The sequence below is a fragment of the Saccharopolyspora sp. NPDC045941 genome (assembly GCF_056431445.1).
In genome coordinates this window covers 169090-226760 of the sequence record NZ_JBWKKU010000002.1, presented here as the reverse complement: position 1 = coordinate 226760, position 57671 = coordinate 169090, and the positions used below count along the sequence as shown (strand labels likewise).

Annotated in this window: 50 protein-coding genes and 1 pseudogene (2 of these 51 only partly in view); 14 read left to right on the top strand and 37 right to left on the bottom strand. The window is 70.9% G+C overall.

Annotation, left to right across the window (positions count from 1 at the left end; all coding sequences use genetic code 11):
- From AC07FN_RS02850 to AC07FN_RS02810, 9 genes are all read right to left on the bottom strand, one after another.
- Positions 1–2020: the 5' portion of an ATP-dependent DNA helicase UvrD2 gene (locus AC07FN_RS02850; protein ID WP_478394044.1), read on the bottom strand. Its footprint begins 68 nt before the window's first position; 2020 of the gene's 2088 nt are visible here — the first part of the coding sequence; it begins with the start codon at positions 2018–2020; the stop codon falls past the left edge of the window.
- Between the two features lie 177 nt (positions 2021–2197).
- Positions 2198–3124: an NAD(+) diphosphatase gene (gene nudC / locus AC07FN_RS02845; protein WP_478394043.1), complete on the bottom strand. Its 927-nt coding sequence runs from the start codon at positions 3122–3124 to the stop codon at positions 2198–2200.
- 25 nt (positions 3125–3149) lie between these two features.
- Positions 3150–4517 (bottom strand): M16 family metallopeptidase, encoded by a 1368-nt coding sequence (locus AC07FN_RS02840; RefSeq protein WP_478394042.1) that lies wholly within the window; start codon positions 4515–4517, stop codon positions 3150–3152.
- Positions 4514–5842: a M16 family metallopeptidase gene (locus AC07FN_RS02835; protein ID WP_478394041.1), complete on the bottom strand. Its 1329-nt coding sequence runs from the start codon at positions 5840–5842 to the stop codon at positions 4514–4516. The genes AC07FN_RS02840 and AC07FN_RS02835 overlap by 4 nt, the downstream gene beginning before the upstream one ends.
- A gap of 145 nt (positions 5843–5987) precedes the next feature.
- Positions 5988–6773 carry an ESX secretion-associated protein EspG gene (locus AC07FN_RS02830; RefSeq protein WP_478394040.1) on the bottom strand — a complete coding sequence of 262 codons (786 nt, stop codon included), beginning with the start codon at positions 6771–6773 and terminating at the stop codon, positions 5988–5990.
- A 117-nt stretch (positions 6774–6890) separates the two neighbouring features.
- The gene (locus AC07FN_RS02825; RefSeq protein WP_478394039.1) at positions 6891–8246 is read right to left on the bottom strand and encodes a PPE domain-containing protein; all 1356 of its coding nucleotides are present in this window, start codon (positions 8244–8246) and stop codon (positions 6891–6893) included.
- A 14-nt stretch (positions 8247–8260) separates the two neighbouring features.
- The gene (locus AC07FN_RS02820) at positions 8261–8797 is read right to left on the bottom strand and encodes a DUF3558 family protein (protein ID WP_478394038.1); all 537 of its coding nucleotides are present in this window, start codon (positions 8795–8797) and stop codon (positions 8261–8263) included.
- Complete coding sequence (locus AC07FN_RS02815; RefSeq protein WP_478394037.1) at positions 8794–9207, bottom strand: hypothetical protein; 414 nt, start codon at positions 9205–9207, stop codon at positions 8794–8796. The genes AC07FN_RS02820 and AC07FN_RS02815 overlap by 4 nt, the downstream gene beginning before the upstream one ends.
- Positions 9208–9544: 337 nt before the next feature.
- Entirely contained in the window at positions 9545–11167 is a 1623-nt protein-coding gene (locus AC07FN_RS02810; RefSeq protein WP_478394036.1) for a DUF2207 domain-containing protein, read from the bottom strand.
- A 508-nt stretch (positions 11168–11675) separates the two neighbouring features.
- Here AC07FN_RS02810 and AC07FN_RS02805 point away from each other — a divergent pair.
- A complete protein-coding gene (locus AC07FN_RS02805; RefSeq protein WP_478394035.1) occupies positions 11676–12686 on the top strand; it encodes a neutral zinc metallopeptidase in 1011 nt (336 codons plus the stop codon).
- 6 nt (positions 12687–12692) lie between these two features.
- On the opposite strand, the gene AC07FN_RS02800 is transcribed toward AC07FN_RS02805, so the two are convergent.
- The gene (locus AC07FN_RS02800) at positions 12693–13112 is read right to left on the bottom strand and encodes a hypothetical protein (RefSeq protein ID WP_478394034.1); all 420 of its coding nucleotides are present in this window, start codon (positions 13110–13112) and stop codon (positions 12693–12695) included.
- A 103-nt stretch (positions 13113–13215) separates the two neighbouring features.
- Positions 13216–14208, bottom strand: coding sequence for a potassium channel family protein (locus tag AC07FN_RS02795; protein ID WP_478394086.1), 993 nt, complete (start codon positions 14206–14208; stop codon positions 13216–13218).
- Between the two features lie 290 nt (positions 14209–14498).
- Here AC07FN_RS02795 and AC07FN_RS02790 point away from each other — a divergent pair, with 290 nt between their 5' ends.
- A complete protein-coding gene (locus tag AC07FN_RS02790; RefSeq protein WP_452618330.1) occupies positions 14499–15026 on the top strand; it encodes a hypothetical protein in 528 nt (175 codons plus the stop codon).
- Positions 15027–15155: 129 nt separating this feature from the next.
- Here AC07FN_RS02790 and AC07FN_RS02785 read toward each other — a convergent pair whose 3' ends face one another.
- From AC07FN_RS02785 to AC07FN_RS02775, 3 genes are all read right to left on the bottom strand, one after another.
- Positions 15156–15764: a hypothetical protein gene (locus AC07FN_RS02785; RefSeq protein ID WP_235883438.1), complete on the bottom strand. Its 609-nt coding sequence runs from the start codon at positions 15762–15764 to the stop codon at positions 15156–15158.
- Between the two features lie 178 nt (positions 15765–15942).
- A complete protein-coding gene (locus tag AC07FN_RS02780; RefSeq protein ID WP_478394033.1) occupies positions 15943–19233 on the bottom strand; it encodes an ATP-dependent helicase in 3291 nt (1096 codons plus the stop codon).
- Positions 19234–19282: 49 nt separating this feature from the next.
- Positions 19283–22453: an ATP-dependent helicase gene (locus AC07FN_RS02775; protein ID WP_478394032.1), complete on the bottom strand. Its 3171-nt coding sequence runs from the start codon at positions 22451–22453 to the stop codon at positions 19283–19285.
- A 200-nt stretch (positions 22454–22653) separates the two neighbouring features.
- Between AC07FN_RS02775 and AC07FN_RS02770 the strand changes: the two genes are divergently transcribed.
- Together AC07FN_RS02770 and AC07FN_RS02765 are read left to right on the top strand one after the other, a co-directional pair.
- On the top strand, positions 22654–23640 hold the full coding sequence (locus tag AC07FN_RS02770; RefSeq protein ID WP_478388584.1) for a chitinase: 987 nt from the start codon (positions 22654–22656) through the stop codon (positions 23638–23640).
- Between the two features lie 162 nt (positions 23641–23802).
- On the top strand, positions 23803–24090 hold the full coding sequence (locus AC07FN_RS02765) for an MGMT family protein (RefSeq protein WP_132483254.1): 288 nt from the start codon (positions 23803–23805) through the stop codon (positions 24088–24090).
- A gap of 71 nt (positions 24091–24161) precedes the next feature.
- On the opposite strand, the gene AC07FN_RS02760 is transcribed toward AC07FN_RS02765, so the two are convergent.
- The 5 genes from AC07FN_RS02760 to AC07FN_RS02740 all read right to left on the bottom strand — a co-directional run bounded on the left by AC07FN_RS02760 (position 24162) and on the right by AC07FN_RS02740 (position 29727).
- Positions 24162–24983 carry a uroporphyrinogen-III synthase gene (locus AC07FN_RS02760; RefSeq protein ID WP_478394031.1) on the bottom strand — a complete coding sequence of 274 codons (822 nt, stop codon included), beginning with the start codon at positions 24981–24983 and terminating at the stop codon, positions 24162–24164.
- 43 nt (positions 24984–25026) lie between these two features.
- Positions 25027–25824 (bottom strand): TIGR02569 family protein, encoded by a 798-nt coding sequence (locus AC07FN_RS02755; protein ID WP_132483250.1) that lies wholly within the window; start codon positions 25822–25824, stop codon positions 25027–25029.
- A 373-nt stretch (positions 25825–26197) separates the two neighbouring features.
- The gene (gene moeZ, locus AC07FN_RS02750) at positions 26198–27370 is read right to left on the bottom strand and encodes an adenylyltransferase/sulfurtransferase MoeZ (RefSeq protein WP_358303760.1); all 1173 of its coding nucleotides are present in this window, start codon (positions 27368–27370) and stop codon (positions 26198–26200) included.
- A gap of 181 nt (positions 27371–27551) precedes the next feature.
- The gene (locus AC07FN_RS02745) at positions 27552–28607 is read right to left on the bottom strand and encodes a DUF3152 domain-containing protein (RefSeq protein WP_478394030.1); all 1056 of its coding nucleotides are present in this window, start codon (positions 28605–28607) and stop codon (positions 27552–27554) included.
- A 97-nt stretch (positions 28608–28704) separates the two neighbouring features.
- Positions 28705–29727, bottom strand: a complete 1023-nt coding sequence (locus AC07FN_RS02740) for an alpha/beta fold hydrolase (protein WP_478394029.1) — start codon at positions 29725–29727, stop codon at positions 28705–28707.
- Positions 29728–29854: 127 nt separating this feature from the next.
- On the opposite strand from AC07FN_RS02740, the gene AC07FN_RS02735 reads away from it, so the two are divergent.
- Positions 29855–30475, top strand: coding sequence for a TetR/AcrR family transcriptional regulator (locus tag AC07FN_RS02735; protein WP_093262309.1), 621 nt, complete (start codon positions 29855–29857; stop codon positions 30473–30475).
- Between the two features lie 429 nt (positions 30476–30904).
- Here AC07FN_RS02735 and AC07FN_RS02730 read toward each other — a convergent pair whose 3' ends face one another.
- A complete protein-coding gene (locus AC07FN_RS02730; protein WP_478394028.1) occupies positions 30905–31819 on the bottom strand; it encodes an alpha/beta fold hydrolase in 915 nt (304 codons plus the stop codon).
- Positions 31816–32715, bottom strand: a complete 900-nt coding sequence (locus AC07FN_RS02725; RefSeq protein ID WP_478394027.1) for an AurF N-oxygenase family protein — start codon at positions 32713–32715, stop codon at positions 31816–31818. Before AC07FN_RS02725 ends, AC07FN_RS02730 begins: the two co-directional genes overlap by 4 nt.
- Positions 32716–32779: 64 nt before the next feature.
- Here AC07FN_RS02725 and AC07FN_RS02720 point away from each other — a divergent pair, with 64 nt between their 5' ends.
- The gene (locus AC07FN_RS02720) at positions 32780–33547 is read left to right on the top strand and encodes a TetR/AcrR family transcriptional regulator (protein WP_478394026.1); all 768 of its coding nucleotides are present in this window, start codon (positions 32780–32782) and stop codon (positions 33545–33547) included.
- Positions 33540–33851: a DUF4873 domain-containing protein gene (locus AC07FN_RS02715; protein ID WP_093262313.1), complete on the top strand. Its 312-nt coding sequence runs from the start codon at positions 33540–33542 to the stop codon at positions 33849–33851. Before AC07FN_RS02720 ends, AC07FN_RS02715 begins: the two co-directional genes overlap by 8 nt.
- Positions 33852–33916: 65 nt before the next feature.
- Here AC07FN_RS02715 and AC07FN_RS02710 read toward each other — a convergent pair whose 3' ends face one another.
- Positions 33917–34144, bottom strand: coding sequence for a DUF3107 domain-containing protein (locus tag AC07FN_RS02710; protein WP_132483236.1), 228 nt, complete (start codon positions 34142–34144; stop codon positions 33917–33919).
- Positions 34145–34377: 233 nt separating this feature from the next.
- Complete coding sequence (locus AC07FN_RS02705) at positions 34378–35052, bottom strand: ferritin-like fold-containing protein (protein ID WP_452614827.1); 675 nt, start codon at positions 35050–35052, stop codon at positions 34378–34380.
- Between the two features lie 398 nt (positions 35053–35450).
- On the opposite strand from AC07FN_RS02705, the gene AC07FN_RS02700 reads away from it, so the two are divergent.
- On the top strand, positions 35451–37205 hold the full coding sequence (locus tag AC07FN_RS02700) for a DEAD/DEAH box helicase (protein WP_478394085.1): 1755 nt from the start codon (positions 35451–35453) through the stop codon (positions 37203–37205).
- Between the two features lie 159 nt (positions 37206–37364).
- Complete coding sequence (locus AC07FN_RS02695) at positions 37365–38567, top strand: Rv3212 family protein (RefSeq protein ID WP_478394025.1); 1203 nt, start codon at positions 37365–37367, stop codon at positions 38565–38567.
- Positions 38568–38616: 49 nt separating this feature from the next.
- On the opposite strand, the gene AC07FN_RS02690 is transcribed toward AC07FN_RS02695, so the two are convergent.
- The 5 genes from AC07FN_RS02690 to AC07FN_RS02670 form a co-directional block, all read right to left on the bottom strand.
- Entirely contained in the window at positions 38617–39012 is a 396-nt protein-coding gene (locus tag AC07FN_RS02690; protein WP_478394024.1) for a hypothetical protein, read from the bottom strand.
- 26 nt (positions 39013–39038) lie between these two features.
- Entirely contained in the window at positions 39039–39872 is an 834-nt protein-coding gene (locus AC07FN_RS02685) for a RecB family exonuclease (protein WP_478394023.1), read from the bottom strand.
- Between the two features lie 47 nt (positions 39873–39919).
- Complete coding sequence (locus AC07FN_RS02680) at positions 39920–40801, bottom strand: PHP domain-containing protein (protein WP_478394084.1); 882 nt, start codon at positions 40799–40801, stop codon at positions 39920–39922.
- 82 nt (positions 40802–40883) lie between these two features.
- Positions 40884–41456 (bottom strand): PH domain-containing protein, encoded by a 573-nt coding sequence (locus tag AC07FN_RS02675; protein WP_452614823.1) that lies wholly within the window; start codon positions 41454–41456, stop codon positions 40884–40886.
- A gap of 26 nt (positions 41457–41482) precedes the next feature.
- Positions 41483–41638: a hypothetical protein gene (locus AC07FN_RS02670; protein WP_177226290.1), complete on the bottom strand. Its 156-nt coding sequence runs from the start codon at positions 41636–41638 to the stop codon at positions 41483–41485.
- Positions 41639–41789: 151 nt separating this feature from the next.
- Here AC07FN_RS02670 and AC07FN_RS02665 point away from each other — a divergent pair, with 151 nt between their 5' ends.
- The 4 genes from AC07FN_RS02665 (at position 41790) to AC07FN_RS02650 (ending at position 44886) form a co-directional block, all read left to right on the top strand.
- Positions 41790–42218 carry an NUDIX domain-containing protein gene (locus AC07FN_RS02665; protein WP_478394022.1) on the top strand — a complete coding sequence of 143 codons (429 nt, stop codon included), beginning with the start codon at positions 41790–41792 and terminating at the stop codon, positions 42216–42218.
- A gap of 452 nt (positions 42219–42670) precedes the next feature.
- A complete protein-coding gene (corA, locus tag AC07FN_RS02660; RefSeq protein ID WP_358581903.1) occupies positions 42671–43750 on the top strand; it encodes a magnesium/cobalt transporter CorA in 1080 nt (359 codons plus the stop codon).
- A 146-nt stretch (positions 43751–43896) separates the two neighbouring features.
- Complete coding sequence (locus tag AC07FN_RS02655) at positions 43897–44085, top strand: hypothetical protein (protein WP_132483224.1); 189 nt, start codon at positions 43897–43899, stop codon at positions 44083–44085.
- 321 nt (positions 44086–44406) lie between these two features.
- On the top strand, positions 44407–44886 hold the full coding sequence (locus AC07FN_RS02650; RefSeq protein WP_478394021.1) for a CAP domain-containing protein: 480 nt from the start codon (positions 44407–44409) through the stop codon (positions 44884–44886).
- A 217-nt stretch (positions 44887–45103) separates the two neighbouring features.
- On the opposite strand, the gene AC07FN_RS02645 is transcribed toward AC07FN_RS02650, so the two are convergent.
- The 9 genes and pseudogenes from AC07FN_RS02645 to AC07FN_RS02605 form a co-directional block, all read right to left on the bottom strand.
- Positions 45104–46276 carry an ABC transporter ATP-binding protein gene (locus tag AC07FN_RS02645; protein ID WP_478394020.1) on the bottom strand — a complete coding sequence of 391 codons (1173 nt, stop codon included), beginning with the start codon at positions 46274–46276 and terminating at the stop codon, positions 45104–45106.
- A 4-nt stretch (positions 46277–46280) separates the two neighbouring features.
- On the bottom strand, positions 46281–47126 hold the full coding sequence (locus AC07FN_RS02640) for a carbohydrate ABC transporter permease (protein WP_478394019.1): 846 nt from the start codon (positions 47124–47126) through the stop codon (positions 46281–46283).
- Complete coding sequence (locus AC07FN_RS02635) at positions 47126–48049, bottom strand: carbohydrate ABC transporter permease (protein ID WP_478394083.1); 924 nt, start codon at positions 48047–48049, stop codon at positions 47126–47128. Before AC07FN_RS02635 ends, AC07FN_RS02640 begins: the two co-directional genes overlap by 1 nt.
- Positions 48049–49305: an ABC transporter substrate-binding protein gene (locus AC07FN_RS02630; protein ID WP_478394018.1), complete on the bottom strand. Its 1257-nt coding sequence runs from the start codon at positions 49303–49305 to the stop codon at positions 48049–48051. The genes AC07FN_RS02635 and AC07FN_RS02630 overlap by 1 nt, the downstream gene beginning before the upstream one ends.
- Before the next feature lie 252 nt (positions 49306–49557).
- Positions 49558–50028: a hypothetical protein gene (locus AC07FN_RS02625; protein WP_478394017.1), complete on the bottom strand. Its 471-nt coding sequence runs from the start codon at positions 50026–50028 to the stop codon at positions 49558–49560.
- Between the two features lie 157 nt (positions 50029–50185).
- A complete protein-coding gene (locus AC07FN_RS02620; protein WP_478394016.1) occupies positions 50186–50707 on the bottom strand; it encodes a YflT domain-containing protein in 522 nt (173 codons plus the stop codon).
- A 636-nt stretch (positions 50708–51343) separates the two neighbouring features.
- Positions 51344–51700: pseudogene (narY, locus tag AC07FN_RS02615) on the bottom strand (nitrate reductase subunit beta); the annotation flags it as partial.
- A gap of 107 nt (positions 51701–51807) precedes the next feature.
- Positions 51808–55359, bottom strand: a complete 3552-nt coding sequence (locus tag AC07FN_RS02610) for a patatin-like protein (RefSeq protein WP_478394015.1) — start codon at positions 55357–55359, stop codon at positions 51808–51810.
- Between the two features lie 302 nt (positions 55360–55661).
- The gene (locus AC07FN_RS02605) at positions 55662–56618 is read right to left on the bottom strand and encodes an HpcH/HpaI aldolase/citrate lyase family protein (RefSeq protein ID WP_358581877.1); all 957 of its coding nucleotides are present in this window, start codon (positions 56616–56618) and stop codon (positions 55662–55664) included.
- 133 nt (positions 56619–56751) lie between these two features.
- Here AC07FN_RS02605 and AC07FN_RS02600 point away from each other — a divergent pair, with 133 nt between their 5' ends.
- Positions 56752–57671: the 5' portion of a magnesium transporter MgtE N-terminal domain-containing protein gene (locus AC07FN_RS02600; RefSeq protein ID WP_452614814.1), read on the top strand. It continues 379 nt past the right edge of the window; only the first 920 of its 1299 coding nucleotides appear in the window; its start codon is at positions 56752–56754; the stop codon falls past the right edge of the window.

Here is a 57671-nt window from a genome sequence, read left to right as displayed (position 1 = left end):
AAGCCCCGATCCCGGAAATGCCGACCAATGCGGTCTCGTCCAGCGGCCGCTGCTCGGCGATCGCGGTCAGCGTCGCGTCGGTGAACACCACGTACGCGGGCACCTTCAGCTGCCGGGCCCGCTCGCTGCGCCACGCCTTCAACTGCGACAGCAGATCTTCGTCCACATCAGACGGGCAGTCCGCGCAGCGACCGAGCTTGATGTCCATCGTGCCCGTCAGGACGACGTTGCAGATGCGGCAATGCGGCTTCGCGGCCTTCGCGGGTCGTGACAGCAGCTCGCGCTGCTTGACCTTGTTGGGCAACGCCGCCGGATGTTCGTCCGGCACCAGGCTGTACAGGAAGCGGCTGCGCCGGCGGTAGCGGCGGCCACCGGCGCGCGCCAGCGCCCATGACAGGGAGAGGTGCTCGCGGGCGCGCGTGACCCCGACGTAGAGCAGGCGGCGTTCCTCCTCGACGGCCGCGTCGGTGTCGGCGTGCATGATCGGCAGGGTTCCCTCGACCAGGCCCACCAGGAACACCGCGTCCCATTCGAGGCCCTTCGCCGCGTGCAGCGAGGCCAGGGTGACGCCCTCGACGGTCGGCGGATGCTGGGACTCGGCACGCGCGTCGAGTTCCGCGACGTAGCGGCCCAGCCCCGCGTCGGGCTCCGCGGCGGTCAGCTCCTCCGCGAGCTCCACCAGCGCGATCAGCGACTCCCACCGCTCACGCGCGGCGCCGCCGGCAGGAGGCTCATCGGTCAGGCCGGCTTCGCGGAGCACCGAACGGACGGTCGCGGGCAGATCCTCTTCATCGGCGCCGTGTGCGATCGCGGTGCGCAGCGTGGCCATCGCCTGCCGCACCTCCGCCCGCGCGAAGAACCGTTCGCCACCGCGCACCTGGTAGGGGATCTCGGCGTCGGACAGCGCCTTCTCGTAGACCTCCGACTGCGCGTTGACCCGGAACAGCACCGCGATCTCCGACAGCGCGATGCCTCGCTTGGCCAGCTGAGCGATCTTGCGCGCGATCGCCTCGGCCTCGTCGGTCTCGTCGTCGTACTCGGCGAAATCCGGCCGGGGCCCGTCCGGGCGTTGTCCGACCAGCTTCAGCCGGGTGCCGGCCGGCCGTTCCCGCGCCGCGCCGATGACCTGGTTGGCCAGGCCCACCACTTGCGGCGTCGACCGGTAGTCCCGCTCCAGGCGCACCACCGTCGCCTCCGGGTACTTGCGCGGGAAGCCGATCAGCCACTTCGGCGACGCACCGGCGAACGAGTAGATCGTCTGGTTCGCGTCGCCCACCACCGTGAGGTCGTCGCGGTTGCCCACCCACGAGTCGAGCACCCGCTGCTGCAGCGGGTTGACGTCCTGGTACTCGTCCACGACGAACGACCGGTACCGGCCGCGGAACTCCTCGGCGATCTCCGGCTGGTCCTCCAGGATCGCCGCGATGTGCAGCAACAGGTCGTCGAAGTCCAGCATCTGCGCCCTGTTCTTGACCTGCTCGTAGGTCGCGAAGGCCTTGCTGAGCTGCTCCGGCAGGATCGGCACCTCCCGCCCGGCGGCGGCTGCGGCGACCGGGTACTGCTCGGGCCCGATCAGCGACGACTTGGCCCACTCGATCTCGCCGGCCAGGTCCCGGACGTCCTCCCGCTCGGTGGACAGCCCGAGCTTGTTCGCCGCCTGCATGACCAGCCGGAACTTGTTGTCCGCCAGCTGCCACATCTGCGTCTCGTGCACCCGCGGCCAGAAGTAGCGCAGCTGCCGGAAGGCCGCGGCGTGGAAGGTCTGCGCCTGCACGCCGGCCGCGCCGAGCGCGCGCAGCCGGGTGCGCATCTCCCCCGCCGCTCGGGCGGTGAAGGTCACCGCGAGCACCTGCTGCGGCGCGACGAGGCCGCGCTGCACGAGGTAGGCGATGCGATGGGTGATCGTGCGCGTCTTCCCGGTGCCCGCGCCCGCCAGGACGCACACGGGGCCGCGTGGTGCGACGACCGCCTGCCGCTGCTCCGGATCCAAACCTTCCAGGAGTCGCGGCTGCTCGGTCATGCCCGGCATCTTCGCAGACCTGCTCCCCGGCTCGGGTCCACACCCCGGCACCCGCAACCGCGTGTCGGGCGTGATCCAACGCCGAGAACCGGGCGTGCAGCCGCGCTGAACTGCGACGGAAGGCGGCTCACGCGGACGTGCGGAGCCGGCCGGGAAGGTCCCGACCGGCTCCTCGCGTCAGTTCCGCCAGGTGGCCCAGCCCATGATCATGCGGTAGGCGATGGACACGCCCGGCGGCAGGCGCAGGCCGTCGACCGCTCCGCCCTCGGACTCCAGGGCCGCCCGGACCGTGTCGCGGTGCACCCAGCGGGCGTCCTCGATCTCCCCGTCCGCCGGGGTCAGCGGCGCCGACGGGTCCGCGATCGCGGCGAAGCCCAGCATCAGCGACCGCGGGAGCGGCCACGGCTGGCTGCCGAGGTAGCGGACGTCCGAGACATCCACCCCGACCTCCTCCGCGATCTCGCGCGAGACGCAGGCCTCCAGCGACTCGCCGGCCTCGACGAAACCGGCGAGCACCGAGTACCGCTCGGCCGGCCAGTTCGGCTGGCGGGCCAGCAGGACGCGGTCCGCGCCGTCGTGCACCAGGCAGATGACGGCCGGGTCGGTGCGCGGGTACTCCTCGCGGTCGCAGCCCGTGCAACGCCGGGCCCACCCCGCGCGGACCCGCGTCGTCGCCGCGCCGCACACCGCGCAGTAGCGGGCGTTGTCGTGCCAGCCGAGGACGCCGACAGCGGTGGTGAACAGCCCGGCGTCGGTGTCGTTGAGCAGACCACCGCCGGTGCGCAGGTCCCGCCAGTCGTCCTGGGCTCCGTCGTGCTCGCTGCGCAACGCCCAGTAGCCGATCTCGTCCTCGACGCCGAGCAGGACGGCATTGGGGACCGGGCCTGCACCGAAGTCCGTCGCGGGATGCACCACGAGCCGCGAATCCTGGCCGATCTGGGTGCGCCCCTTGGCGTCCACCAGCACGACCCGTCCGGTCGCCCACAACTGGGCGCCACCGTCCGGGGCGTCCCGCAGCATCTCCCTGCGGTCCACTGTGGACCTGGAGAGCAGCGGCGCGGAATCCAGTTGGAAACCCGCCCCGGCCAACACCTCGGTAGTCATCTGCCCGCCTCACCGTCTAACCGCGTCATGGCAACACCACTCCCCCGAGCAGCCGCAGCTGGTCGGCGAGCTTGTCGGCGTCGCCGACGACCACTCCGGTGAAGGAGATGGGCGCGAACAACCTGGCCGCCTCGGCAACTTGCTCCACAGTGACCGCCCGCAACCGCTCGGGGTGCGCGACCAGCCAGTCCTGCGTCAGCCCCGCCGTGGCCAGCGCAGCGAGCGTGGACGCCATGCCGGCCTGCGAGGCAGTGGAGGTGAGCAGGCTGCCGATGGCGTACTGCCGGGCCGACTCCACCTCCGACTCGGTCGGCGGCACCAGCGCCAGCCTCGCCAGCTCGTACCGGGCCTCCAGCAGCGCGGCCGCGGTGACCTCGCTGGCGGTGTCGGCGTCGACGAGGACCGTGCCGTTGCCGCGGGTGAACTCGAACGACGAGTGCGCGCCGTAGGTGTAGCCCTTGTCCTCGCGGATGTTCTCCACCAACCGCGAGGAGAAGTAGCCGCCGAAGACCAGGTTCGCGACCTGCAGCGCCGGGTACTGCGGGTCCGTCCGCGGCAGCGCCTGCGCGGAGAAGCGCAGCTGCGACTGCACCGCGCCGGGCCGGTGCACCAGCCGCACGTCACCGCCGCGGACCACGGGCAGCGACGGGAGCTCGCGCGCGCTGTCCTCGGACTGCCAGCCCGCCAGGTTGCGCGCGACGGCCGCCACCGCCTGATCCGGGTCGATGTCGCCGACCAGCACCAGCACCGAGCCGCGCGGCAGCACCGACTCGCGGTGCAGGGTCCGGACCTCCTCGGCGGTGACCTCGGCGACGTCCTCGGCCGCCGGCACCTCACGGACGAACGGGTGGTCGCCGTAGCGGTGTCGCTGCAACTCCTCGCGGGCGATCACCCGCGGCTGCGATCGCGCGACGGCGATCCGCTCGACCAGCCGGGCGCGCTCCCCCTCAACCTCCTCGTCGCGGTACACCGCGCCGGTCAGCGCGTCGGCGAGCACGTCGAGCAAGGTGTCCAGCCCGGTGGCCAGCGCATCACCGGTGATGCTGAGCCGCTCCGGGTCGACGACCGAGCTCAGGTCGGCGCCCACCGCGGCCAGGTCGGTGTCCACCTGCACCCGGTTGCGGCGCTCCGTGCCGGTCAGCAGCGTCTCGGCCAGCAGCTCGGCGCGGGCCGGGTGCTTCTGGTCCTCGCCGGCGAACGGGATCCGCAGGCGCAGTTCGACCATCGGGACCACGCCGTGCCGGGCCGCGATCACCCGCAGGCCGTTGTCCAGCACGGTGTCCACGACGGCCGGCGCGCGGCCGGTGCGGGGCTCGCCGAGCGGCGGCAGCGGGCGCGGGCCGAGCTCGGTGCGGCCGATCTCCTCGGCGCTGCGGTGCGTTGCGCGGGTCATGCCGCACCTCCTGTCGCGTTCTCGTCACCTGCGGGTTCGATCTCCAGCACCGCTCGCGCGTCCGACCGCAGCGACTTCGCGGCCGCCGCGACGTCCTCCGCGCGGACCTCGCCGATCCGCTTCGGCAGCTCGGAGATCAGCTCCGCGCGGCCGTGCAGCAACTCGGCGCTGCCCAGGTCGAGGGTCCGGGTGACCACCCGGTCGTGCCCCCGGTACAGGCTGGCGGCCCAGCGCGCCGTGACGCGGGACAGCTCGTCCTCGGTGGGGCCGTCGGCGGCCAGCTTCTCCAGCTCCTCGTCGACCGCTCCGATCACCCGGTCCAGGCCGACCTCCGGCGTGTGGATCGCGGTCACGGTGAAGGTGTCCGGGTCGCGGGCGTCCAGCGGGGAGCCCATCAGGCCGCAGCCGGCGTGCACGTCCACCACCAGCGAGTCCTGGTAGACCAGGCGCTGCTGCAGGCGGGCGGCGTCGCCGTCGGACAAGATCGCCGCGAGCACCACGTTCGCCAGGTAGGCGTCGAGCTCGCCGACCGGGTCGGGCAGGCGGTAGCCCAGCGCGACGGCGGGCAGCGGCGCGTGCGGGTCGGTGTGCTTGCCGCGCAGCTCGCCCGACGGGAACGGCTCGCCGAACGACGGCCGCGGCGCGACGTCACGCGCCGGCACGTCACCGAAGTGCTTGTTGATCAGATCGATGGTGCGCTCGACGTCGAGGTCACCGCTGACGGTCAGCACCGCGTTGCCCGGCGCGTAGTAGGTGTCGAAGAACGCGGCGCAGTCGTCGACGGTCGCCTGTTCCAGGTCGGTGAAGTCGCCGTAGCCGTTGTGGGCGTTGGCGAAGGTCGAGTACAGCACCGGCGGCAGCAAGATCCACGGGAAGCCGCCGTAGGGGCGGTTGAGGACGTTGAGGCGGATCTCCTCCTTGACCACGTCCACCTGGTTGCGCAGGTTCTCCTCGGTGATCTTCGGCGCCCGCATCCGGTCCGCTTCGAGGAACAACGCCCGCTCCAGCGCCGCCGACGGCAGCACCTGGTAGTAGTCGGTGTAGTCCTGGTGCGTCGAACCGTTGAAGGTGCCGCCGGAGCCCTGCACGTGCCGGAAGTGCGCGAGCTTCTCCAAGCTCTCGCTGCCTTGGAACATCAAATGCTCGAAGAGGTGGGCGAAACCGGTGCGCCCTTCCGGTTCCGAGCGGAAGCCCACGTCGTAGTGCACGCTGACACCGACCACAGGGGCCTGGCCCGACGACGCTTGGCCCGCCGCCGAGTCCGGTGCCAACACCACGCGCAGCCCATTGGGCAAAGTAACGCGATGCAGCTGGGGTTCGACCATGCCATGCAGCCTACGTGCGGACTGTCAAGCCGTGGGTGCCCCCTTCGCCACTCTTCGGCGTGTCGTGATCACCCGGCGTAGGTGGCGAAGTCCCGGCGCGCAGCATCCAGCCGCGGTCGAGCGGTACCCGCCTGTTCGGACGCGGTCAGCGGACCTGGGCGATGAGGGAATCGATCTCGGCGCCGATCGTGCGCGCGTCGGCCGGCAGGATCGCGAAGACCTGCTCGCCGGAGCTGCCGCGCTCGACCCGGTTCAGGTAGCGGCCGTCCGGCTCGTTGTCGAACCAGGACACCACCTGGGAACGCTTCCGGCGGCCGTACTGGTCGCGCGTGCTCGCCGAGATCTGACCGATGCGCGCGTGCGGCGCCTTCCCGATCGCCTCGTAGAGCGAGACCTGCTGGTCGCCGCTGCTGCCGCGGTTCGGGGTGGCCGACTGCATCATGCTCATCTGGTCGTAGTCGTCGGGCTGCGGCTGCTGCACCAGCGAGCTCTGCGGGACCCGCACCGGCCCCTGACCGCCCGGCTTGGTGGGCGGCAACGTGGCCAGCAGGACCTGCGACAGCGGGGCTTTCTCGTGGACCTCGACGGTCAGCATGCCGCCGCGCTGCGGATCTTCGCTCGGTGTCTGCACGCCGAGCACGACCCGGTTGCCTTCGGTGAACACCGCGAGCGCCCGCCAGCAGTGATCGGAGCCGACCTGCGGGAACCACAGCGAGTCGACCCACAAGAACGGGTTGGCCAGCGTCTTGAGCGCGGTGACCAGCGGCGGCGCGACCTCGTCGTTGATCACGACGCCGGCGGCGGCCATCCGGTCCAGCTCACCGATCGCGATCTGGCTGAACTGATCGGCTGTGTACCCGAAAGAACGGCTGCTCAACGGCAAGGTCAAACCGTCGATCTTCAGGTACTTGAGCACGATGTCCAAGTGCACCGGCTGAAGCTGCCACCGCCCCAACACGCCCACTGTCGTTTCTCCCCTTGTGAATTCGCCCGCTGCAAGCGTGACCGACCGGTGGTGCCGAAGCCGGCACCACCGGTCAGCACCGGATCATTCGCCGAGCACCGGCGGGGCGGTCTTCGGCATGTCGTTCATCCAGATGTCGTCCTGCTCCTCGAGCCAGGACGGGCGCTCGTGCTCCTGGTCCTCGGTGCCCTGGCCGCGCTGACCGGCACCACCCATGCCGCCCATCGCGCCTCGTCCGGCACCGGCACCTCGAGCACCTGCTCCGCCGGCACCCGCGCCGGCACCGGCCCCGGCGCCGAGTCCACCGACACCGGCCCGGCCACCGGCGGCCATGCCACCGGCGCCCGCACCACCGGCACCCATGCCACCGACCATGCCGACACCGCCGGCGCCACCGCCGGGGAGACCACCACCGGCGCCACCGCCGGGCAGCCCGGTTCCGCCACCGCCGGGAAGGCCGGGCTGATCGGCCCACTGGCTGCCGGTTCCGGAAGGCGTGGTGTAGCCGCCACCGGGGATGCCGCTACCGAGATTGTTGGGGTCGTATGCACCGATGGGGCGCCCGTCGCCGGGAATGCCACCACCGGGGATACCGGTGCCGATGCCACCGCCGGGAAGCTTTCCGGTCCCGCCACCCGGCATTCCGCCGCCTGGTCCACCACCGGGATTGCCGGGACCTCCACCGCCCCACTCCGTGGGGGGCGGCGGCGGCACCGGCGGCGGCTCCTTGGTGTTGCCGTCCGGCCCCTTGTACTGCGGCATCTTGGCGTCGACCTGGGTAAGCGTGGGGCTGTAGACGCGCGCCATCGTCTCCTGCGCGGCCTTCTCCGCCTGCTCCTGCTCCTCCATCTGGCTGAGCGCGTTGACGCCACCGCCGGCGACCCCGAACGGGATCGAAGCGGAAGCGGCCTCACCCCAGCTGAAGCCCTGGGGCTTCTCGACCATCTTGCTGGCCTGACCGGCGGCCTCACCTGCGGCGTGCAGGTTGTTCCCGGTCATCTCGAAGGCATCGGCACTGGCCTTCATCCAGTCGGAAGCAGGCTTGCCGACCTCACGAGCGTTGTTCGCGGCCTCGCCTTCCCAGCCCCCGTCGACGATCTTGGCGAGGTCCGTGGCGTAGTTGTTCCCGCGCTCGCGCAGGCCCGTGGCGAGCTTCTTCCACGCCTCGGCGACCTCACCGACCTTGCCCTGGTCGATCGACTCCTGGTTGGTCTTGTAGATCTGCGCGTGGCTGAAGCCCGACCAGTTGAGGCACTGCGTGATCGCCGGCGAGTCGTAGCTGCTGACGTTGAGGCCGGAGTTCTGCTGCGCCAGCTGGCTCTGCTGCTGCTGGGCAACGCGGTTGGCCTCTTCGCCGTGCTTCTTGCGCTCCTCTTCCGCAGCGCTCTCCCAGCCGAAGACCCGAGAACCCGCGTTGTCGAGCGTGCTGAGAAGTCCCATCACTCCCCCTCAATTCATTCCGGCAACCGCGAAGCCGACTGACTGACGACCTTCTCCGCTTCCCCACACGCATCCACGGAGTCGGCCATGCGTCCAGAAACTCCGTAAATCACAACTCCACCGCCAGCATCGACAAGCACGTTGCAACCGCCTGTGCTTCCACCACCAGGAACAGTCGCGATCGCGGCAGAACGCCCGCCGATGGTCTTCTTGTCGTACCGCTCCCAGTTACCGCTCTGCTCATAGGACGTCACAGTCTCGTCCACGTTCTTCTGGAAGGTGAGCGACATCTTCTCGCCCTGCCAGCGGCACCCCGGCTCAAAGCTCACAGGCGAGAAATCCTTGCCCTGGTCCGGTAGCCCCCACGAAGTCAAGTCAGCAGACTGAAAGAAGGTGCAGGGGTCGAACTTCTCCAGTGCAGCGCCGCCCGCCTTCGTGGTCGGGGTCTGCGTGGTACCGCCGTTGCCATTGCCACCAGTTCCACACGCGGACAGCCCGACGAGAGCAACACCGGCAGTTGTAACGACAAGGGACCGGACAAGCTTGTTCACTGAATACCTCGCCTCAGATCATCAGCGTTCTGTTCGTCTGTGGCACGGTAGTCCTTGGCTGCGTCACGGAAGGCTTGCGCCTGCTTCGCCAGTTCCTTCTGCAGCTCACGAATCAACGGCAGAGCACCTGCACTCCCGTCCGTAGCCTTGTCCTGGAACCGCTGCGCCAACTGCTTGCCGTCAGGCCAGTTGCCGAGGCCGGTGACGCGCTGCAACGCAGCGGCATTGTCGTACAGCTCGTTCAGCGCATCGATCTCTTCGTCGCATCGCTTCGCAGCCTTCTCTGCGACCTCGGGATCGAGCATCAGCTTGCCCGCACCGACCTGCTGATTGATCCACTGCGTCTGGCCGCCGATCGCCTTCAGCCCTTCCTTGGCTGCGGCGAACCCACTTGCGTCTGCGCTTGTCATCCCAGACCCCTCTGGACTCTGCGATCTCCCCCGGTAACGGTGAACACTTTAACCTGACGCAGGGGCGTCCGTAACGGTTCCCGACAAACCTGACGCAGCTCCGGCATCACCTGTTCAGCCGCAGGTCACAGCGTTGTCACGGTCCGACACCGATCGATTGCGGACAGCGATCGCGCGAGACGTTCAAACCGAGCCCGGAACGCCTAATTCGACTGCTCGACCGGTTGATCATTCCGGCAGCCGCGAAGCCGCTTGGCTGACGATCTTCTCCGCTTCCCCGCCGACTACTGCCCTCGCACGCATCCGTGCCGGACATGTCGGCAGAAGCCGGCCGGTGTCAGCGGTTGATCTTTTTGTTCAGGGTTTCTACGAGGGCTGGGAAGGTTTGGTGGAAGTTCTGGAGGTTCGGGGTTTCGTTCGGGGTTCCGTACCAGTAGAGGCCCGACGTTCCGTCCACTCCTGGGTTCAGTTCCGTGAACTCCGCTAGCCAGCGGTCCGTTTCTTCCAGGACCACCGCGTACGGCAGCGATCGGGAGAACACCGTCTCGCGGTCCTGTTCCGGCAGCGACTCCGCCGCGGCCTCGTGCAAGTAGCCGCGCAGGCCTCTGACCTGCACCACGAGCGCGCTGCCTCGCCGCGTTCGCGCCGGCATCAGGCGTGCGCTGAACATCATCGCGATGCCGCCGATCAGCACGGCGATCCCCAGCAGTGCCGCTGACGTCGTCAGCGCCAGTACCGCCGTCAGCGCCGCTCCGCCGATGATCACGCCGAGACCCGTCCACCAGAAGCGGTTTCGGTCGACGTCCGGGCGCCGTGCGAACCACTCCTTCTCCACGACCTCCGCGTACAGCGCCGCGCGGACTTGGCTCGCGTCGAGGTCGCGCAGTTGGGCCAGCCGCACCTCTTGCTCCTGCCCCACGAGCAGGTCGTAGACCGCTCGCTCGAACGGCCGCAGCGAGTCGTCGGCCGGGTTCAGCCGGACGATTCGCCAGTCCTGGCCGGGAAGTTCCTCGATCCACAGGTAGTTGCGGACCGCCAGGTCGATGATCGTCGCCGTCACGTCGACCGGGTCCACACGCTCGTCGATGACCGTGCCGATCTGGCCGGGCAGCACGCCGTCCGGGGACGCGAACGCGACCGCGCCCCGGGAATCGGTCATCAGCACCTCGACCTGGCCCACGTCCTCCGCGAACGCGCGCACGTCCCGGCCTCGGGCGTACCAGACGAGGCCGAGGCCACCGATCAGCAGCAGGCCGATCGCGGCCAGGCCGGCCGCCGTCGCCGGCGTCAGCGAGAACGCCCGCGCCAGGCTGAAGTACTGCTCGGTCACGGCGTTCGCCGGCACCGTGCCCGCCGGGACCTTGAACGTGAGGTCCATCCGGTCGCCGGGCTGCAGGCCGTAGGTCACCGCGTGCATCGACTGGGTGTGGGTGATCTCGAACTGGGCACAGCGGTTCGCGCTGCCCAGCGGGCCCGCCAGGCACATGATCTCCTGCGGCACCTTCGGCGACAGCAGCGACACCTCGACGCGGTCCACCGGCACGTTCCAGCCACCGGACACCTGCCAGCGGACGTCCTGCCGGTCACCGGCGTCCGCCACCGCACCGCGAACCGAGTACGTCAGCGTCGAAACCCCGGGCTGCAGCGTCAGATGCAGCTTGTCGGCTTCGGCCTGGATCGCGCCGCCACCGTCGAGCACGGCGTCGGAGACCGTGAAGACCCGGTCCGCCCCGGGCCCCGCGGACTGCCGCAGCGGCATCGTGCGCTCGACTTGTTGACCTGCGGGCACGTTGATCCGCTCGGTGACCGAAACCAGGCCGTCGCGCTGCAGCTTGAGGTTCACGCTGCTGGAAACCGTGCCGGGCAGCGCATCGACCGGTTGCTCCTGCGCCGCGGCCGTGCTCGGTGCGCCCAACAGCAGTCCGGTCAGGGCGACCACCAGCCCCCGTTTGGTCAACACGGCCCGAACGATAGCCGCCCGTGGCTAAGCTCTGGTCCGCAACGGTGGGATTGATGGTGAGGAAGTCGGGGGAAATGACTGCTCGGTGGCGGCCAGCCGAACCTGGACCAACAGTCCACATTCGACACTCCGCGAGGAAGACCGCATGACGCAGCCGCCCCCGCCACCACGCGGCCCGCAGCCACCCCGCCAGCCTTGGCCACCGCAGGGCCCGCGCGGCGGGCAACAGCGTCCGGGTCCCCGGCCGCCGCAAGGTCCGGTCCCCCAGCCGCCACAAGGCCCGGCCCCCCGGCCGCCGCAAGGCCCGGCTCCCCGGCCGCCACAAGGTCAAGCTCCCCGGCCGCCACAAGGTCCGGTCCCCCGACCCCAGCAGCCGCAACGCCGTCCTCCGTTACCTCCGCCCGGCACGCAACCCCTGCGCCCGCAGCAGGGAGCGCCGATCTTCGACCAGCCGACCCGCCGGATCGCACCACCGCCGGCCGCGCGCCCGCTGCCGCCGCAGACCACCGTGCGATTGGCACCGCAACGCCCGCCGCAGCCGATGCCGCACATGCGGCCGCCGCAGCGCAAGAGCAACACCGGTGTCATCGTCGCGCTGGTGCTGGTCGGCATGGCGCTGCTCGGCGTCGGCACCGTCGGCGCGATGGCCGCGTCGATCACCTCGAGCCGGGCTTCGGACTACAGCAGCACCAGCAGCCGCTCGACGTCGACGGATTCCAGCGAGACCGAGACTTCCACCGACACGACGACCAGCAGCAGCGAGGAATCCGAGACCTCCACGTCGACCAACGGCTCCGACGAAGAGGTCAAACCGGTCTCGGCACTGGGCGACCACCCGTTCAACATCCCGGGCAACGGCGCGATGAACACCTCGTGCAACCTGCCCCGCTTCAACACCGACGTCACGTCGCAGGACCGCTTCTACCAGGCCGCGCTGCCTTGCCTGATGGAGGCGTGGGCCCCGGCGCTGGAGAACGCCGACCTACCGGTCCGGACGCCCACCGTGATCACCACCGGGGACAACATCGAAACGCCCTGCGGGACGCGGCGGTGGAACCAGACCGCGATGTACTGCCCCGGCAACCACACGATCTACATGACCGCGCGCTACTACGCCCAGGTCGAGCAGCGCACCAAGGCCGGCGTGTACCTCGGCCAGTTCGCGCACGAATTCGGCCACGCGCTGCAGGGCATGACCGGGATCAACAGCGCCTACGGCGACGCGTCCTACGACGCGGGCGGCAGCTCCACGTCGGCCGGGCTGGAACTGACCCGGCGCTCCGAGCTGCAGGCGACGTGCTTCGAGGGCATGACGCTGGCCGCGTTGCAGAACGGCGGCGTCAGCAACGACTTCATCTTCCCCGCGCTGGAGGACTCCTCCGATCGCGGCGACGAGCACACCAACGTGCGCGACCACGGCAGCACGTCGACCAACGCCGCTTGGGTGGAGCAGGGGTTCCGGAAGAACCGGATCACGGAGTGCAACACCTGGCTGGCGGCGGCCTCCGACGTCGACTGACGGGGCTCAGGACCGGCGGAGCATCAGCCCGTAGCCGCCGCCGGCGACCGCGGCGAGGGTCAGCAGGACCCAGTTGGCGCGCTGCACCTGGCCTTTCAGCTCGGAGTCGGTCGATCGCGCCGGGCGGACCACGAAGTCCTCGCCCGGGTCGGCGGGCACCTGCACCGGCAGCTGCTGGCCGGGGGCGTGGCCGCAGCCGTCGAACGGCGCTCGCCGCACCGCGCCGTCGATCCGGACCTCGACGAGGTCCCGCGCCGAGGCGGCGCCGCACGGGCGCGACTCGATGACCGTCGCCGTCGCCGGCCGCATCGCCTGCCCGGCCTCCGTCACCAGCGGCCACAGCGTCACCGCCGCCACCGCGAGCCCGAGCGTTCCGAGGACAAGCAGGATCGGCGCCACCGACGCCGAACCTCGTTGCCTTCCCACGACACCGATATTGGCAGAAAGCCGAACGGTGCCGACCGTCACTCGGGGCAATGGCGGGATCACGTCCGGTGCCATGCCGGGCTCGGCGCGAAATCGCCGGACGCTAGGCGTCCGCGGGTGTCACCTTCTTGACGTAGAGCAGCCGGTCACCGGCCTCGATCGCATCGGCTTCCGGGGCGTCCACCCGGTAGAGCTGTCCGTCGCGCACCACGCCGAGCACGATGTCCGAGAGGTGCCGCGGCGAGCCGCCGACCTCCTGCGGTTCGACCTCGCGCTCGGCGATCGCCAGGCCCACATCCGGCGTCAGCAGGTCCTCGAACATCTCCACCACCGACGGCGTCGAGGTCGCCATGCCCAGCAGGCGGCCCGCCGTCTCGCTGGACACCACCACCGAGTCCGCGCCGGACTGGCGCAGCAGGTGCACGTTCTCGGCCTCCCGCACCGCCGCGACTATCTGCGCCTTCGGCGCGAGCTCCCGCGCGGTCAGGGTGACCAGCACGGCCGTGTCGTCGCGGGCCGGGGCGACCACGATGGCCCGCGCCCGCGGCACGCCCGCCACGCGCAGCACGTCCGAGCGGGTGCCCGAGCCGTTGACGGTGACCAGGCCTTGCGCGGACGCGGTTTCCAGCGATCGCTGGTCGGTGTCGACGACCACGATGCGCCCGGGCTCCGCGCCGTCGCCGAGCAGTGCGGTGACCGCCGAACGGCCCTTGGTTCCGTATCCGATGACGACCACGTGGTCGCGCACCCTGGACCTCCAGCGTTGGATCTTGAAAGCCTGTCGAGAGCGCTCGGTGAGCACTTCCAGTGTGGTACCGACCAGCACGATCAGGAACAGCACCCGCAGCGGCGTGATGACCAGCACGTTCACCAGCCGGGCCTGCGGGGTGACCGGGGTGATGTCGCCGTAGCCGGTGGTGGACAGCGACACCGTCGCGTAGTAGACGGCGTCCAGCAGGTCCAGCTCACCGCCCGCGGAGTCCCGGTAGCCGTCCCGGCCGAAGTACACGATGAGCACCGTGGCGGCCAGCGCGAGCATCGCGCCGATGATCCGGCGGATGATGGAGCGCACCGGGCTGATCGTGCTGCCCGGCATCCGGATCACGCCCACCAGCGCGTGGTCGGGCCGGCTGGTCAGCTCCTCCTCGTCGGTGCGGCCACCGATGAAGGGGTGCGCCAGCCGCTTGGGACTGCGCCGCATCATGACCCGTGCCCTCCGGCTCCTGCCGCGCGACTCGGAAGCGCCTTCTCACCACTCACGGCGCAGAACAGTAACCCTTGACGGCGCGCCGGGTGCGATGCGGCACCGGCAGTTCGGCGACGAGTTCTCCTGCAGGCCGGAAGACCTGGTCTGGACTTGGCGGTGCCGCGGCTTACCATGCAGCGGTGCAGCAGCTTCAGCACGCGGCGCGCGCCCTGGGATGGGACGGCCGACTGATCCCGGACGTCGAGGTCCTCGGTGCGCGGTTCGCCGCCGTGGCGCGGATCAGGCGCGACGTCCACGAGTGGCGCAGTCTTCACGGCTGGGGGCCGGAGCTCAACCCGGCCTGGTTCCGGTCCTGGTCCGAGCCCTGCACGCACGACCAGGTGCCGGTGGCCGCGGTCGATCTGCTCGGGCTGCTGGTGCCGGTGTCCCGCTCCCGCCACGCGCTGCGGGCGTGCGGGACGTTGCTGACGTTGGCGCCGTGCGCGGTCGTGCTGCCCCAGGGCTCCAAGTACAAGCCGTTGCGGATGCTGGAGCTGGACTACTACGGCGTGGGCGTGGTCAACGCCGGTTTCGAGGGCCCGGCCGAGCTGGTGGTCACACCGGAGGACCGGACCGCAGAGTTCGGTTCGTCCATGTTCGGCCGCTGGCTGCTGGAGGTCCTCTACTCGCGGCTCCTCGAACTCCCCCAGCTCACCGAGAACGCCTGAGCGCAGACGTCAGGCAAGCGGCGGTAGCCGCTTGCTCCTCGCGGGTTCTCAGACTCTTCTCGCGAGGACGAATCCGCAGCGAGAAGGCGTCCGAGACTCCGCTGAAGGCCGCCGCGAACCCGTCCTGACCTACGCCAGGACGTATTCGTGCCAGTTGAGCTGCTGCGGGTTCCAGCGCATGCCGCGGCCTTCCTTCAGGGCGCGCAGGGCCTGCATCGTGTGTGGCCAGCGGCGGATCACGTTCGCCAGCGCGACCGGCGTCATCAGGTCGGCCGAGCGCCGGTGGTCGCCCGGGCCGAGCAGCGCGATGCCGCCGGGCGTGGAAATGATGTCGGTCAGCGGCGCCTGGCCGGACAGGGCGGCCTGCTCGACGCTGAGGATGCTGTGCGGCTGCAGTTCGCTCGGCCAGCTGTTGCGGTCGATGTCGGCGGCGACGGGCTGGTCGCAGCTGCCGCACTCGCACTTGAACTCGCTGGCCCAGCCGTGCTGCTTCCACGACCACACCGCGGCACCGCCGGTGTCCAAATCGGACAGTGCGGCGACGTGCGGCCAGGCCCCGACGACGGCGCTGAGCATCGTCTTCTTCGACGGTCGCGGGTTGCGGCCCGGGCCGTCGAAGGACCAGGTGCCTTCGTCGTTCCGGTGCACCCGCACCAGCGGGGCGCGCATCGCCAGGACGTCGGCGTCGACGTTCACTTCGGATTCCGGTGGCGTGTTGAGCTTCCAGTCCGTGTTCATCGCGGGCATAGTCATCCGCCGCGAACCGCGATCTCAAGCTCCGCCACCCGAACGTGTACTGATCCTGGCGCCGGGCGTGATCCCGCTGACGCGGACATCTCCGCAGGTCAGTGCTCGTGAGCACGTTGGATCGCTATAGCAGCACAAAATGCTCACGAGGCCTGACCAGGCCGAACGGTCACTGCGCCGAGGGCACCGAGGTGATGAGGTTCCGGAGGCCGTCGGCGTCGAGGAGGTCGGCGGGGCGGAGCGTGTAATCGTGGCGGACGTAGTGGAACGCCGCGCGGACCTTCGCCAGCGGCGTGCCGGAGAGCTCCGCCCAGGCCAGCCGGTACGCCGCGAGCTGCACCGACAGCGCCGGGATCTGGTCGCCGCCCGGCACCGCGCCGGTCTTCCAGTCCAGCACCGTCCAGCCGCCGTCGGCGTCGGCGAACACCGCGTCCATCCGGCCGCGCAGCACCACGCCCTCGACCTGGGTCTCGAACGGCACCTCGACGCGGTGCGGCGTGCGGTCGGCCCAGGAGCCGGCCAGGAACGCCTGCTGCAGATCGGCGAGCTCCTCGTGCACCGGCGCGGATTCGTCGGCGGCGCCGGGCAGTTCGTCGAAGTCCAGCAGCGCGGTCGAGGTGAACCGGTGCTCCAGCCAGGCGTGGAACGCGGTGCCCCGCCGGGTCATCGGGTTCGGCGGGAACGGCAGCGGGCGGCGCAGCCGCCGGGCGAGGGTGTCGGAATCCTTGGCGAGTTCGACGAGTTGGCTCACCGACAGGTGGTCCGGCAGCCGCACCTGCTCCCGCCGCTGCGCGGCCGCGGCGCGCTCGGCCAGCAGCACATCGACGTCCCGCGCCCAGCCGTCCTCGTCGTCCTCGTCGTCCTCCGGCTTTGAATCATCCACAGTGGACATCGCGGCCCGCACGAGCTCCGCGCCTTCGGCCACCGCTGCGCGGCGCGACCCCAGCGGATCGACCGGCCACTCCGCGCAGCGCACGGCGTCGGCGAGCGGGTTCGTCGCGTCCTCATCGGGTTCCGGCGTCCACAGGTCGACGACCCCGGCCCCGGATTCGCCCAGCACCTCGGCCAGCTGCCGCAGGAAGTCCGACGGCCCCTTCGGCCGGTCGCCGTTCTCGCCCCACCAGTGCCCGGACAGCAGCAACGTCCGCTCCGAGCGCGTCACCGCGACGTAGAGCAGCCGCCGCTCCTCGGCGAGCCGGCGCTCCTCGAACTCCTCGTCGTGGATGCCCAGCGCCTCGGTGACCTCCTTGCGGTCCAGCCCGAACAGCCGCTCGACGTCCAGCCGGGGCAGGTCCTGGGCGTCGCCGCGGAGTTCGGCGGGCAGTTCGGTGGCCGACCGCAGCCACGACGAGGACTTCCGCTTGCCGGGGAAGACGTCGTTGACCAGGTGCGGCACGGCGACGACCTGCCACTCCAGGCCCTTGGCGGCGTGCACGGTGAGCACCTGGACCCGGTCCTCGGCGACTTCGACCTCGCCGGGTTCCAGGCCGTCCTCGGCTCGTTCGGCCGCTTCCAGGTAGTCCAGCAGCGCGTGCAGCGTGGCCGACGGGCTCGCGGTCGCGAAATCGGTGACCGAGTCGGCGAACGCGTCGAGGTGGATGCGGCCCGCGCCGACCGGTCGCGCCATGCTCTCGATGTCCAGCAGCAGCGTCCGCTCGACGTCGGCGACGAGCTCCGGCAACGGCTGGTCCAGGCGGCGCCGCAACGAGGCGAGTTCGCCGCCCAGCCGCCGGATGCGCCGGTAGCCGTCGCCGGAGTAGCGCTCCGCGTCACCGGGGTCGTCGAGCGCGTCGACGAGGCCGGCCTGCTCGGCGTTCTCACCCGGCAACGCCGCGGTGACCACAGCGGACGGGTCGGAGGATTCGGGCTCCCCGAACACCTGCGTCCCGAGCTCCCTCGCGCGGTCCCACAGCGCGGCGATGTCGGCCGCTCCCAGGCGCCAGCGCGAGCCGGTGAGCAGCCGCATCGCGGCCGTTCCGGCGAGCGGGTCGACCAGCAGCCGCAACGCGCTCACGAGGTCGCGGACCTCGGGCTCGTCGAGCAGCCCGCCGAGCCCGACGACCTCCACCGGCAGGCCTCGTTCCCGAAGCGCCGCCGCGATGTCGGACATGTCGGCGCGGCGTCGCACCAGCACCGCCGCGGTCGGCGGCCGGCCCGTTTCGTCCAGCGCCGCCTGCCACTGCGCGGTGACCTGGTCGGCGACCCAGTCGCGTTCGGCCCGCACGTGTTCGCTCAGCACCAACCGGATGTCGCCGGGTTCGGCGCCGTCCCTGGCGCGCAGTTCGTCGACTTCCAGCCCGGTCTTTCGCAGCGGTTCCGAGACCGCGTTGGCGACGTGCAGGACCTCCGCCGGGTTGCGGAAGCTCGTCAGCAGCCCGTACCGGTGCGCCGGGGCCTTGCGGCCGTCGTCGACGCGCGGGAAGTCGGTGGTGAAGCGCGGGAGGTTCGCCGCGCTCGCGCCACGCCAGCCGTAGATGGCCTGCGCCGGGTCGCCGACGGCCGTGACCGGCAGCGGGCGGTCACGGCCGAACAGCGAGCGCAGCAGCACCCGTTGCGCGTGGCCGGTGTCCTGGTACTCGTCCAGCAGGACGGCGCCGTAGCGGGCGCGTTCCCCGTCGACGACCTCGGGATGCTCGGCGGCGAGCAGTGCGGCCAGTGACATCTGATCGGCGAAGTCCATCGCGCCTTCGCGCCGCTTGCGCTGCGCGTACTCCTCGACCAGCGGCAGCATCGCCACCCGCAAGCGTTGCGCGGCAACGACTTTCACCAGGTCCTGCGGCAGGTTCGCGCGCTGGCCCTTGGCGCGCGGCGCGTTCTCGACCGCGTGGCAGACCTTCTCGGCGTGCGCCCGCAGGTCGTCCGGGCGCACCAGGTGCTCGGCGAGCTCACCAGCCAGCGAGAGCAGGTAGCCGGTGACCGTGGACGGGACCTTGTCGGTGTCGATGTCCTCGGTCCAGGTCGCGACCACGCTGTGCGCGAGCTGCCAGGACGCGGTCTCGGTCAGCAGCCGCGCGCCCGGCTCGACCGGCACCCGCAGGCCGTGCTCGCCGACGAGCCGCCCCGCGTAGGCGTGGTAGGTCAGCACCGTGGGCTCTTCGGTGAGCACCGCGGAGCGCAGCTGCCCGCTCGGATCGACGTCGTCGAGCAGTCCCGATCCGGCGAGCCGGCGCAGCCGGGCGCGCACCCGGTCGGCGAGCTGCCGCGCGGCCTTGCGGGTGAACGTCAGGCCGAGGACGCGTTCCGGCGTCACCAGCCGGTTGGCGACCAGCCACACCACGCGGGCGGCCATCGTCTCGGTCTTCCCCGCGCCCGCACCCGCCACGACCAGCGCCGGTTCGGCGGGCGCGGCGATCACCGCGGCCTGCTCCGGGGTCGGCGGGTGCAGCCCGAGCGCCTGCGCGATCCGATGTGGACTGATGGCCGCGGGCACCGGCTGGGCCTCGGGTGGCCGGCCGTTCATGCACGGCCCCCGGGCCGAGCTCCGCAGAGGGAGTCGAAGCAGTACCCGATCACTGCGCGACCTGTCTTCCGGCCGGGTGGACGGGGCAGCAAGTGCGCGCCGGGCACCGCGCGCAGTCGGAGTTCTCGCTGGCCACGTAAGCCGGGCCCAGGCTGGATGCGGCGGCGGTGTGCACCACGTCGAGCCACACCTCGATCCGCTCGGTGTCCAGAGCCTGCTGGACGCGTTCCGTCGCCGCGCCCTTCCGGTCGGCCTTCGCGACGTAGAGCAGCCGCGCCCCGCCGGGCCCGTCGTTGTCGCCGAACGCGCCCAGCGCGGCGGCCAGCTGGTACACCGCCAGCTGCGGGTGCTCCTCGGCATCGCCCTTGCTGACCGGCGTCTTCCCGGTCTTGACGTCGACCACCACGGGTCGGCCGCCGGCATCGACCTCCAGCCGGTCCACGCGGCCGCGCAGCCGCAGCCACGGCCCGCCCTCCCGGCCCTGGACCGTGACGTCCAGGTCCTTCTCCACACCGATCTGGGTGAGCTCGGCCCGCGATTCCACCAGCCACGTCACGAACGCGTCGAGCATCTTCTCCACGCGCGTGCGCTCCTTGCGCGAGAACCACGGTGCGCCGGCGTCCACGGATTCCCAGGCGTCGTCCAGGGCTTTGTGCAGCTGCGCGGTGTCCGCACCGTCCGCCGCGGCCTGCACGAGCGCGTGCACGAGGGTGCCGGTGACGGCGGCGAGCTCGGCGGTGTCCTGGCCGCCGTGCCGCTCGACCAGCCAGCGCAGCGGGCACTTGGCCAGGATTTCCACAGTGGACGGTGACACCTTGACCGGATCGTCGCCGGTCACCAGCGGCGCCGCGGTGGAGCTCTCCGGCAGCCCGTACCAGGCGTCCGGGCTGGCCCCCGGCACCCCGGCGTTGGCCAGCCGCGCGAGCTGCGCCGCCGCCCGCTGCCGCCGCGCCGGATCCGCCTCCGCGTCGCACACCACCCGGCGCAGCTCGCCGACGAGATCGCCGAGCGCCAAGCCACGTTCCGGGCGGGCGATCGGCCGCTCCACCGCGTCCGGGTCGCTGACCACGCCCTCCAGCTCGTCGAGGAACCGCGACGGCTGCTCGTCCTCTCCTCGCACCGCGCTGACCAGCAGGTTCCGCCGCGCCCGGCTCGCCGCCACCAGCAGCAGCCGCCGTTCCTCGGCCAGCAGCGGGGCAGTCGCCGACACGCGCTCGGCGTCCACTCCGGACAGCACGTCGACCAGCCGCTCCACGCCGAGCAGCGATCCCCGCAGCCGCAGGTCGGGCCAAATCCCTTCCTGCACACCGGGAATCGCCACGACCTCCCATTCACGGCCGCTCGCGGCGTGCGCGGTGAGCACCGACACCGCGTTGTCCCGGGGCGCGGTCGGCGCCAGCGAGCTGCCCGCGATCTGCTGGCTGGTCAGGTAATCCGCGAAACCGGCGACGTCCGCGCCCGGCAGCCGGTCGACGAACTGGGCGGCCGCGTCGAACAACGACACCACGGCATCGAGGTCGCGATCGGCCTGCGCACCGGCCGCGCCGTGCCGCTCGGCCTGCGCCACCCACCGCTTCTCCAAGCCGCTGGCCTTCCACACCCGCCACAACGTGTCCTCGACGGTGTGCCCGGCGGCGACGGAGTCGGCAGCGGTGCGCAGCAGTCCCGCGAGGCGGCGGGCCGGTGCGGCGGCGGAGTCTTCGAGCGCGGCGAGCCGGTCGTCGTCCTGCAGCACCTCCACCAGCAGTTCACCGCTGGCCCGGCTACCCCCGGCGGCGAGCTCCAGGCGGCGGAGCCCGCGACGCAGCCGCCGCAGCGCGAGCGGGTCAGCGCCGCCGAGCGGCGAGGCGAGCAGCTCAGCGGCAGCGTCCGGGTCAAGCGCCTGCGGGCGCGCAGCGCAGCGCAGCAGCGTCAGCAGCGGGCGGACCGCGGTGCGCTGCGCCAGCGGCAGGTCGTCGATCGGCAGCGCGATCGGCACGCCGGCCGCCAGCAGGGCGCGGCGCAGCACCGGGAGCGACAGGCCGGTCGAGCGGACCACGACGGCCATGTCCGACCAGACGATCTCGTCGAGCAGGTGCGCCCGGCGGAGCTGGTCGGCCACCCACGCCGCCTCCTGGGCCTCCGTGGCCAGCAACCGCACCTGGACCGAACCGCTGCGCCCGTTCTCGGGCTCCACGAGTTCGCGCTGCGGGCCCGCGCCGGGCAGCCGCGCGGCCAGCCGCTGCACGGCCTCCCGGACAGCCTTGGACATCCGGTGGTCGACGGTGAGCACCTCGGTGTTCGTGCCGTCCGGGTCGGCGTCCAGCAGGCAGCGCGGATCGGCGCCGCGGAAGGAGTACACCGCCTGGTCCGGGTCGCCGGCCAGCACGAACTCGGCGGCCGTGTCGCCGAGCCGCCGGGTCAGCCAGTACTGCTGCGGGTCGAGGTGCTGCGCGTCGTCGACGAGGACGTAGCGCACGCGGTCCTGCTCGGCCGCCAGCAGCCCGGGATCGGTGTCGAACGCCAGCAGCGCCGAGCCGACCAACTCCGCCGCGTCCAGCGCGGGGGCCTGCGCGCCGCCCGCTCCGCGCAGCAGCGTTACCTGCTCGTACTGCCGGGCGAACCGGCCGGCGGCGATCCACTCGGGACGGTTGTGCTGCCGGCCGAGGTTCACCAGTCGCTCGGGTCCCACGCCGCGCTCGGCGGCCCGCAGCAGCAGATCGCGCAGCTCCTCGGCGAAGCCGGGCACGGTCAGCGCCGGGCGCAGCGTCTCGGGCCAGTCCCGGGCGCCGCCCTCGACATCCCCGGCCAGCAGGTCGCGCACCAGCGCGTCCTGGTCCGGGCCGTTGAGCAGCTGCGGGGGCGGTAGCTGCTCGCGCACGGCTTGCAGCCGCAGCACCGCGAAGGCGTACGAGTGGACGGTCCGCACCAGCGGTTCGGGCGCGGTCCGCAGGTCGTCCGTGGAACCGGTCAGCAGCCGGGTGATCTCGGTGCGCATCCAGGCCGCCGCGCGCCGGCTGCCGGTCAGCACCAGGACGTTCTCCGGCGATACCCCGCGGTCGCGGATGCGCTCGGCGGCCAGCTGCGCGATCAGCGTGCTCTTGCCGGTCCCGGGCCCGCCCAGGATCCGCAGGAGGCCGTCGCGGTGCGCCAGCGCCCGCTGCCCGGCGGTGTCCCAGACCGTCCGCCGCCGAGCGGGTTCGGCTCGGCGCACGAGCACGGGCGCGGTCGGGGATGGCACGCATCGATGGAATCACGCGCCAACGACAAGGTCGCGCAGGGCTCGCTGATAGGCCCAGCTCAACGAGAAATTAACAGAACCTTTTGGTGGTATGAACCAATTTCGCTCTCTGGCAGTGTGCTGATCGTCACAGCGCCTCCCCCGGCTGTGACCTGCGAAAGCGCGCCCCGAGCGCGATCAACTCCCCCGAAGGAGGAACCGTGAGCAAAGTCCGCAAAGCCCTGCTCGGCTGCGCCGCGGTCGCCGGTGCTCTGACCATCGGCGCGGCGCCCGCACTCAGCGCGGAGACCTCGGCCCCGGCCTCGACCAGCGCAGCGGCACCGGTCGCCGCGTCGCCCTACCTCTACATGGGCTGGGGCAACCCGCCCAAGCCCAGCGAGGTGATGAGCGCTACCGGGATCAAGGACTTCACGCTGGCCTTCATCCTCTCCGACGGCGGCTGCAACCCGGCCTGGGACGGCAACCGCCCGCTCGACGCCGACAAGGCCGTCATCGACGAGATCCGGGCCGCCGGCGGCGACGTCGTCCCGTCCATCGGCGGCTGGGCCGGCAACAAGCTCGGCGAGTTCTGCCAGGACGCCCAGTCGCTGGCCGGCGCCTACCAGAAGGTGATCGACGCCTTCGGGCTCAAGGCCATCGACGTCGACATCGAGGCCAGCGAGTTCGAGACCCCGGCCGTGCAGGACCGGGTGCTGGAGGCGCTGAAGATCGTCAAGGAGACCAACCCCGGCGTGCAGACGGTGGTCACCTTCCCGACGCTGGCCAGCGGCCCGAACGACGTGGGCAAGCGGATGATCGGCAAGGCCAACGAGATCGGCGCGAACGTCGACGTGTGGACGCAGATGCCGTTCAACTTCGGCGGTTCGGACATGGCGGCCGACACGATCCAGTCCACCGAGGGCCTGAAGGAGGTACTCAAGAGCACCTTCGGCTACAGCGACGCGGAGGCCTACGCGCATGCGGGCATCTCGTCGATGAACGGCAAGACCGACGTCGGCGAGACCGTCGACCAGGCCGCGTTCCAGAAGATGGCCGACTACGCCAAGGAGAAGGGCCTCGGCCGCTTCACCTTCTGGGCGCTCAACCGGGACCGCCCGTGCAACGGCGGCGGGCCCTCGGACTCCTGCGGCGGCATCGACCAGCAGCCGTGGGACTTCACCAAGATCGTCGCCGGCTTCCAGGGCTGATGCCGGAGCCGAGGCACCGTTCCCGCTGATCAGGTCTCGTGAGCGTTTTGGAGTACTTAAGCGCTCCAAAGCGCTCACGAGCATCTACCAGCGGAAACGGTGCCTCAGCGCGTTCGGTGTGCGGGTGCTCCGCGGCAGTGTGCTTGGAGTACCTTCGGGCTCGTGGACGAGGAGACCGTGGAGCAGGTGCGAGCCGTGGTGGCGTCGATCCCGCCCGGATCGGTGCTGTCCTACGGAGACGTCGCCGAACTCGCCGGCCTCCGCTCGGCGCGCCTGGTGGGCCGCATCCTCGCCGAGGACGGCGGCGACCTGCCGTGGCACCGGGTCCTGCGCTCCAACGGCACGGTCGCCGACCACCTGCGCCGCCGGCAGCTGGAACTCCTGCGCGCAGAAGGCGTCCTCGCCGACGGAGCCCGCATCGACATGCGCCGGTACCGCTGGGGCGCCTGACGAATCCAGCCGACCTCTCACGATTCCGGGGCCGGCAACCGACCGTCGCCGAAACAGGCCACTGTGGACGGTCAGCGTGCGGCGCGCTTCGGGAGTTCGTCCGCGACGAGCCGCACCAGCGATGCGGTGCGGGCGCGGTCCGGCATCGCGTACGGCAGGCCCGCCGCGTCGATCGGCGCCGCCGTGACCGGCCCGACGCAGGCGATGAACACCTTGTCGCGCAACGCTTCCTGGAAATCCTCGCCGCGCCCCGTGCGGTCCGCGCGAGCCAGCAGATTGGTCGCGGCCGGCGCGCTGGTGAACGGCAGCGCATCCACCTCGCCCCGCAGCACCGCGTCGATCAACCGGTCCAATGCGGACAGGTCCACCGGATCCGTCCACCGGTAGACGGTCACCGCCACCACCTCGGCCCCCGCCGCCCGCAACGCTTCGCGGAACCGCAGCATCGGATCGCCGTGCACCTGGAGCACGACCCGCTTCCCCGCGAGATCGCGCGCCAGCAGGTGTTCCAAGATCTCCGCGGACTCCTCCGACGGCGAGGTCCAGGACTCGACCAACCCGGCACCGCGCACGGCACCGCGCGCCTTCGCACCCCGCGCCAGGATCTCGGCCGAACGCAGGTGCGCCAGCAGCCGGTCACCGACGCCGGTGTGCTGCGCCGCCTCGATCCAGCCCCGGAACCCGACACCGGTGACCGCCACCGCGTAGTCGACCGGCGCCGCGAGGACGTCCTCGGTCGCCGCGGCCAGCTCGCCGTCCTCGGGCAGCGGCACTGTGTGCATCGCCGCCCCGAAGAGCACGCGAGCACCGCGGCGGCTGAACAACGACCCGATCTCGGCGGCCTTGCGCTCCGCCGTCACGCCGACGGTGAAGCCGCTCAACACTCCCTGCACCGCCCAATCGTCACACAACCCCGGCGCCGGGCAGGGCAACCGGTCAGAGGACTTCGAGGACCATCTGGGAAGCGCGTTCCAGGCCCGTCAGGGTCTGCGACGACGAGCGCGGGTGCAGCGCGTGCACCGAGAGCCGGAACAGCAGGGCCCGCAGCAGGGCCTGCGGCCACTCCGAAAGGTGAGACCAGCGCTCCACGATGGCCGGATCGGCCCCGCCCCACGCCAGGGCGTCGATCACCGCCACCGCCGCGGCCCACTCGGCGGGCCGCCAGTACGGGTTGAAGTCGATGATGCCGGGCGCCACGTCCTCGGCGAACAGCACGTTGCCGAACAGGTCCCCGTGCACCACCTGCGGGCGGAGGTCGACCTCCCGCCGCGACCCGGCGAGCACGTCGTAGAGCCGACCGCCCTTCTCCTGCGGCAGCACGTACTCCTCTTCGCCCCAGGCCATCCGGTCGGCCAGCGCGTAGATGTCCTGCCGCGCCTGCAAGAAGCGCGGCCGGGCCAGGAACCGGCTCGCCGAGTGCAGCCGCAGCGACATGGCCACCACGTCGTCGTGCCGCGGCTCGGCCTGGCCTTCGAGGTTCCGGCTGGCCGACCAGCCGGACACCACCCAGCGACCGTCGGTGGAGCGAACCGGGCGGGACACCCGCACGTCGTCGGGCTCCAGCAGGTCCAGCGTCTGCGCCACCCAAGCGGCCTCGGCGGTGTTGGCGGCCGGCTTGAGCACGATCTCGCCGCACCGCCAGGCGACCGCGCCGTCCAGCGGCTCGGGTTCTTCGACGCGCGCGCCGAATGCCGCGCGCACGTGCGGCGGTGGCGGCTCCGGCGTGTGGGTCACGGACGAGACGCTACCTAAATGATCGCGATTTCCGTAGCAGGCACTCCGCGCGCCGCATCCGATCCCGCGATTTCGCGACTACCGTGGTGTCTTTTCGGACGACGAACCCGCCCCGCACCTCGGTGCGGAGCGGGTTCGGGGTTCGGCCTAGTGCGTGTTTTAGAAGCGGCGGTAGCCGCTTGCGGTGTGGGACTCAACTCGCACCGCCGCAGGTTCACGGTGCCCACTCCTCGGGAGTTCTCCCAGCGAGGACAGCCCCGACGTGGTGAATTGGTCATTCATGATGTCGGGGGTCCCACAGCGAGGTGGCAGCGGTAATTCCCGCAGGGGGCCGCCACCCGCACCGCTACGCGAACCAACTTCGAAACACTCTCTAGTACGTCGGCAGGCTCGGGTCGACCTGGTTGGCCCAGCCGAGCACACCGCCGCCGACGTGCACCGCGTCGGAGAATCCCGCCTTGTGCAGCGCCGCCAGCGCCTCCGCCGAACGCCCGCCGGACTTGCAGTGCAGGACGATCTTGCGGTCCTGCGGCAGCTCGGACAGCGCCTCGCCGGAGAGGATGCGGTCCTTCGGGATCAGCTTCGAGCCCTCGATCTTGACGATCTCGTACTCGTGCGGCTCCCGGACGTCGATCAGCTCGAACTTCTCGCCCCGGTCGAACATGTCCTTGAGCTCGCGCGGGGTGATCGTGCTGTTCACCGCCGCCTGCTGGGCGTCGCCGGAGAGCACACCGCAGAACGCCTCGTAGTCGATCAGCTCGGTGATCGGCGTGGCGTTCGGGTCCTTGCGGATCTTGACCGTGCGGTAGCTCATCTCCAGCGCGTCGTAGATCATCAGGCGGCCCAGCAGGGTCTCGCCGATGCCGGTGATCAGCTTGATGGCCTCGTTGACCATGATCGAGCCGATCGACGCGCACAGCACGCCCAGCACGCCGCCCTCGGCGCAGGACGGCACCATGCCGGGCGGCGGCGGCTCGGGGTACAGGTCGCGGTAGTTCGGGCCGTGCTCCGCCCAGAAGACGCTGGCCTGGCCTTCGAAGCGGAAGATCGACCCCCACACGTACGGCTTGCCGAGCAGCACCGCGGCGTCGTTCACCAGGTAGCGGGTGGCGAAGTTGTCCGTGCCGTCCAGGATCAGGTCGTAGTCGCGGAAGATGTCGAGCGCGTTCTCCGACGTCAGGTGCGTCTGGTGCAGGTTCACCTTGACGAACGGGTTGATCTCGGCGATCGAGTCGCGGGCCGATTCCGCCTTGGGCCGCCCGAGGTCGGACTGCCCGTGGATGACCTGGCGGTGCAGGTTCGACTCGTCGACCTCGTCGAACTCCACGATGCCGAGCGTGCCGACCCCGGCCGCGGCCAGGTACAGCAGCGCCGGGCTGCCGAGTCCGCCGGCGCCGACCACCAGCACCTTGGCGTTCTTCAGCCGCTTCTGCCCGTCCATCCCGACGTCCGGGATGATCAGGTGGCGGCTGTAGCGCGCGACCTCTTCTTTGGTCAGCTCCGACGCCGGTTCGACCAGCGGCGGCAGCGACGATGCGCCGGACATTCCCAGCTCCTCCTCAATGGTCGGTGCCTGCTGCTCTCGGAGCTTGGCAGCGGCACCTCAAGCGTCCCCGAAGGGCACCCGAACAGGGCCTCACGGAATCTGCAACGCAAGACTCCCCGATGGGCTTCCGCATCCCAAACTACTCCCACGATCCGGGACGAAAAGGCCCGCGAAGATCGGCTCAGCCGCCGGCGGTCGGGAACGGCCAGGCGTTGTACTTGCAGACGAAGCCGTCGGCGGGGATGTCGGTGCCCTGGTCGGCGATCTTGTTCAGCTCGTGCAGCTCGTTGTTGGACACGCTGAACGACTGCTGCACCATCACCGGCGCCAGCCCGCCCTGCACCGGGCAGCCGACGTGCTTGTTGCCGAAGACGTGCCCGACCTCGTGGTTGATCGCGTAGCGCTGGTAGTTGCCGATGTCGCCCTCGAACGACACCGCGCCGCGCACCCAGCGGGCGGCGTTGAGGTAGACCATGTCGCCCTTGCGGCAGGAGCTGTCGTAGGGCACGCCGTTGCTGTAGTCGCAGGCCTCGCGCGCGGTCTGCTGGCTGACCAGGATGACCCGGAAGTCCGGCCGCGGGCCGCCGGCGTCCACGCGTTGCAGCGAGATCCCGCCGCCCTGCGGGTTGGTCCAGCTGCGCGGATCGGACAGCGTGGCCTGCACCAGGTTGCCGAACTCGACGTTCGGGTTGCCGATCTGGACGCCGACCTCGATCTCGACGCTGTACCGGTAGAGCTGACCCGACCCGATCACCTCGGACTTCCCGGGCAGCACCTGGAAGGTGCGCGCGCCGGTCTCCGGGATCGGTCCGCCGGGCGGCAGGTCGGCGGAGAACAGCGCGGGGTTGAAGGTCTGCCCCGGTGGCGCCTCGGTGACGATCGGTTCGGCCGGCGCGTCCGAGGCGATCGGGTCGAGCAGCTCGGTCGCCGAACCGTCCCCGGAGGGCCGGACGGTCTGGAACACGACGAGCGCGCTGATCACGATCAGCAGCGGCAGCGCGTAGATCCGCCAGCCGTAGCGCGCGTGGACTCCCCGGCGGCGCCGCCGGGGCCGCACGTCATCGTCGCGCTCGTCCGCGTCGTCGAAGTCCTCGGGCTCCGGCTCGGAGACGGGATTCCAGGAGGCGGCCAGCGGCTCGCCGCGGCGACGTTCCCCAGAACCCGTGCGAGCGCTCGTCCGCCCCGCCGGTCGGCGGTCGGACGCGGAGGCACGAGATCGCTGCGGCGGACGATTCACGCTCTAAGCGTGCCACAGGCCCTCCGGCACCTTGAGCAACTACCGGCCACTCCAGGTGACCGCAACATCTGGGGCCACTCGGAGCAACGCGAACCGGTCACCACCGGGCGCCGGCCTGCACCAACCCGAGGAACGCGCGGGCGACCACGCGTGGCCGCTCCATCTGGGCAACATGGCCCGTTCGTGGCAGCACGAGGAGCCGGCCGCGCGGCAGCAGCATCGCGGTGCGCGGCGCCTTGCGAACGGTCACGACCCGGTCGGCGCTACCCCACACGACCAGCGACGGAGCGACGACCTCGGGCAGCCGTCGCCACAGCGAGCGAGCGGGCGGGACGAGCCAGGAGCGCAGGAGCTCCACGGTGGTCCGGCCCAGCGCCGGGCCGGACCACGACAGCCGGCTGCGTTCCTCGAACTCCGCGGCCGCCTCGGCGAGCCGGTGCGGCGGCACCGCGTCCGGCTCGGCGAAGCACAGCCGCAGCAGCTGCTCGGCCCGGGCCGCCGACGGCACCATCGCCAGCTCGCGACGCGTGCGGTTGCCGAGGACCGGCACCATCGCCACCGCGATCCGCGGATCGGAGAGCCGCCGCGGATCCAGCCGCAGGTCGGGCATGGCGGGCGAGATCAGCACCAGCGACGCGACCAGGTCCGGCCGCAGCGCCGCCACCTCGATGGCCACCGCGGCGCCGAACGAGTTCCCGGACAGGTGCACCGGCCCGGCGTCGAGCTGCTCCAGGAACCGGATCACCACGTCCGCGTTCGCCTGGCGGGTGAAGGCGTACCCCGGCGGCGGCTCTGAATACCCGAAACCGGGCAGGTCCAGCGCGATGCTGCGCATCCGCCCGGCGAGCAGGCCGGCCAGATCGGTCCAGTTCGTCGACGAGCCGGCCAGCCCGTGCAGGTGCACCGCCGTCGGCGCCGCCGGCGACGGCCCCGGCGTCTCCCGCAGGTGCAGCCGCAGCGGGCCCGAGCGGGTGGTCAGTTCGGCGTGCCGCCCCGGCGGCGGCTTCGCCGCGAGGTCGATCGGCGGGACGCCATCGGCCACCAGCGGTACCCACGTCAGGTCGGATCGGCCTAGCCGGGATCGCCGATGCGGCGGAGCGGCGGACGTAGTCGTGGTCACACCCACAGCATGGCTGCCCGCCTGAGCCCGGATTTCGCTACCTGCCTCTACCGGCGAGTAGAGTCATGCCCCACTGGGGGCCGGAGGGCCGCCGACCGCGAGTGGAAGGAATCGGGTGGAGGCGAGGATGACCGAGACCGCGCAGCCGAGCCGAGGTGTCCGGTTGCCCCGCGACGCACGCCGGGCACAGCTGCTCGAGGCGGCTCAGCACGTTTTCGTGCACAACGGCTACCACGCGGCGGCGATGGACGACATCGCGGAGCGAGCGGGAGTCAGCAAGCCGGTCCTCTACCAGCACTTCCCGGGCAAGCTGGAGCTCTACCTGGCGCTGCTGGAGACGCACGGCAACGAGCTGGTGCGCCGAGTGCGCGAGGCCATCGCGTCCACGTCGGACAACAAGCAGCGGGTGCGGGCCGCGATCGGCGCGCTGTACGAGTTCGTGGCCGGCGAGGGACAGGCGTTCCGGCTGGTCTTCGAATCGGACCTGCGCGGCGAGCCGGCCGTGGAGAAGGCCGTGGAGGGCGCCCTGTCCGGGTGCATCGACGCGATCACCGAGGCGGTGACGGCGGACGCCGGGCTGGACGCGGAGCGCGCGCGGCTGCTGGCGGTGGGCCTGGTCGGCCTGAGCCAGGTGACGGCGCGCTACTGGCTGGACGCCCGGGAGACGATTTCCCGCGACGAAGCGGTGAGCCTGATGTCCACCCTGGCCTGGAAGGGCCTCGCGGGTTTCCCCCTCCAGAACCCCTGACCATCAACCCGCAATTTCAATAAGGCTTTTCCAACCTCAATTTGCGTGGCGGTGCGGGTAGCGGAACCTCAGAGGCTCCCTGGACTGTGGGGCCCCTCCTGATGTATGCCCAATACACGGCAGAGGGGCCGTCCTCGCCGAGGGAACCCCGGAGGGGTGGGCACCGTGAACCCGCGGCGGTGCCAGTGCCGTAGGTGGGCTAAGCGCCTGCGGCGCATGCGACACCCCATCGACGTGTGGCTTTACGGACCCGCGACTGCGGGCCGACCAGGATGAAAAACGCTCAATTGGAAATCAGAGGTCCGATTTCCATTGAAATTGCGGAAGTTGTCCACAGGCAACGGCGTGTCGTGGTGCGACACGCCGATGTCCCGCAATTTCCATGGAAATCGAAGGTTCGGTTTCCATGGAAATTGCGGGACACCCAGGTCAGCGGAGCGCGCGGGTGACGAGTTCCGCGATGCGGGCGGTGACCTCGTCGGCCCTTTCCAGCGGCAGCATGTGCCCGGCACCGGCGTAGATCAGCAGCTTGGCGTCCGGCAGGGCGTCCGCGATGCGCCGAGCGTGCGAGTGCGGTGTCAGGCGGTCGGACAGCCCGGACAGCACGACCGTCGGGACCGACCGCAACGCCGCGAGCGCGCCGTGCCGCTCGTGCTCGGCCAGGGCCTGCCGGTAGGCGGCCATGTTCGCCGGGTGGCAGCCCGCGACCCAGTCCGCGGTGGCGGCCACGTCGGCGGCCTCGGGGCTCCGGCCGAACAGCAGCCAGCGCATCCCCGGTCGCAGCCAGGACGACTGCGGGACCAGCCGCTTCCCGCGCGAGGCCGCGAGCCGCTTGCGGAACGCCTGCTCGCCCCGGTTGGCGACGGCCGCGACCGGGCGGGGCAGGCCGAGGGTCGGCGCCACCAGGTCGCCCGCCGAGGTCGCCACCAGCGCGACCGCGGCGATCCGCCGTGCGAAGAGCTCCGGGTGCTGCTCGGCGAACGCCATGATCGTCATGCCGCCCATCGAGTGCCCGGCGAGCACGACCGGCCCCTCCGGGGCCCGCTCCGCGATCAGCTCCGCCAGGTCGTCCGCGCACTGCCGGATGCTCGCGCTCCCCGGCTGCGCCGGGTCGCTCTCGCCGTGCCCCCGCAGGTCGAACCGCAGGATCCGCAGCTGCGTCCCGGCCGCCTTCGGCAGGCCGTCCGCCACCCGGTCCCAGGTGTGCTTGGTCAGGGCCCACCCGTGCACCAGGACGACGGTGACCGGCGCGTCGACGGGGCCTTCGTCGACCATCCGCAACCGGGTTCCGTCGCTGGTCGTGAACTCTTCGGCGGTCATCGTGCGCAAGGTTTCGCCCTTCATCGGATCAGGTTCGCCTTCTTCCACCAGCGCATGCCCGGCTTGCCGACCAGTCCGGCCTCGTCCAGGAACGCCATGATCTTCTCGCCACCCCAGTGCAGGGTGTCCAGGAAGCCGGGGTTGGCCCAGGCCGCCTGGTAGCCGTCGCGCGGCCGGATCCCGACCGCCTTGTAGACGTGCGGGTTGATGAGGCTGAGGCAGATGCAGTACGACACGAGCGCGGTCCAGTACTGGTGGTAGGCGCGCTCGGCGGCGTTGCACTCGGCCATCCGGCGGACGACCTCTTCGCGCGCGAAGGTGACGTGCCGCGCCTCTTCGAGCACGTGGATGCGGTTGACCATGCGCACCAGCGGCTGGACGTCCTCGTCGTACATCTGGTCGCGCTGGAAGCGGTCCAGGATCTCCTCGGCCACCAGGATCGACGCGTAGGCGGAGGGGCCACGCAGCACGGTGGGAAGGATCCGGCCGCCGCGGTGCAGCATCGGCAGCGGCCCGTAGGCGGGCGCGCCGATGCGGTCGACGGCCTTGGCGAACATGGTGGAGTGCCGACATTCGTCGGCGACCTCGGTGAGCGCGTACTGGGCATGGCTGGTGCGCGGATCGGAGTTGTAGAACTCCTTGAGCAGCATCTGCATGAGCAGCACCTCGAACCACAGGCCGTTCGAGGCGATGCTGGCGAACTCGTGCTTGGTCAGCTCGATGCGCTGTTCCTCGCTGAGCCGGTCCCAGAGGTGCGTGCCGTAGAGCGAGCTGCGCTTGAACGGGATGTAGGGCTTGCCGTCGGCCAGCGGCGCGTCCCAGTCGACGTCGACCTCGGGGTCGTAGCTGTTCCGGGCGGACGAATTCAGCAGCCGTGCGGCCGTCTTCTCGCGGTCGTTGACCTGCAGGGCCCTGCTCATCCGGCGATCACCCTCTCGGCATCGAGATTGCATGTTACTTCCAGTAACAGTTACCTTGGGTAGCGTGAGCGACATCTCTCGCCCTGTCAAGGCGGTCACACCGGAGAAAGCCCGCGGCGACGCGCGCCGGGAGCGCTGGCGCGAGCACCGCCAGGCCCGCCGCGCCGAGTTCGTCGAGGCCGCGGTGCGCGCCATCAGCAAGCACGGCGCCGAGGTCGGGATGGACGAGATCGCCGCCGAGGCCGGAGTCAGCAAGCCGGTGCTCTACCGGCACTTCAGCGACAAGAGCGACCTGTACGTCGCGGTCGGCGAATGGGGCACCGAGCTGCTGATGCAACGGCTGCGGCCGCTGTTCCACGAGGGCGGCACGCCCAACCAGCGCATCCGCCGCCTGCTCGACGCCTACCTCGGCACCATCGAGCAGTACCCGGAGCTGTACCGGTTCGTCGTGCAGCGCACCTTCGCGGACCGGCCGGTGCGCTCCGACCCGGTGTCGGCGGAGAAGACGGTGATCGCGAACTCGCTGTCCCGCATCCTCGGCGAGTACCTGCGGGCGCTGGGCCTGGACTCCGGCGGCGTCGAGCCCTGGAGCCACGGCCTGGTGGGCATGGTGCAGGCCAGCGGCGACTGGTGGCTGGAGCGGCAGTCGATGAGCCGCAGCGACCTCACCGACTACCTGGCGCAGATCATCTGGTTCGCCATCGACGGCGTGCTGCGCTCGGCCGGCCTGGTGATCGACCCCGACGAACCGCTGGACCTCGGCAACGACCTGCGCCTGGTGCCCGGCGAACACGAGACGCCCGAAGACGAGGAGGACGAGGACCATGGCTGACCACGAGCACGACGAGGACGACTACCGCGGCCCGGCCACGCTCCTGGCCGATGAGCGGGAACTAGCGGTCGAGGTGGTCCTGCGCGGCCACTTCCAGCCCATCGACGGCCGCTTCCACTGGTACGGGCGCCTGTCCGCGCACCAGGACGTGGACGAGTTCGCCGACCACCGCAAGAAGGATGTGGTGTTGCGCACACCGGCGGGCGAGGCGACGGGCACCCTCTCCGACCAGGACCCCTGGGGCCGCTACCGGATCACCGGCACCGGCCGCCCGCCCTTCGAGATCCCCGCCGAACTGGACTGACACAAAGCGCGAGGGGCACCTCGGCCGAGTTCGGCCGAGGTACCCCTCGCGCGGAAAAACCCAGGTCAGCTCACGCCGAAGCCGACGCGCGGCGGCGTCGCCGGGCCGATCTCCACGTAGGCGACCTTGGTCGACGGGACGATGATCCGCCGCCCCTTCTCGTCGGTCAGCGCCAGCACGCCTTCTGCGTTCTTCAGCGCGTCGGCGACCAGCGACTCGACCTCTTCCGGGGACTGTCCGCTGACGACCGTCAGCTCGCGCGGGCTGTCCACGACGCCGATCTTGACCTCCACGCCGAACCTCCGTTGGGCACTCGAATCCGTTGGGATGTGGCAAGGCTATCCCAGGTCCCGCCTTGATCGGCGGATCCTCGCGACGCCACCGAACGAGGACGACTCGAGTCCTGCCCGGGAACCTGTTTTCGTCTTTGCAGCTGCGAAGCCGCGTAGCCCACCTGCGCAGCTCACGCCGCCGCGGGTTCCCAGGCGTCGCCTGGCGCCACGCGAAACGAGCCCGGGAACGGGTATCAGCCCAGGCCCAGGCGGGCCATTCGCTTGGTGTGGTTGTTCTGCAGCCTCCGGAACATCGCCGCGATGCCGGTGAGGTCGCCCGAGCCCTTGATGATCAGCTCCGCCAGCGCGTCGCGCTCGGCGACCACCCGCTGCGCCTGCGTCATCGCCTCGCCCAGCAGCCGCCGCCCCCACAGCGTCAGCTTGTCCCGCAGCTTGCGGTCGTCCTCGCAGGCCGCCTGCACCTCGCGTTCGGCGAACGCCGAGTGGCCGGTGTCGGCGAGCACGGTCAGCACCAGCTCCCGCGTGGCGGGGTCCAGCCACTCCGCGACCTCGCGGTAGAAATCGGCCGCCAGCCCGTCGCCGACGTAGGCCTTGACCAGTGATTCCAGCCACGAATGCGGCGCGGTGGACTCGTTGAACGCCTCGAACGGCGCCACGAACGGCTGCATGACCTCGTCGACCGCGACCCCGAGGCCCGCCAGGTGCTCCTCCAGCTGCCGGTAGTGGCCGATCTCCGCGGCCGCCATGCTGGCCAGCGCCGCGCGGCCGGTCAGCGTGGGTGCGGTGCGCGCGTCCTCGGCGAGCCGGTCGAAGGCCGACAGCTCTCCGAACGCCAGCGCCGCGAGCAGATCCACGACACCCTCGGAGTAACGCTCGTCACTTTCACCGCGCTGGTCAGCCTCGTTCATGGCTGCGAGCCTAACCGGCGGCACGCCCGAGTTATACGCGCCACGGTGAGAACGGCCGACCAACAGGTATCCTCGGACCTCGGAGGAGCATCGGCGTCCGACGGCACAGTCGGCGGCACAGTCGGCGACCCGGTCGTGAAGACCGCGGTGCTGGCTCCCCGAACGTCACGGTCTGGGCGACTCCCGTCCGAGCGGGACGGCCCCCGGGACCACAGCCTGCGTGTACGCGGCCCGAGCGAAATCGCTCGTCGGCCTTGGGGCACGCGACGCCGAGAAGAACGAACCAACAGCGGCTCAGCCGCTGAGCGAACAAGGGCGCGCACCATCACGTCGGTGACCACGAGCACGAAGAGCGGCCGCGAGCAGCGAGCTGCCGTGCCTGGAGGACGTCGCCACGGATCGGCCCGAACCGGGACGCATGCGCGCAGGTACCGAGAGAGGCGATCATTCTGACGTTCACCAACAGCCAGGCCCCCGACGGCCTCGAAGATCGCAATGGGGGCGGCAGCCCCACCACCGCGGACGACACGCAGCTCGAGCACCTCGAGTCCGGTGCCCCCGAAGCCGCGGACGCGCCGCACCTGAAGGCCGGCACCGCCGGCAACCCGGACGCTCCGACCTTCGCCGAGCTCGACGTGCACCCGGACATCGTCCGCGCGCTGCACGAAGCCGGCATCGAGCGCACCTTCGCCATCCAGGAACTGACCCTGCCGCTGGCGATGCAGGGCGAGGACCTGATCGGTCAAGCCCGCACCGGCACCGGCAAGACCCTCGGCTTCGGCGTCCCGCTGCTGCACCGCCTGCAGGTGCCCGGCGACGGCACCCCGCAGGCGCTGGTCGTGGTGCCGACCCGCGAACTGTGCCTGCAGGTCACCCGCGACCTCACCGACGCGAGCAAGCACCTGGGCGTGCGCACCGTCGCCGTCTACGGCGGCCGCCCCTACGAGGAGCAGATCTCCGCGCTCCGCAAGGGCGTCGACGTGGTCATCGGCACCCCGGGCCGCCTGCTCGACCTGGCCGAACAGCGCCACCTGGTGCTCGGCAAGGTCCGCGGGCTGGTGCTCGACGAGGCCGACGAGATGCTCGACCTCGGCTTCCTGCCGGACATCGAGCGCATCTTGCGCATGGTTCCCGAGCAGCGGCAGACGATGCTGTTCTCGGCCACCATGCCGGGCCCGATCCTGACCCTGGCCCGCACGTTCATGGCGCAGCCCACGCACATCCGGGCCGAGCAGGCCGACGAGAGCGCGGTGCACGAGCGCACCCGGCAGTTCATCTACCGGGCGCACGCCATGGACAAGGGCGAACTGATCGCGAAGGCCCTGCAGTCCACCGACCGCGGCCTGGCGATGATCTTCAGCCGGACCAAGCGGACGGCACAGAAGCTCGCCGACGAGCTCACCGAGCGCGGCTTCGCGGCCGGCGCGGTGCACGGCGACCTCGGGCAGGCCGCGCGCGAGAAGGCGCTGCGAGCGTTCCGGTCCGGCAAGGTCGACATCCTGGTGGCCACCGACGTCGCGGCCCGCGGCATCGACGTCGCCGGCGTGACCCACGTGATCAACCTGCAGTGCCCGGACGACGAGAAGACCTACGTGCACCGCATCGGCCGCACCGGCCGGGCCGGTCGCGAAGGCGTCGCGATCACGCTCGTCGACTGGGACGAAGAGCCCCGCTGGAAGATGATCAGCGACACGCTCGGCCTGGACAAGCCCGAGCCGGTCGAGACCTACTCGACCTCGCCGCACCTGTTCACCGACCTCGACATCCCGACGGACGTCACCGGTCGCCTGCCGCTGTCCAAGCGCACCCGCGCCGGACTGGACGCCGAGCCCGAGACGCAGGGCGAGGCCAAGCTGCCGCGCCGCAGCCGGCGGCGCACCCGCGGCGGCGCGGACCAGCACCAGGGCGAAGCCGAGAGCGGTGCCCGCCAGGACAGCGATGCCGAGACCCGGCCCGCCCGACGCCGACAGCGCCGGCGTACCCGCAGCGGTGCCGAAACCGCGGCGCAGCAGCCGGAAGCGCCCGCCGCAGGAGGCGAAGCCGACGCCGGTGAGCGGCCGCGCCGTCGGCGGCGCAGGCGTCGCTCGGGCGAGCCGGCCGGCGAAGCCGGCGACATGGCGCGCAGCGGCAACGCCGAAGGCGGCGCCGAGTAGCAGCAGGCGAGACCCGTGAGCCGGGAGGCTCGCGGGTCGAACTCCAGGCGGCGTCCGCAACTCCTGCAAGGGCACCGCCACCCGCACCGCCACGCAAGGCGAGTCCGGCGACAGGCTCTAAGCTCGGCGCAGGAACAGCCAGGCGATCGAGGAGTGACTGTGGTCCGGCCGGAACGGCGCACGAGAACCGACCTCGCCGTGGTGGCGCTGATCGTCGTGGCCGTGCTCGCCGGTAGCGTCGTGATCTGGTTCAACAGCGATGCGCGCGCCACCGTGTCCGAACCCGCCGCCCAGCCGATTCCGGAACTTCCCGCGGCCACCGCCGTGCCGGCGACGCTGTCCGAGGCGTGGCGCGCGACCAGCCCGGTCACTCCGGTGCCGGTCGTCGCCGGGGCCGGAGTGGTCACCGGGGCGGGCAACGAGGTGAGCGGCCACGACCCGCTGACCGGTCAGGTCGCCTGGCGCTACGCCCGCGACATTCCGCTGTGCACGGTCGGCGCGGAGTGGAACCGCGCGATCGCGGTCTACCACAAGTCCGAGAACTGCAGCGAGGTCACCTCGCTGCGCGGGGCCACCGGGGTGCGCGGGCCGCAGCGCAACGCCGACGCCGAGTTCGGCACCCAGCTGCTCGGCGACGGCACCTACGTGACGGCCACCGGGCAGCGCTCCTTCGAGTCCTGGCGTTCGGACCTGGTGCGCACCCAGCAGTTCGGCATGCCGCCCGCGGTGAAGAACCCGGACAACAACATGAAGCGCCCGGACTGCACCTACTCCTCCATCGGAGTGGGCGGCGAGCGAGTGGGGGCCGTCGAGGCGTGCCCCCGCGAGCAGGGCCGGATCACGGTCCTGAAGGCCCACCCCGAGGACGACGAGAAGCCGGAGGAGATCTTCAGCGTCGTCCTCGGCAGCGAGTCGGCGGGGGTCATCGCGGTCAACGACAAGCACGTCGCGGTGGTCCTCCGGGACCGTTCCGAGGCCGTGGTCTACAACAACGACGGCGCGGTGGAGAACACCTTCCCGGTGCGCGTCGGCACTCCCGACCTCCGGGCGAACGTGCTGGTCGAGTCGACCTCGAAGGGCCGCCGGATCTACTGGCACACCGGCACCGACACGGTCGCGCTGGACCCGGAAACCCTCGCTCCACTGTGGACTGTGCCGGATACGCTCGGCCCGGGCGTCGGATTCGGCGGGAAGCTGCTGGTACCGGTGACCGAGGGCCTGGCGGTCCTGGACGCACCGACCGGCACCCGGGAGCGGGTGATCCCGGTGGACCGCGCCGGGTACACCGGCCCGGTCCAGCTCAACGCGGTAGGCCCGGTTCTCCTGGAACAGCGCGGCGACACGCTCGTCGCCCTGCGCTGAACCGGCGGCGCGAAAAGTCCTTGTCCCTCAACGGAAACACGGACGCCCGTCAGGCCCACCACCAGAACCACAACGAGCCGAACACGACCACGAGGACGCCGCAGGCAGCCAAGCCGCCGCGCGCGTCGTTGCGCCGGTCCGCGATCGCCTGCAGCACCAGGGCGATCAGCGACGCCACCAGTTGAGCGATCACCGCGGCCAGCCCGGGGCCTTCCTGCCCCTGGTTCGTCGCCCAGAACTGCACCACCACCAGCACGAGTGCGAGCAGCAGGAAGCCGGCCGCCAACGCGCCGGTGAGGCCGCGGAGCGCGGAACCGGCCCGGCTGGGCGGCGTCGGCCGGCTCAGCGAATGCCGACCGCGCGGCCGCTGCGGCGGCAGCTCGTCGGATCCCGGCAGGCGCCGCGTTCGGGGCGGCCGCGGTCGTTGCGAAGCAGGGGTGCGCATCGGCCCGTCCTCAGGTCGCATGCTCGTCAATCCCCCAGCAAGGCCCACGGCGGCAGGCTCGGCGCAGCCTGCCGGCCCTCCTCGCAATGCGCCCGGAAGTCGCACCACGAGCAGTGCGGTCCGGTTCGCACCGGGAACATCGCCTGCGGATCGGCACCGAGCTCGAACGCGTCCGTCGCGGCCTGGAGTTCTCCGGCGAGCTGCTCGGCGCGATCCTGCAGCGCGGCGAGCGATTCCGCGGTGTGATCCCAACCCGCGACGGTCCCGGTCGGCAAGTGGTGCAGCTCGACCCGCCGGCACGGCCGGCGCAGGGTCTTGCGCGCTGCCAACGCGTACAGCCCGAGCGCCAGCGACTGCCGCGCATCGTCGACGCGCAGTCCGTGCCGGCCGGTCTTGTAGTCGACGACGACGAGTTCGCCGTGCCGGTCGTCGATCCGGTCCACCCGGCCCTCGGCGATGATCGACCCCATCGGCGCGGACACCCAACGCTCCACCGCGAGCGGCGCGACGTCGGGCGCCAGCTGCTCGACGTACGAGCCGACCCACTCCTGCGCCCGGCGCCGGTAGTCGCCCGCCTGCTCCGGGCTCGCGAAACCGTCGGACTTCCAGTACTCGCGCACCAACGTGGCGGCGCGCTCCGGGCTGCGCTGATCCGCTCGCAGCTCGAAGTACGCGCGCAGAGCGTTGTGCACGACGGCGCCCAGCGTGGCGTTCGCCCAAGCACCGGAGCGCGACGGCGCCGGCCGGTCCAGGTACGTCATGCGGTACTTCCGGGGGCACTTCGCCCAGGTCGCGAGCCTGGCCGGCGTGACCCGCACCAGCTTGCTGGGAATTCCTTCTAGACCGAGCTGCCCCTGCACGCCCCCACAGTACGCAGTTTTCCCGCTACCCGGCCGTTCCGCCACGATCAGCCGATGACCTTGCTGCCGCTGCACCGCTCCACCAGCCGATCCAACGAGTCGGGCGAAGTCGTCTCCTGGCCGATCCGGATCGTCTTGTTGGTGCCGTGGTAGTCGCTGCTGCCGGTGGGGATCAGGTCCAGCTCGGCGGCCAGCCCGCGCAGCCGCGCCCGGGTCTCGGCGTCGTGGTCGGGGTGGTCGATCTCGATCCCGGCGAGCCCGCGCCCGGCGAGCTCGGCCACGATGTCGGCGGTCACGATCGGCCCCCGCGCGGTCGCGAAGGGGTGCGCCAGCACCGTCGCGCCGCCGGCCTCGGAGATCATCTCGATCGCGCGGTGCACGGGCGTGTCGGTGCGCGGGAGGTAGTAGCTGCCGCGGCCGCCGAGGTACTTGGCGAAGGCCTCGTCGACGCTGGCGACCGTCCCGGCGTTGACGAGCGCGCGGGCCAGGTGCGGCCGGCCTCCAGGCGAGTCGGGCGGCAGGCCGGCCATGAGCTCGTCCGGGTCGACCGGGAAACCGTCGGCGGCCATGTGCTGCGCCATCTGGTAGAGCCGCTCACGGCGCTCGGCGCGCAGCCGCGACTGCTCCCGCACGAGCGCGGTGGAGTTCGGGTCGAACAGGTACGCCAGCAGGTGCACGGTGATGTTCCGACCGTCCTCGCCCGGACACGAGCACGACAGCTCGGCACCCGGCACCAGCCGGAACCGGCCGGGCTCCGCGAGATCGCGCACGGCCCGCTCGGCCGCCGCCCATCCCGCGGTGGTGTCGTGGTCGGTGATCGCGATCGCGTCCAGGCCGGCGGCGAGCGCTGTCGCCACCAGCTCTGCCGGTGCATCGGTCCCGTCGGATTCGGTGGAATGCGTGTGCAGGTCGATTCGCACACCCACCAGTGTGACCGATGGTCCGACCGCGGGCCGAACCAACACCCATCCGGCCGACCCGGGCGCCGCCGCGCCGGGCCGACCGGATGGGTCAGAGCTTCGCCGCTTTCCGCTTGCCCACCGCGGCGCGCCGCGCCTTGAGCATGGAGAAGCGGTCCTGCTGCTGGCCCTTCTTGTCACCGAAGACGAGCGCCGAGATCGCGTCCTCGACCTCGGTCGGGTTCGGCACGTAGTCGATGCGGTTCAGGGCCTGGATCTGACCGGCCGACTCGACCACGAGAGTGCCGTACCCGAAGAGGCGGCCCATCAGCGTGCGAGCGAACGTCAGGTCCGTGACCTTGGTGATCGGCATCATCGCCACGTTGGTGGTGAAGATGCCGGTGGTGATCAGGAACCGCTTGTCGGTCACGACGATGCGTTCCACGTACCAGTCCAGCACCTGGTACGCGAAGCGGATCAGGATGATCAACCCCGCGTACCAGAGGATGTTCTGGACCAGCCCACCGCTGCCCTCGGGCACCAGGTAGGACACCATCACCAGACCAACCAGCAAGCCGGCCGCCTCGAAGAGGTCCCACACCAGGACCGCCCAGTGACGCCGAACGCGGATCACTCGGCGTTCACTGTCCAGCAGGTATTCGTCGGGGTCCCTAGGAGCGAACACGGCACCCGCCTCCCGCGGCTCGCGCTTTACTGGAAGAGGTTCTGCATGAAGGTGATGACGGCCTCAGCTGCTCCCCGGAGACTGCCCAGGATGCCGTTGATGACACCGCTGGCTTCCACTGGCGCGGAAAACAGGAAGAACAGGAGGAAAGCAACTCCGGCCCACGTGAGGATTTTCTTCATGTTCACTGTGACGCACCCCGTCCGAAATGCCCTTGAGTAGCGCAGGCGCCTGCTGATCCGTTGTACCGCACTCCGCCGCTTTACGGCAGCTTTGTACCGCACTTGGGTCAGTCGTTTCCGGGCAGCCCCGGATCAACTACCCTCCGTGGCGATGATCGTATCGGAGAATCCTGTGATCCGCTGCGTCGGCGCGATAATTCACCACCCCGACGGCCGGTTGCTGCTGGTCAAACGTGCACATGAGCCCGGCAAGGGGAAGTGGTCCCTACCGGGTGGCCGAGTCGAGCCCGGCGAGACCGACCATTCGGCGGTACAGCGCGAAGTCCGCGAAGAAACGGGACTCTCCGTCACCGTCGGTGAGCTCGTCGGCCGAATCTTCCGGCCCGCGGCGCGCGGCACCTACGAGATCCTGGATTACTCCTGCTGGAGTAATGAACAGGAACTTTCCGCTGGTGACGACGCCGCCGATGCGATCTGGGCGGACAGTGCGACTTTCGCCACACTGGACCGCGACGGAGCACTGACCGAAGACCTCGCCGAGATCCTGCGCTCTTGGAATAGTTTACCCCGCAACGAGTGACGGCTGAAATACGACCGGGGAACGCCGTCGCGGTCCCGTCACGCCCCGCCGAGAGGCGCGGTTCGAGTCGAACACGGGTCCGGATGCGATTCACTCAATCCGCCCAATTCACCCGTTTCATGCGTTGCGGTTCCGGCGGGTTGTGACCTCGAATGCGAGCCGTTGCCATCGGTCCACTCGGACGGAGTATCGTGTCGGGTTGGCTGACTCGAGACCACCGCATCGGTGGATGACCTTCTGGAGGTGAGGGATCGTGGACAGCAGTGCCGATAGCGCGCTTCCGTGCAGTACCAACAGCATCCCCGCCGGAAGGGCCAGCCGCTAGGCCTTCGCCCATCAGGGCCGGCAGGGATGCGCGAGCAGCGGGCGGAGCCCGCGAAGCACGCCACCCACGCAGCTCTCACCCGGATCCCCGTCCGCCGGGGAGCTGCGCCCGGACCTTGGAGGTCGCCGTGCCCAACCTGCCCTCGCTCGGCCTGCGCAACCGCAACAACCGCGCGCCCCAGCCGCTCATCCGCAGCGCCGCCCCCGTCTCCGCGTACGTCGTCGACTGCGCGATCTACGACGACGGGCGCCGCGTCGAAGGTTCGTGGAACCACTCCGACGCCATCGAGGAGGTGCGGCGGCGCGGTTCCGGCTTCGTCTGGATCGGGCTGCACGAGCCCACCGAAGAGCAGATCAACGGCATCGCCGAAACCTTCGGCCTGCACGAGCTGGCCGTCGAGGACGCCGTGCACGCGCACCAGCGCCCGAAGCTGGAGCGCTACGACAACACGCTGTTCATGGTGCTGAAGACGGTCCGCTACACCGACACCGAGACGCGGTCGGCGACCAGCGAGATCGTCGACACCGGCGAGCTGATGGTGTTCCTCGGCCGCGACTTCGTCATCACGGTGCGGCACGGCAAGCACGCGGGGCTGGCCGAGGTGCGCAGCCAGCTGGAGGCCGACCCGGAGCAGCTCGCGCTGGGCCCGTCGGCGGTGCTGCATGGCGTCGCCGACCACGTGGTGGACACGTACCTGGAGGTCACCGAGGCCATCCAGGACGACATCGACGAGATCGAGGCCGAGGTCTTCGAGCCGGGCACCAAGATCGACGCCGAACACATCTACCTGATGAAGCGCGAAGTCATGGAGCTGCGCCGCGCGGTGCAGCCGCTGACCAAGCCGATGCAGCGGCTCGCCGAGGGCTACACGCCGATGGTCGCCGACGAGGTGCGGTCCTACTTCCGCAACGTCGAGGACCACCTGGCGAGGGTGTCCGAAATGGTGGGGGCCTTCGACGAGCTGCTGACCACCCTGGTGGACGCGACGCTGGCCAAGATCACGCTCCAGCAGAACACCGACATGCGCAAGATCTCGGCGTGGGTCGCGATCGTCTCGACGCCGACCATGATCGCCGGGATCTACGGCATGAACTTCGACTTCATGCCCGAGACGAATTGGACCTTCGGGTACCCCCTGGCCCTCATGGTGATGCTCGGCGCCTGCATGGTCCTCTTCAAGATCTTCCGGCGGAACAAGTGGCTGTGATCGCACTTCGTAACGAATTCCGCGCCGTCGGCGATATGCCGTGCGGGGTCACTTCGCGTCCCGTCATCGCCGACTGGACGCCGTTCCGCTTGTCTTTCACCACCGTCCGTTCTCATCGGTCGGCGCGAGCGCGTGAGGAGGTTGTCATGCACCGTCTTCCGCAGCACCAGGGGCGGGTCCGGCATCGGCTCCTCACCGGCCCGGTCCCCCGACGAAATCCCGTGACGCGTCGGGAGATCGCCGAGAAGTTGTTCCGGCACACTGCTTGGGTGCAGCGAAAACCCGGCGCGATGTGGGACGCGGTTCCCGCCGCGCCGCGCGCCGTCGCGCGCTGACGCCTGCCGGGACCACCGCGGGCCACATCGTGAAAAACGAATCTCCGTCAGATCTTCGTTTCTTTCACGTTGGGAGGCACCGCCATGACTCGCTTGGCCGCCAACAAGCTCACCCTCCTGGTCGCCCTGATCATGGGGTGGATCGTCACCCTGTTCGTGCTCATCGCGAGCCAGCTCTAACGCTCCGCACCCGGACGTCCACTATGGACTGAATCCGGCACGCCCGGCCGGTAGCCGGATTCGGCGAAATGATCCGGCGGCATCGTCGTGCCGCGGTTACAACACTCCCACCCATCGTCGCGATGCTGGGAGTGATCGCAGATGTCGCTGGTCGAACGGTTGTTGTCGTGCGGGGCCGCCGTCCCGCTTCTCCTGCTCTGCGCTGGGCCGCCGCTGCAGGCGGCCCAGCGGATGCCACCGGAGCAGCGGATACTCGAACTCACCAATGCCGAACGGGCCCGGGCCGGATGCCCGCCGGTGCGCCTGAACGGCGACCTGAGCCGGGCGGCCGCCGGGCACAGCGCGGACATGGCGCACCGGAACTTCTTCGGGCACACCGGAAGCGACGGCCGCAGCCCGGTGGAACGCACCCGGTCCGAGGGATTCCCGGGCGGCTATGTCGGCGAGAACATCGCGGCCGGCCGCGAGACCGCCGACGGCACCTTCCGCCAGTGGATGGACGCGGTCCCGCACCGGGACAACATCCTCGACTGCGCCTTCACCGACCTCGGCGTGGGCCACACGTCGACCGGGCACAGCCACTACCGCCACTACTGGACCCAAGAGCTAGGCCGCCCCTGACCCCCCACCGGCGTTCGCGTGCCCGCAATTTCCATTGAAATCGAAGGTCCGATTTCCATTGAAATTGCGGACGAACCCAACCCATCGGGTGGTGGAGTTGGTCGACGGGGTCACCTTGCTCTGGTTTGAAATCCGCTCTTGGCCGTGGGTGGGGCACCCGTGCCCGGTTGCTCGGGCATGGGTGCCCCTCACCTCGATCGGATCTCGGTGGGGTTGCTCAGGTGAGGGTTCGGCCCGTGGCCGGGTCGAAGAGGTGGATCTTGTCCGGGTCGAACCAGACCGTCAGGGGCCGGCTCTCCCTCGCCGCCGATTCGACCGAGAGGCGGGTGACCACCTGGCCCTCGTCCGTGGGCACCTCGGCGCTGCCGCTGTCGGCCGCCAGCTCGTCCAGCTCCGCCGTGCTCGCCCGCCCACCGTGGAGGGTGAAGTACACGTACTTGTCCGAGCCCATCTCCTCCACCACGTCCACCTCGCCGGTGAACGTCCCGCCCGCCGCGCGGGCCGAGTCGTCGAGCAGCGCCGCGTCCTCGAAGTGCTCCGGGCGGATGCCCAGCACCAGTTCGCGCGGCGCGTCCGCGGACTCCAGCGCGGTGCGGATCCGGTCGCTCAGCGGGATGTCGCCCAGCGGGCCGCGCAGCGCGCCGTCGGCCACCTCGACCGGCACGAAGTTCATCGCGGGCGAGCCGATGAAGCCCGCGACGAACAGGTTCGCCGGGTGCTCGTAGAGGTGTTGCGGCGCGCCGACCTGCTGCACCACACCGCCGCGCAGGACCACGACCCGGTCGCCGAGGGTCATCGCCTCGGTCTGGTCGTGCGTGACGTAGACCGTCGTGGTGCCCAGCCGCTTCTGCAGCTTCGACACCGAGGTCCGCATCTGCACCCGCAGCTTCGCGTCCAAATTGGACAGCGGCTCGTCCATCAGGAACGCCTTGGGGCTGCGCACGATCGCCCGCCCCATCGCCACCCGCTGCCGCTGCCCGCCGGAGAGGTTCGCGGGCCTGCGGTCCAGGTGCTTGGCGAGGTCGAGGATCTTGGCCGCCTCCTCGACCTTCTGCCGCACCGTCGCCGAATCCACCTTGGCCAGCCGCAGCGGGAACGCCATGTTCTCGAACACCGTCATGTGCGGGTACAGCGCGTAGGACTGGAACACCATGGCGATGTCGCGGTCCTTGGGCGCGCGTTCGTTCATCCGCTCCCCGCCGATGCGCAGTTCGCCGCCGCTGATGTCCTCCAGCCCCGCGATCATGTTCAGCGTGGTGGACTTCCCGCAGCCGGAGGGGCCGACCAGGATCACGAACTCGCCGTCCGCGATCTCCAGGTTCACCTCGTTGACCGCCAGCGCCCCGTCCGGGTAGCGCTTGGTCACCTTGTCCAGCACGATCTCGGCCACTTGGTTACCCCTTCACTGCGCCGGAGGTCAGTCCGGACACGATGCGACGCTGGAAGAACAGCACGAACACGATGATCGGAATGGTGATCACCACCGCGGCCGCGGAGATCGACCCCGTCGGGTCCTCGAACTGCGAGTCGCCCGTGAAGAACTGCAGCGCCACCGGCGCGGTGCGGGAGTTCTCCGTCGAGGTCAGCGAGATCGCGAACAGGAAGTCGTTCCAGCAGAAGATGAACACCAGGATGGCGGTGGTGAACACCCCCGGCGCGGCCAGCGGCGCGATCACCTTCGCGAAGGCCTGCCCCGGCGTGGCGCCGTCCATCTTGGCCGCCTTCTCCAGCTCCCACGGGATCTCCCGGAAGAACGCCGACAGCGTGTAGATGGCCAGCGGCAGCGAGAAGGTGATGTACGGCAGGATCAGCCCCGGCCAGGTGTCGAACAGGCCCAGCGCCCGCTCGATCTCGAACAGCGGCGACACCAGCGACACCTGCGGGAACATCGCGATCAGCAGCGAGGCGCCGACCAGCACCCGCTTGCCGGGGAAGTCCAGCCGGGCGATCGCGTAGGCGGCCATGGTGCCCAGCACCACGGCGATGGCGGTCGCGATCAGCGCGATGCCGATCGAGTTCAGCAGCGCGCGGGTGAACTCGGTGGTGGCGAAGATCGCCGCGTAGTTCTCCAGGGTCCATTCGCGCGGGATCAGGTTGCCGTCGGAGAGCGTTGCCGGCGTCTTGAACGACAGCGACAGGATCCACAGCACCGGCACCAGCGCGTACACCAGCACGATGATGTTGAGCAGCGCCCACTTGGTCTTCCGCGCGGGGGTCTCGGCCCCGCCGACGCCGGCCATCAGCGCCTCCCCTTGTCGTCGCTACCGGGCGCGGCCGCGCCGAAGAGCTTCACGAACATCCACGCGATGATCGCGACCGCGATGAAGATCAGGACCGACATGGTCGAGCCGATGCCCAGGTTCAGGCCCTTGATCAGGTTGTTGTAGGCGAGCACGGACACCGACGAGGTGCCTTGCGCGCCGGAGGTGAGCACCACGATGTTGTCGAAGACGCGGAATGCGTCGAGGGTGCGGAACAGCAGCGCGACCAGGATGGCCGGCTTCATCACCGGCAGCATCACCTTCACGAACCGCTGCCACGGCCCGGCGCCGTCCATCGCCGCCGCCTTGAGCAGGTCGTCGGGCACCAGCGCCAGACCTGCCATCAGCAGCAGCGCCATGAACGGCGTGGTCTTCCAGATCTCCGCCAGGATCACGATGGCCAGCGCGCTGGCGTGCTCGGTCAGCGGCGCGCCGCCCGGCGTGATCGCGTTGGCCAGGTAGCCGGTGTCGGGCGTCCACGCGTAGCGCCAGCTGAAGGCCGCGACGACGGTGACGATGCCGTACGGGATGAGGGTCACGGTGCGCACCAGGCCGCGGCCGACCAGCGCGCGGTGCATGACCAGCGCCAGCCCCATGCCGAGGGCGAACTCGATCGCCACCGAGACGACGGTGACCAGGATCGTCACCCAGAACGCGCTCCACCAGTAGCCGTTGCCGAGCACCGTGATGTAGTTGTCCAGCCCGACGAACTCGCGCTGGTCCGGGTACTTGAGGTCGAAGCGCTGGAACGACAGCCACAGCGCGTAGAGGATCGGCCAGCCGGTGACGGCGATCATCACCAGCGCGGCCGGGGCGCACAGCAGCCAGCCGAGCTTGCGTTCAGCTTTCTTGCCCTCGCTGATCGCCTTCGCGGTGGGAAGGGCGTCCTTCGCCTGCACCATCACGGCATCACTCCCTTGGAATCCAAGGCGTTCTGCACCTCGGTGCGCATCCGCTCCGCAGTGCTCTGCGGGTCGATCTCCCCGATCGGCGCGAGCAGGTTGGACAGCGCCGTGGAGACGTTCTGCGAAGCCGGCGTCACCGTTCGCACGCCCGGATCCTTGAGCGCTTCCAGGATGGTGTCGCGCATCGGGTACTCGGCGGCCACCTCGGGATCCGAGTAGACGGATTCGAGAGCGGGCGGCACGCCGTCGTTGATCGCGGAGAACTTCTGGCTTTCCGGGCTCCGCAGGCACTTCGTCGCCTCGAAGGCCAGGTCCGGCTTGGTCGAGAAGCTGCTGACCGCGTAGTTGGCGCCGCCGATGGTGGACTTGCTCGGCACCCCCGGCTGCAGGCCGGGCAGTCGCGCCCAGCCGACGTTGCTCGCCAGCTCGGGCTTCTTCTCCTGCATCGACGGGTAGACGAACGGCCAGTTCAGCTGGAAGGCGGCCTGGCCGGTCTCGAACTCCTGCCGGGCGTCGTCCTCCTTGGCGTTGTTCATCGACGCGCTGGTGACGCCCGCCGTGCCGAGGTCGCGCAGCGCCTGCAACGCCTGCACCGCGCCCTCGTCGATCACGGCGCGCTTGCCGTCGTCGGAGATGATGTGTCCGCCCGCCGACTGCACGAGCGTGTTGAAGTGCACGTACAGGCCCTCGTACTGCGCGCCGGTGAGCGAGATCCAGTGCGGCTTGCCCTCCTGCTTGAGGCGCTGGGCGGTCGAGATCATCTCGCCCCACGTCTTCGGCGGCTCGGGCACCAGGTCCTTGCGGTACCAGAGCAGCTGCACGTTGGTGTTCTTCGGCGCCGCGTAGAGCTTCCCCTCCCAAGTGGCCGTCTCCAGCGGCCCCCGCAGCGTGTCGCGCTCGGCTTCGGCCTTGTTCTGGCCGGTCCACTCCCGGATCCACTTGGCCTCGGCGAACTCGCCGGTCCAGGAGACGTCCAGGTACAGGATGTCCATGCCGGTGTCGCCGGCGGCCAGCCGGCGCACCATCTGCTCGCGCTGGCCATCGGCGTCGCGGGGCAGCTTGTGGTAGACGATCTGGTACCGCCCGCCTGACTCGGCGTTGCAGCGGTCCACGTTCTGCTGCAGGTTCTCCTCTGGCGCGCTGTAGAGGTTCACGGTGTTCGCGCCGGAGGCCGGTGCGCAGGCGGTCAGCGCGGACGCGCACACCAGCGACGCGCCCAGCACTGCCGCTGCACGGGTGCGGCGAACTCTCACGGTCGGTCCTTCCAGTTGCCGGTCGCAGCCGCGACCCAGCACTGGGGTGCCCACGCTTCGTCGCCTGCCACCGCCGGCGGTGAGCCGGTGTTGGCAAGCTAGGCGTCTTGATCAGTCAAGGCAAGGCCGGAGTGCCCCTTGTTGCAAACACGTGAATGTGGGTGAAAAGGGACGTCGGGGCACTGCACCAAAGGCCGCATCCCACTGCGATGATCGTTGGCAGCCGTACGGCCGAACGCTGCCAGCACCGCCTCAACCGCTGGTGCGCAGCCATCGCGCCCTGGCGAACCCGGTGGTCGCGATGGCCCACGCGACCACCCAGACCGCTCCGACCGCGAGCGCCGCGTACGTGGACCAACCGGCGGCGGGCGGCCCGAGGGCCGGCACGATGCCGAAGGCGCGCAGCGAGAATCCGATCACGCCCGCTGCCATCACCGCAACGCCGAGCCACGACACCGCGACGAGCATCCAACGGACTACCGCGGTCCTCGCGAGGGTGCGCCACGCAAGCAGCAAGGCGCAGATCGCGGTGACCAGGCCGACGGCCGCATTGCCCAGCTGCGCAAGCGCGATCTGCTCGGGTTGCCAAGCGACGTACGACGACGGCGGGGCGGGGAACCCGTGGATGCCGAGTTCCGCGCGAATCGCGAGAACGACTTTCGAGGTGGTGTACGCGAGAGCGCCCGCACATGCGATCAGGGCTGCGGTGGTCTGTCGTTTCATGCCTCGAATGCTCGCGACGCGCGCCTCGCCGATCTTCCCGCCGAGGAACGAACCGCCTCCCCCTGGAGAGGGAGGTCTCCGAAAAAGCAGGACCCAGGCCCCTCATGGGTCCTGGGTCCGCCGGAAGTCGTGAGCGGCGCCGCCGCGCCACTCACGATCACTGCGCCGACGGCGGGCGCATGGCGAGTTTGGCGAGCAGGTCCCGGCCCTGTTCCGCGTGGCGCGGCTGGGCCAGCACGTCGTAGCGGCCCGCGACCAGCTGGCTGGCCGAGGAGAAGTCCCGGCGACCGCGGGTCGAGGCGTAGCCGACCGCCGCGGAGACCAGGCCGAACACGATACCCGCGCCCAGACCGACCAGCACCGGGCCGAACCAGCTGCCCTGCGGCGTGAACAGGCCCAGGATCAGGCCGACGAACAGGCCGAACCAGGCTCCGGAGGCCGCGCCCCCGCCCAGCACCCGACCCCAGGTCAGCCGCCCGGTGACGCGCTCGACGAGCATCAGGTCGACGCCGACGATGGTCACCTCCTGGACCGGGAAGTCGCTGTCCGCCAGGTGGTCGACGGCGCGCTGCGCCTCTTCGTAGGTGCCGTAGGAACCGATCGGCCAGCCGCTCGGCGGGGTGGGCAGGTTGGGTGTGCCCGGCGCCGACCGGCCGGAGCCGGTGAACGGATTGGACACCGCTGACACCTCCGTTGGATTGCTGCCATGACGGGGACCGCGGGAGCCGGGCGAGCCCGATTCCGGCGTATTGTCCCCTACCCCATCAGGCTACCCCGTGGAGTCTCCCGGAGATCATGTCCGTCCGAGCGGTTCCGCGCATCCGCAGACCGGTCACCGGGCGGCCTCCCGCCGGACGACCGCGAACGTCAGCGCCGCGCACCCCAGCGCGGCCAGCGCCAGGAGCACGAGGCCCCAGGTGTAGTCGCCCGCCGTGCCGTAGATCGCGCCCATCACCAGCGGCGGGAAGAATCCGCCCAGGCCGCCCGCGGCGCCCGCCAGGCCGGTCACCGCGCCGGCCCCGAGGACCGCGGCGAGCCCGAGGAAGGCGATCGTGCCGAACGGGACCAGCGGCAGTTCGAAGGACGCCAGGACCGCGAACGCCACGGCGAGCGAGCAGGCGGTACCGAGCACGTCGGCCGGGTGCACGCGGTCGCAGAGCCAGCCGCCGATCGGCCGGGCCACCACGGCCAGCACCATGAATCCCGCCGTGCGCATCGAGGCGTCGCTCGCGCTGAGGTCGTAGGCGGACTTGAGGTAGGTGGGCAGGTAGACGCTGAACGCCACGAACCCGCTGGACCAATAGCTCAGGTACTGCGCCTGCGGGATCACGTAGCGCTCCTCGTACTTCGCCAGCGCGAGCAGCCGGTACATCCGCTGGACCTGCTCGACGTCGAGCCCGGCGGCCTCCGGGGCGACCAGGTTCGGCGGGCGGCCGAGGTTGATGTCGCGCATGTACGAGCGCATCGCGCCCAGCTTGCGCAGCGACTCGGTCACCGGCCGCACGTCGCCGGCGGTGAACAGTTCCGCCAGGTACTCGACGGGGATCCGCAGGGCGTCGATGGCGCCGAAGATGTTGCCCACGTCCTCACCGTCGTGGCCCGTCTCCGCAAGCTCGTCCACTACCGGCGACAGCGGCGGGACGTACCAGACCATCGGCATGGTGCGGAATTCCGAGGCGCAGCCCCGCCGCGGTTGGGAGCCCGTCGGGGTCCCCGGTCAGCGCCGCGGGAAGCACGACGCCCCGCGCCCGACCCGGAAGCCCTGAAACCCGACCCCGCTCAGGCCGGATCGGAAACCTCGGCCCGGGGCGCCTTCGCCCGCGACGGTGCCTTCGGCGCGAAACCGGCACGCCGCCTGGGCCGCGGCGCGAGGACGTCGATGGTGCCGACCAGGATCATGTGGGCGTAGGCGGTGAGTCCCGTCGCCAGGACGATCCAGCCTCCGCCGCTGAAGGCATTCGGCTCGTACGACCACAGAACGCCGACGAACACCAGCAGCGTCAGCACCGACGCACCGACGCGCGCGGCGGTGCGGTAGGCCACCGCAGCCGGCCAGGTGAGCAGCCCCGCGACCAGCGCAAGCCCGAGCGGGCCGAGCCGGAATCCGGTGGTGAACAGCCAGAACTCTGCCGCCATCAGCACCACCGCGATGAACACCGCGGGCAGCCAGCGCGCCAAGCCGCGACCGAAGCGGTGCGCCAGGCGCCACCCCGACCACACGGCGAAGACCGCGGCGAACAGCATCGCCAGCAGCGCGCCAGGGCCGAAGGACGTGCCCGAGAAGTCGGCCACGACGAGCCAGTTCCCGGGCACGCCGCCGAACCAGCCGAAGCCGTCCCCGCACTCGATGTCCACGCCGGTGCCGGAATCCGGGCAGGCCACGGACACGGCGAGCAACGGCGATTCCGCCGAACCCGGTGGGAAGGATCCGTCCGATACGACGAACGAGCTATCGAACGCCGACTCGTGCTGGTCGGAGGACAAGATCTGCATCCCGGGCAGCGACCCCATCCCGACGCCGGTGAACGCCACGGCGCTCGCCGCCAGGAAGCCCAGCAGCGCCGCGCGGCGCGGCGCTGCGACGGCGTACACGACCGCCATCAGCAGCGGCTTGATCAGCGTCATCGCCCGACGCCCCAGCCAGGGCAGCACGCCTCGCCCGGAGGGGCGGACGGCCCGGTAGGCGAGCAGCCCGAAGCGCGTCGCCATCGACAGCGCCCGCGGCTCGCCGAGGTCGGCGAACCGCTGGCGGCCGACGTCGTAGCGCTCCACCTGGCCGGACAGCTGCGCGGGCGCGGGCAGCGGCGGCTCGCCACCGCTTTCCGGGTCGGCCCCGGAAGGAATGGTTTGGACGAAGGGGATCTCCTCCGCCGCGATCGTCCACTGCAGACGTTCGGTGAGCAGCCGCTGGGTCTCGGTCAGCGAATGCTCGTCGTCCGGGGCGGCGAACAGCGCGTCGAGCTCGGCGCGCACCTCGCCCGCGTGGCGCGCCCACACCTCGGCGAGGAATCCGCGCCACTGCTTGGCCTGCTCCTCGTCGAGCTCCCCGAGCTCCGCCGCCGTCGGGCGGGAGACGATCGCCTGCAGCGCGTCGCCGAGCTCCTCCGAGCTGCTGTGGCGCCGGGCCAGCCGAGTCGGGTCGGCGAGCAACCTGACCAGCGCGGCGGCGGAGTCCATCCGCCCCCACATCCAGTCGTTCGCCCGCCACTTCGCGGACAGGAACGCGCCGAAGTTGCCCACGTCCAGGCCGCGGATCTTGTCCGCGATCCGCAGCGGCACGTCCTCGCCGCGCCGCAGCGCGTCGAACGGCAGCGGGCTCTGCTCGTCGCTGACCACTCGCAGCAGGTTGATCCGCGATCCCGGGACGCGCCCGACGTCCAGCGGCGCGGTGAGCACCACCAGCTGCCGCAACGTCTCCGCTCGCCGCTCGCTGCGCTCCAGCAGCGCGTAGCCGAGCTGCTGGGGCTCGTCGATCCGCTCGCGGGGCGGGGCCGCCGCGGCCAGCCGGTCGGCGACCCGGTGCAGCACCGCGCGCGCCTCCGCGACCGCGTCCACCCCGGCGGCGTCCGGGACCGCGTCCGCACCAGAAGATTCCACAATGGACATCAGTTCGCGGGCCAACTCGGCAAGATCGTCGTGGAAGTCCTCGCCCGCCTCGATCGAGCGCAACACCTCGCCCAGCAGGGGCTGGATCGGGGACGGCAAGGCGTGCTGGAGCCTGGCGCGACGGCGCTGCACGCGCCGCACCCACTCGTCGAGCTCGGTCGTCTCGACGATCGGTTCCAGCTTCGCGCCGTTGATCCAGTACTGGTCGGCGTGCCCCTCCAGCACCTCGCCGAAACTCCGCAGCCGGTAAAGCACGGACTTGCAGCGCCCGATCTCGCGGCTCTCCGGTGCCCAGCGCTCGATGTCCCAGGCCCAGCCGAGGCATTCCTGCACCGCGGTGAGCAGGCCGCGCGCATCGTCGAAGACGCGCGTGGTGGCGTCGCTGCCGAGCCCGGCGGACAACCGGTGCGCGAGCTGCGTTCTCGCCTGCGCCGACCACTCCGCCAGCGGATCTCCGACGACCGGCGGCAGCAGCTTGCCGTCCTCGATGCCCGCGGGCTCCGTGAGCAGCCGGTACACCGCCTGGGCGTCCAGCTCCGCGCGAACCACCGCGTGATCGGGCAGGACCGCGTCGACCTGCTGCGCCAGCACCGCCGCCCGCTCGGCATCCGGCGCCACCCGCAGCGGCGCGTACAAAGCCTTGCGGCGCAAGGCGGTTCGCGCGACCAGCCGGTTGTGCTCGTCCAGTGCGTCGAGGTCGGCGAGCAGCGATTCCTGGGACAGCCGGGCACGCAGGGCCGTCGCGGTCACCGGCACGGCGAACCCGGGCTCGCGGCGTTGTCCGTGCGAGGCAACGGGATCCGGGTTCAGGTAGAGCAGCCACCGGTGCGTCGGCCGGTCCGCCGGCGCGGCCGAGATCGCATCGATCGCCGCGGTCACCGGGATGTTGTCCAGCACGCCGCCGTCGATCACCCGGAACGGCGGGAGCAGTGGATCGGCGACCGTTTCGGAGAACAGCCCGATCATGTTCGGCTCGCCGTCCGGCGGTTCGCCGAGCGACGAGCGCACCTGCGCGGGCTCGAAGGCGAACGGGAACGACGACGTCGAGCGGGCGGCGTGGGCGAGCCGCAGCACGGTGGGCGCGAAGTCGTCGCCCGCGCCGAAGTCCGACAGCGGATCGCCCGCCCTGCCCTGGTGCCGGAACCGGAACGACGCGGTGCGCCGCTCCTGCAGCATCGGCCCGGACCGGCCGTCGAAGCGCCGCTCCAGGATCGGGTCCAGCAGGGTGGCGGTCAGCAGCAGGTCGGCGCGGTGGCCGGGGTGCTCCGCCGCCGCGGGCACGTTGTCGGTGATGACGTCGGCGAGCTCGGCGCGGAAGTAGCGGTCGCCCTCCAGCAGCGACGGCGGGCGGTGCTGCCAGAACTTCGGCACCGGCCGGGACATGGCCTCCACGTCCCCCAACCGCACCCACACCTCGCGCATCCGGTCGAAGGGCATCCCGTAGACCAGCGTCGCGGACAGCAACGTCGCGTTGAGGCCGCCGGCCGAGGCCCCGGCGAGCACGTCGACCGCGACCGCGTCGTAGCCGGACAGCTTCGCCAGCGACGCCCACGGATGGGTGCCCGTCGAATCGTCGTCCGCCGGCGCCCGCGAATCCGCCACCGCCTCGCGGAGCCGGTTGATCTCGGCGACCGCGCCGCCGATCCACACGGCCATGCTCGCGCCGCCGCGCATGGCCAGCGCCAAGCGCAGTTCCTGCTCGTTCTCCGCTGCCGCGGTGGCCACCTCGGAGCCCGCCCTCTCGATCGACGCCTGCGGATCTCACCCGGAACCTACCGCGCCTGCCGCCACGGCCGATCTCCAACAGGCGAACTCAACCCGTCCGCCACCGCACCGAGCCCCGGACGGCGCATCACCACCACCCGCCCGGCGCCTCCCCGCCAGGCGCCGGATCGCGAGCACTCCGCATCACCGCAGCGGCTGTTCGGGGTGGCGGCAGGCGGGCTTGCGGCGTCGCAGCGGCAAAGCCGTTCGAGGGTCGCGCGGTCGGGTTGGGCGGCGTTTTCGCGCGAAACCGCCGCCCGCGATCAGGATTCCGGCGGGGTCCAGCGGTCGGTCCGGGCCATGCCCGCCGCGCGGCCCTTGCCCGAGATCACCAGCGCCATCTTCCGGGACGCCTCATCGATCATCTCGTCGCCCAGCATCGCCGCGCCGCGCTTCCCGCCGGCCGCCGAGGTGTGCCACTCGTAGGCGTCCAGGATGTTCTCGGCGTGGTCGTAATCCTCCTGCCGCGGCGAGAAGAGCTCGTTGACCGCGTCCACCTGCGCCGGGTGCAGCACCCACTTGCCGTCGAAGCCCAGCGCCGCCGACCTGCCGCCCACCGCGCGCAGCCCGTCGACGTCCTTGATCTGCAGGTACGGCCCGTCGATCGCCTGCACCCCGGCCGCCCGGGCCGCGACCAGGATGCGCATCAGGATGTAGTGGTAGGCGTCGCCGACGTCGTAGCCGGGCGGCTGGTGGCCGACGACCAGCGACCGCATGTTGATCGACGCCATGAAGTCGGCAGGCCCGTAGACCAGCGCCGTCACCCGCGGCGAGGCGGCCGCGATCGCGTCCACCTCGACCAGGCCGCGGGCGTCCTCGATCTGCGGCTCGATGCCGATCCGGCCGACCTCCAGCCCGGTGGCGCGCTCGATCTGCGTCAGCGTCAGATCCAGCCAGCGCACGTGCTCCGGGGTGCTCACCTTCGGCAGGATGATCGAGTCGAGCTCGGCGCCCGCGCCCTCCACGACGGTCACGACGTCCCGATAGGTCCACTCGGTGTCCAGCGCGTTGACCCGCACCGAGCGGATCTTCTCGCCCCAGCCGCCCTCGTTCAGCGCGCCGACGATCCGGTCCCGCGCCTCGGCCTTCGCCAGCGGCGCGACCGCGTCCTCGAGGTCCAGGAAGAACTGGTCGGCGGCCAGCCCGCGCGCCTTGTCGATCATCTTCGCGCTGGAGCCCGGCACCGCCAGACAGCTCCGCCGGGCACGTCGACCGTCCACGTCGTCCTCCTCTGGCCTCGCGAGTCGTTGCGTGTGTACCACGCACCCCGCCGCCGGAACCGGACAAGTGCCCGGCGGCACAGGGCCGATCTTCGGGCGGCGGGCGACCGGAAGAGTGCATAGCCTGAGCCACGTGGCAGCCGCGACCAGGGTTTTCGCGGCCCGGATGGCCGGCTTGTCGGTGTTCGGGCCGGACGGGGAATCGATCGGCCGGGTGCGCGACGTCGTCGCCGGGCTCAGCGTCCGGCGGCAGCCGCCGCGCGTCCTCGGCCTGGTCCTCGAGCTGCCCACCCGGCGCCGGATCTTCGTGCCGATGCTGCGGGTCACCCGGATCGAGTCGAGCGCGGTGACGCTGGCGACGGGCTCGGTGAACCTGCGGCACTTCCACCAGCGCCCCAACGAGCTCCTGGTGCTCGGCCAGCTGCTGGACGCCCGGGTCGTCATCGACTCCACCCACGCGCCCGCGGTCCTGGTGGACGTCGCGATGGAGCAGATCCGCACCCGCGACTGGCAGCTGGCCAAGCTCGCGGTCCGGGAGCGCACCGGGCGGCTCGGCCGGCGCGGCCCGACGCAGGTGCTGGACTGGGACCAGGTCACCGGGCTGGCCGTCGCGGAGCTGACCGGCAAGCCGCAGGGCGTGCAGCAGCTGCTCGCCATGTTCGACACCATGCGCGCCGTCGACGTCGCGAGCACCCTGCACGAGCTGCCGACCAAGCGCCGCTACGAGGTGGCCGAGGCGCTGGACGACGAGCGGCTCGCCGACGTCGTCGAGGAACTGCCCGAGGAAGACCAGAAGGACCTTCTGGAACACCTGGACGAAGAGCGCGCGGCGGACGTGCTGGAGGCGATGAACCCGGACGACGCCGCCGACCTGCTCGCCGAACTGTCCGAAGTGGACAAGGAGCGGCTGCTCGGGCTGATGGCGCCGGAGGAATCCGCACCGGTCAAGCGGCTGATGGCGTACTCGTCCGACACCGCGGGCGGCCTGATGACGCCGGAGCCGATCGTGGTCGGGCCGGACGCGACCATCGCCGAGGCGCTGGCGATGGCGCG

What these genes read in the sequence shown, in the direction of transcription:
- nudC (WP_478394043.1), bottom strand. Translation starts at nt 3,124, where the DNA reads ATGACTACCGAGGTGTTGGCCGGGGCGGGTTTCCAACTGGATTCCGCG.
- AC07FN_RS02840 (WP_478394042.1), bottom strand. Translation starts at nt 4,517, where the DNA reads ATGACCCGCGCAACGCACCGCAGCGCCGAGGAGATCGGCCGCACCGAG.
- AC07FN_RS02835 (WP_478394041.1), bottom strand. Translation starts at nt 5,842, where the DNA reads ATGGTCGAACCCCAGCTGCATCGCGTTACTTTGCCCAATGGGCTGCGC.
- AC07FN_RS02825 (WP_478394039.1), bottom strand. Translation starts at nt 8,246, where the DNA reads ATGGGACTTCTCAGCACGCTCGACAACGCGGGTTCTCGGGTCTTCGGC.
- AC07FN_RS02815 (WP_478394037.1), bottom strand. Translation starts at nt 9,207, where the DNA reads ATGACAAGCGCAGACGCAAGTGGGTTCGCCGCAGCCAAGGAAGGGCTG.
- AC07FN_RS02795 (WP_478394086.1), bottom strand. Translation starts at nt 14,208, where the DNA reads ATGCCGGGCAGCACGATCAGCCCGGTGCGCTCCATCATCCGCCGGATC.
- AC07FN_RS02785 (WP_235883438.1), bottom strand. Translation starts at nt 15,764, where the DNA reads ATGAACACGGACTGGAAGCTCAACACGCCACCGGAATCCGAAGTGAAC.
- AC07FN_RS02780 (WP_478394033.1), bottom strand. Translation starts at nt 19,233, where the DNA reads ATGAACGGCCGGCCACCCGAGGCCCAGCCGGTGCCCGCGGCCATCAGT.
- moeZ (WP_358303760.1), bottom strand. Translation starts at nt 27,370, where the DNA reads ATGTCCGGCGCATCGTCGCTGCCGCCGCTGGTCGAACCGGCGTCGGAG.
- AC07FN_RS02735 (WP_093262309.1), top strand. Translation starts at nt 29,855, where the DNA reads ATGACCGAGACCGCGCAGCCGAGCCGAGGTGTCCGGTTGCCCCGCGAC.
- AC07FN_RS02730 (WP_478394028.1), bottom strand. Translation starts at nt 31,819, where the DNA reads ATGAAGGGCGAAACCTTGCGCACGATGACCGCCGAAGAGTTCACGACC.
- AC07FN_RS02725 (WP_478394027.1), bottom strand. Translation starts at nt 32,715, where the DNA reads ATGAGCAGGGCCCTGCAGGTCAACGACCGCGAGAAGACGGCCGCACGG.
- AC07FN_RS02715 (WP_093262313.1), top strand. Translation starts at nt 33,540, where the DNA reads ATGGCTGACCACGAGCACGACGAGGACGACTACCGCGGCCCGGCCACG.
- AC07FN_RS02705 (WP_452614827.1), bottom strand. Translation starts at nt 35,052, where the DNA reads ATGAACGAGGCTGACCAGCGCGGTGAAAGTGACGAGCGTTACTCCGAG.
- AC07FN_RS02690 (WP_478394024.1), bottom strand. Translation starts at nt 39,012, where the DNA reads ATGCGCACCCCTGCTTCGCAACGACCGCGGCCGCCCCGAACGCGGCGC.
- AC07FN_RS02670 (WP_177226290.1), bottom strand. Translation starts at nt 41,638, where the DNA reads ATGAAGAAAATCCTCACGTGGGCCGGAGTTGCTTTCCTCCTGTTCTTC.
- AC07FN_RS02665 (WP_478394022.1), top strand. Translation starts at nt 41,790, where the DNA reads ATGATCGTATCGGAGAATCCTGTGATCCGCTGCGTCGGCGCGATAATT.
- AC07FN_RS02655 (WP_132483224.1), top strand. Translation starts at nt 43,897, where the DNA reads ATGCACCGTCTTCCGCAGCACCAGGGGCGGGTCCGGCATCGGCTCCTC.
- AC07FN_RS02650 (WP_478394021.1), top strand. Translation starts at nt 44,407, where the DNA reads ATGTCGCTGGTCGAACGGTTGTTGTCGTGCGGGGCCGCCGTCCCGCTT.
- AC07FN_RS02640 (WP_478394019.1), bottom strand. Translation starts at nt 47,126, where the DNA reads ATGGCCGGCGTCGGCGGGGCCGAGACCCCCGCGCGGAAGACCAAGTGG.
- AC07FN_RS02635 (WP_478394083.1), bottom strand. Translation starts at nt 48,049, where the DNA reads ATGGTGCAGGCGAAGGACGCCCTTCCCACCGCGAAGGCGATCAGCGAG.
- AC07FN_RS02625 (WP_478394017.1), bottom strand. Translation starts at nt 50,028, where the DNA reads ATGAAACGACAGACCACCGCAGCCCTGATCGCATGTGCGGGCGCTCTC.